The sequence below is a fragment of the Massilia sp. TWP1-3-3 genome (genome assembly GCF_049897805.1).
Classification (GTDB): Bacteria; Pseudomonadota; Gammaproteobacteria; order Burkholderiales; family Burkholderiaceae_D; genus Telluria_A.
The window spans coordinates 1-57,671 of record NZ_JAFCWX010000004.1; the positions used below are offsets into that span (position 1 = coordinate 1).

Consider the following 57,671-nt stretch of genomic DNA (forward strand, 5'->3'; position numbering starts at 1 on the left):
GAGGCCCTCGTGGAGCAGTTCATCGCCAGCTTCGCCAGCCCGCCAAAAAGTCTGATTCTCGACCTCGATCACTCGGAGGATGCGTGCTACGGGCAGCAGCCGCTGGCGTTTTACAACCACCACTATCGCTCGACTTGCTACCTGCCGCTGATGATCTTCGACGGCATGTCGGGCGGCTTGATCGCTGCCGTTCTGCGGCCCGGCAAGCGGCCCTTTGGCGACGAGAACGCGATGATCATGCGCCGCGTTCTAAAACTGATTCGCCTCCATTTCCCCGACACTCATATTCTCGTTCGGGGCGACGGACACTTCAGCGGACCTGAATTGATGGGCCTCATCGACGGCATGCCGAACATCGACTTCAACTTCGGTTTCTCCTGCAACGTCAAGCTTCTCGCAATGGCCGAACCAACACGACTTCGCGCCATCGACCAGTGGGTAGCGGCGCAAACGCAGGACGATGTTCCCAATGCGCTACGCCTGTTCGACGAATTCATGTACAAGGCCCGCTCGTGGCCGAGGGCATGGCGGGTCTTGATGAAGGCCGAAGTCATGGCGCTCGGCGAGAACACGCGCTTCATCGTGACCTCGCTACCTGGACTCGATGCTGACATGTTGTACGAGGACATTTATTGCGCACGCGGACAAGCCGAAAACTATATCAAACATCTCAAGGACGACCTGGCCGCCGACCGCACTTCCTGCACCAGCTTTCTCGCCAACTGTATGCGCTTGCTGCTGCATGCCGCCGCCTATATCTTGCACCAGCAACTGAGAACACAGGCACTGCGGTATACCGCGCTGTCGCAGGCGCAGCCATCGACAGTCATCTCAAAATTGTTCAAGATCGCGGTGCAAGTCAGGCAGTACAAAAACAAGATCGTCCTTCACCTGCCGAGTGCCTGTCCAGTCAAACATCTGCTGCACACGTTGACCGAGCGACTGTATCTGCCGACACCGGCCAGGTCATTTAACTCGTCCTGAGTAAGTCACGTCCGGTCTGCCGAGAACTGACCACCCCGCCGCCAAACATCAACCCCATGCCGCTTCATTAATGTCCCGTTTAAATGGGTAGGGGAGCTATTGCTCGCAACATTGAAATTGCTGCCGATGAGGCACTGCGTCGGCCAGCCGGACACACAGTGGCAGTTTATGAAACATTCAGGCTAGGTCCGCGCTACCGTCGAGCCGCTTGAGCGCAACGCCAGTCAGGTCTGCCAGCACCAAAGGCTCCCCCTTGAAGCGCAGCAGGTAGAAGGCATCGAGACTAGACGGCGACATTTTAAACGCCCCGTCAACCGGCGACAGGTCGTGCAGCATCGTTTCGGCCATGGCCACGTCCAAAGACAAGCCGAAATAGCAAGAGTCATACTCGGGTGCCGGCGGCGCCAACATGGTGCCCGGCGCGTCGAAGCGGCTTGCTCCGGAGTGTTGGAAATACGGCTCACCTGTGTTGTGGGTGCCGATGCGATACAGCTTGGATGGGTCCAACAATACCGTAGTCAACGGGCCCGTACTCAGGATCGCCGGCGGCGCGGCTAGTGGTTTTGTGCCCAACGTTAGCGTTCCTTAAAGGAGGTAGCCGCGCGCAGGACCTGGTCGAGTTCACCCCTCGCCAACGCGTCGATCGGGGTCAAGCTGTTGAGCGACACCCTGGGCGACGTAAAAAACTCCCACTTGCTCGGGCCGGGCCAGTCGCCTAGCGCCTGGCATACGCGTTCAATGTGTTCGCGATTGCAGCGCGGATCGGCAAAAAACGCTGGATACACGTTGCGCCCAGAGCGCCCGTCCAGGGTGAACATGCGCTTGCTTTGCACTGCCTTTCCGAGCGCTTGCGTGGTCATTTGCAGCCGCTCGGCCAGCGCCGTGGAGGTGAGCAACAGACCTTCGTCGAAGTCGCGCTTTTTGTTCGCAATTTCCCGCGCGCGCAATTCGTTCATGAATTGATCGTTTTCGTCGGGAACGCGACGCGCTTTCGGCGGCGAGGATGACGCGCGCACCATGCCCACGGTCGGCGCATTGCCCAGGTTCACCAAAAGGGATTTAATCAGTTTATCGAGCTGTCCCGGCGTAAATCGTTTGACGCTCGGTGGCATCGCCGTGGCCACGCCCGTTGCTGCGCGTGCACGTGGCTCCGAGCGGGATTTCTCGCCCTTGCCCTGAGTGTTGAGCTTCAGCAGCACGTAGCCTTTCCCGAGATCAGCCATCTGGACTATATCGTTAACCCAGTTGCCATCCAGGGGCGTCTGGCCAGCTTCGGTGGCAGAACCGGATGGTCGCTTCTTCGTTGCGGTCGTCATGATTGCCCCTTTCATTATCGATAAGGGAATTGTACGCCCATTTTCGCTTACATGAAACCGATGAAACCAATGAAACCAACGAATACATGTACGCGCAGACATGGCAACCACGGAACCGGCCGTCTGACCGGCTGCGGGGGCGACTGGCCGAGTGACCGCCATCGGCGCGAGCTAGCTGGCGTTGGCGCAACTGACCACCGCGTGTAGCCAATGTCAGCGTGATCTGGCTGACTGCGCGGGAAGGTGAGGCATGGTGGCACGATCAGTGGCGCGAACGTGAGATCCAAATTCGAGTTCTGCATGGCGGACGTAGCCCTCTGTTCATGTATCGGAAGGATCGTGTCCCGGAAAGTGATGTATGAGTCGCGACTCATGGGAGTCGAGTCTCCCGAGCAGTTGATCACGGACGCTAGCCGTGCCGACTGATTCTCACATAGCGACTTCCGAAGAAATCCCGCAAGTAAATTAGCTCAAACACTTTATCGCCGACCGTTGTTGCGCGCCTTAAAAGTAGGACGACAATCCCTAGGACCCCGCTTTAGGACGACGTTGCGAGCCGGAGATAACCTGCGCGGACGAAAAACGCGGCGGCCTCGGCGGCTGATACGCGCAGTCCTTCCGCCCATTGGCAAGCTTCCGACGGCGACCTCGCTCTTATCGACGGAAGGACACTTTGGAGCCGTTCCGAGCTGGTTGGCAAATCAACGAATTTTTTGATGGCCGAGGTGTTGGCGCCGACGTAAAATTGACCTAGGCTGCCGATCTCGACTGGCCCATGGACATCGTTCGGCGTTCCATCTTGCCTGTGGTCCGTGTAGGGCCCCGTTTGCAAGTGCCGTCGCCTCAGACCACAACGCGGAGAGAAACGCCCCCCCCTGTGCTTGAAAATTACCCGCGCGTGATGGAGCTACCGTCAAACGTACAGGACTACGTGTTTGTCCATGAGTTGCCCACACCGTTGGCAAAAGCCAAAGCAAAGTGTACTGGGCGCTGGTGCTCTTCGATGTAGGCCATGGCCAATTCGATATTGGCCGCCTCGCGAAATTGGTCGGAGAGCGTTGAAGGTTGTGCCTCCAAACGACTTTCAACGTAGTCGGCCAGCGTAGAGTGCTTACCTTTAACGCGTGCCGAACCCAAGCTTTCCCGCATGTGGAAAATGTGCTTGAGCTGAAAGAAAACTGGTGCCGGTGTGGTGCCGCCCAATTGCAGGCGACGCAGATGCTCAGGTTCGGTTATCACGTCTACCAGTGCCGAATCGAATGCTGGGTTCAGCAGAGTCAGGTCTTGGTGACGAAATGCAGGCATGGTCCGACTCCGGGAAAACATCTGGAATAGTATCGCAGATTATCCCGAATACGTCTTACCGTTATCTTCACGAAGACACTGCAAACCACTGAAATCGCTACGTTTTTTACGCTTTGCGCACTGAATTATCTCGAACGGTAGCCAGTTAGCATCTGCAATTTCCGCGTCCTGTTCTCCCCTAAATGTTTCCTTTTTTGTTTTTTTAGAAAGACCTTTCCGTTTTTTTGCACCAACCATAAAAGGGGGTGCGAAGCGGCCGGGGCAGCAGCGCCTACGCCGCTGCCAAATGCCCCTTACCAACCCATGTAGCTGATGGTTCCCGAAAGCTCAACCGTTCCAGCGCCCGTCACCATGTCTTCGCCCCCGGTCAGCGTGCCGCCACCGCTGGCACGGAAGTAGCGACCGCTGCCGCCGGTGATCTGGAACGTGGCGCCGCTAAACACATACTTGGCGCCGTCGCCCGTGGGCACGAACTGGCCGCTGTAGTCCGCGTAGAGTTGCTCGCCGGTGGTGCCAACGATGATCATCTTGCCGCGGCTAAAATTGAACAGCGGACCGGATGGCGTGATGCAATCGGTTGAAATCACCACTGATCGGCCGAGCAATGCGCTGTCGGCGTGGCCGGTAATGGTGCCGCCAAACTGCGACGGACAGCGCAACATCGGGCCCACGCGTTCCTGGATCACGGCCGACACGGTCAATGGCTTGGTGACCGAAGCGGCCGAGGCGGCAGCGGCGGCCAGCACCAGGGTGGTGCCGATTACTAACTGGATAGCGGACTTCATCATTGTGAGCCTTTGCTGGAAAGTGTGAAATAAGTGACTAGAAATCTATATTATCATGGGGGCAATTGAATGCACCTCGGGTACTGTGGCGTGCCGGCAACCGAACGCGAAGTATTTTCTGTCAGCTTTCCTTACAGTTTTGTTCCTGCGCCCTCGAATTGTTCGCCCCAAATGATTGATTTCACTGTCTATCTCAAGCTGGGCACAAGGATTGCTTAGAGATTGAGGAAAATCCAAGAAAACGAAAAACGCACGTGATTCATGGGAGGCAGCATGTCGCAGAGCCGCTGGATTCAAATAATTGCCCTGATCATCTTAATCGGCGTGATGGTGGCAAGCGCTACCGCGTAGTATCATCGCTCTCCTTTGCAAGCCTGGAACCGCATGAGCTACGACCTGATGGTATTCGCCCCCGACGCCGCGCCCGCCAAAAAGCGCGGCCCCTTTCTTGACTGGTACGACCAGCAGGCCGAATGGGAAGAAGGCCACGGCTACGACGACGCGGCCGTCAGCACGCCTGCCCTGCGCGCCTTTTACGACGAGCTGGTGCAAAGCTTTCCCGCGCAGCAGGCCGACGACGGCCCCGGCACCGACTACACTATTGGCCAGTGCGTGATCTACATGACGTTCGAATGGGAACGCGTCGACGACGCCTACGAAGCCGTGTTCCGCCTCGCCGCCCGGCATGGCCTGGGTTTTTTCGACGTCAGCTCCGACCTGGCCGAAACCTGGCTGCCGGACGCCAAAGGCGGCCTTTACATCGCGCACAGCGACTGATGCCAGAGGGCGTTGCCGGCATCTGCTGGCCGCATGGCGGCACGGTGGGATGCATCACCGTCGACAGTAAGCTGATCTACGGGCAGTTCCCCGCGCTGCATGGCGACGACGCCGCCGTATGTTGCCAGCTCACCCCCGCCGGCAAATACCGCAACGGCGCCGCGCGCGCCTGGTGCCGCGCCCACCAGCAGTACTGGGGCGTCAAGGCCGACCTGGCCGCACTGGCCGCCACCGGGGTGCAACGCTGCGCCGGCCAAGCCGCCCACATGGGCTATGTGCTCAACCCGCTGGTGCTCGACGTGCGCCGGCACGCCAGCGTGACGATCACTAACACTGCGCGCGGAATCGAGGTGGCCGCAACCGGGCCTGCATTGCGCGCTCACGTTCCCGCGCTGGCCTTGGCCTGCGACCCGGCCGCGCTGCTGTTCGGCAGCGCCGCCATCGTGCAGATCAACGTCACGCCGCCCGCGTTAACCGCGCTGCGCGAGGCCCGGGAAAGCGGCCAGCCAACCGGTTGCGTCGAGTGCTCCAGGTGTGGCCATCCACACCTCGACCTTGGCCAGTTCGCCGGCAGCGCGCACCGCCGGCATTACTGCGGCAATTGCGGCCACGACGCCACCCACAGTGCGCAGGCGATGGTGTCCAATCCCCTGCTGGCGCTATTCAAAATCCATGGCGCACGGCTGCAGTTCGTCGATACGAACGTGCACGGCAATACCGTGCTATAACGTGCCTGAACGTGGATTAACGCGCTTGAAAACGTGTTGAAGTTACGAGGAGAATGATATGGACGAGAACGAACGCCGCCAGCAAGAACGCCGTCAGGACCTTGAGACGGCCTCCCAGATAACCGAAGCTGCAGCGCTGCAGCGCGCCTTCGGCAGCGACGCTGCCCAGCGCTTTCTCAAGCTGCGCGGCATCGGCGACCAGATGGCGCAAGACCTGCTCATCGAGAACTACGACCGCCGCCAAAAGGCACGCCGCGATCGCCTTGCCGCCGACGTCCCGACATCTGGCTGATCCGCTGGCTGGTCCGCTGGTTGAGCCACTGCCGTGCGCAGCGGCGGGTCAGTCGGCCCTGCCGGGCTGACCGGCGCGCTGCAACAGACGCCGCACGTCGTCAACCAGGCGCTGCATGGGCGCCGCCTCGGCGCAGTACGACGGGCAGTGGACGGCAGCCGAGCGCACATTGCTTGAGACGAAAGTGGCCGCAAACAGGACGAAGCACAGGGCGGTCAAAAAGGGACGGGGCTTGTTCATGGACGCCATTGTACAAAAATTAAGCTTTGGCTAAGCTTAAGGTTGCTCCCGGTATACTCCGGGCATGCACATACTCATCATTGAAGACGACCTCGACCTCGGTTTCGCACTCCAGCAGGCGCTCAGGGCCGACGGCATCAGCAGCGAATGGCTGCGCCGCGTGGCCGACGCGCCGATCCTGTTCACCGAGCCTTCCTACGACTGCATCTTGCTCGACCTGACCCTGCCTGACGGCGCCGGCCTGGCGCTGCTGGCGCGCTGGCGCACGGCGGGGGTCACGCTGCCGGTCATCATCATTACGGCCCGCAGCGCGCTGGACGACCGCTTGGCCGGCCTTGATGGCGGCGCCGACGACTTTCTCGTCAAGCCCTTTGCCACCGCCGAACTGGTCTCGCGCATACGCGCCGTGTTGCGCCGCTACTCGCAGCAGGCAAGCGAAGTGTGGACCATTGGCGCGCTGCAGATCGAGCCGCGCCGCTACAGCGCGCGCATCGACGGCGTCGCGCTCGAGCTGTCGCCGCGCGAATTTCATTTGCTGCTGGAGCTGGCGCGCGAACCGGGCGCCGTGGTGCCCAAGGGCGTGCTGGCGCAGCGTCTTGAACCGCTGGGCGACGCGGTCGACTTCGGCGCCATCGAAGTGCATGTCTCGAATCTGCGCCGCAAGATCGGCGCCCAGCGCATCGGCACCGTGCGTGGCGTGGGCTACCTGCTGCTCGCATGAAGACCTTGCTGCGCTACCTGCTGCGCCCCACCCTGGTGCGACGCGTGACGATGGTCATGCTGCTCGCCTTTGCGCTGATGTGGATGATCATGATCGGCAATTTCTATTACGGCTTCAAGCGCGGCGACACCGACGATGCGCGCCGCATGGCATGGGCCGGCGAACTGCTCGCCGTCGTCGGGCGCTACACTGGCGACGGCAAAGTCAGGCTGGCAGCCGAAGTCACGTCGAATCGCCTCAACAGCAGCAGCAACCTGGCCAACGGCACCGGCGACTATGTGCTGCAGGTAAGCTATCCGGATGGACGCGTGCTGTACCTGTCACCCCAGGCCGAGGGCGTGGCCGTCGACAACGGCGCGCCCGGCCCGCACCCGCTGAAACTGCACGGCCAGCGCTACCGCGCCTATGCGGTCAGTTCCGCGCGCTGGCGCCTGGCCGTTGCAAGGCAGGTTCCGGATCTGGCGACCGACTTTCGGCGCATAAGCGCCAACCTGGCCCTGATCGCCTTTCTGACCCTGCCCTTGATGCTGGTGCCGCTCTGGATTGCCGTGGCGCGCGGCCTGCGTCCGCTGCGCAGCCTGTCGCAGTCGATCGCTGCGCGCGGGCCCGACGACCTGCACCCGCTGGTGAACCCGACCAGCTACGAAGAGCTGCTGCCGCTTACCGGCTCGCTCGACCGCCTGTTCGCGCAGCTGCGCGCCAAGATGGAGCGTGAGCACGCCTTTGTCGCCGACGCCGCGCACGAACTGCGCACACCGCTGGCACTGATCGCGGCCCAGGCCCACGTGCTAGTCAAGGCGCCGGACGGCGCGCAGCGCAGCGACGCCGAACGCCAGCTCGAACACGGCATCGCGCGCGCCTCGCACCTGATCGCGCAACTGCTCGCGCTGGCGCACGTCGACAGCGACGAGCAGCGCGCTCTGGCCGACATCGATGTGGCGGCGCTGGTGCGCCATGAACTGGCGCTGCTCGCGCCCGCGGCCTTTGCGCGCCGCATCGAGCTTTCGCTGGAGGCGCCCGATGTACTGATGCACCGGCTCGAAGCGCATGCGCTGCGCTCGATCCTGCACAACCTGGTGGGCAACGCCATCGGCTACGTGCACCAAGGGGGCCAGGTGGCGCTGGAGCTGGCCACCAGCAACGGCGCGCTGACGCTGACGGTGACGGACAACGGACAGGGCATCGCGCCGGCCCAGCGCGACCTGGTGTTCGAACGCTTCTATCGGGGCCAGCGGCAGGACGCGCACGGTGCTGGACTGGGCTTGGCGATCGTGCGCCAGGCCTGCGCGCGCCAGGGCGGCAGCGTGACGCTGGCAGCCGGTGCCGGCGGCGTCGGCTGCCGTTTTACCGTCACCTTGCCGGGTGCACCGGCGCCACGCCCGCCATCTGAGCGCGCCAGCCTTGCAGGCGCCACGCCGACCAAGCCGTAAAGGCGGCGCCCAGCAGCAGGATCAGGCGCGTGTCGACCAGCGTCAGCACCGAGCCGGCCAGCGCCATCAAGATATTGGCCAGGCAAAAGGTGGTCGATAGCAAGCCCATGACGGCGCCCTGCCCCAGCGCGCCAAAGCGCTCCGCGCACCAGGCGGGCACGGTGGCGTTATACAGCGCATTGGGCACCCCGAACAGGACAATGGCAGCCAGGGCGATCCAGACATTGCCCAGGCCGACGAGCGCGATGGCGCCGGCGCAAGCGAGCGCATACCAGCTGGCGCGGCGCAGCGGGGCTTGCGTGCTGGGGCCGCCCGCATACAGCGACGTGAGCGTCATCAGCGCGCACATGGCGGCGGTCAGCCAGGCGATGCCGCGCGCGCCGTAGCCGGCCACTTCCACCAGCCACAAGGGATAAAATTCGTAGAAGGCCGTCACGCCGCAGGTAAAGGCAAGCTGCACGATGAACAGCATGCGCAGTTCGGTGTGGCGCAGCAGGTTGAGCGCGTGCCCATTGCGCGCCACCTGCCACCAAGACGTGGTGGCGAGCGACGGCGCCTCGCGCGGCAGCGCCACGGCCACCAGCAGCGCGGCGCCGACCAGGGCGACGGCGGCGATCCAGAACGGCACGGTCAGTCCCAACACCACCGTGGCCCCGGCCAGCAGGGGCCCGGCCAGCCAGCCGAGATAAAAGGCGCCGTTCAGCCAGGACATGGCGCGCACCCGCAACGCGCCTTCCAGGCGGTCGGCCAGCAAGGCGCGCGCAACGGCGCCGTTGCCTTCCAGCAGACCAGTAAACAGGCGCGCGGCGATAAACAAGGGATACGATTCGATGACCAGGGCCAGCGCCGTGATGATGTGGCCGAGCGCAGCGCCAAGCGCCGTCACCAGCAGCACCGGACGGCGTCCGTAGCGGTCGGACAGGGGGCCCATCAGCGCCGAGCCGATCAGCAGGCCGAGGGGATTGATCATCAGCGCCAGGCCGAACAGCAGCTTGGGCGGCAGGCCCAAGAAGGTATTGAGGCCATTGCTCGCTCCGGAGGCGAACAGCGGCGGCAAGATCGGATACGGCAGTGAAGCGCCGATGGTGGAAAACAGGCCAAGCAGGCAGGCGGCGGCGATCAGGAGGCGGATGTGCATGCAGCGACTATACCGCCGGTGCGGCAATAAGTAAAAACCGGTCGTTACGAGCTACTCGCGCACGGGGCAGTCGAAGACATCACGCGAACAATTGGCTACGCAGGAATCGCCGCGTTTCAAACCACGCAAACCCAAAACACATCGTCCTCGCGAATGTGAACTAGCCCCTTTTTGTTGCTCAGCTCAACCGTTCTATGGGTCCCCGCCTTCGCGAGGACGATGTTTGTTTATGCTACTGGGCCAATGAATAGCGCTGGCTGGGGCGAGGCAGCGACCTGGCCGAACCAGCTCAGTCCAGCTTCCACGCGTAATCCACCTTGGCCCAGGTCTGCGCCGGAGCGCCATCCTTGGTGCCCGGCTTGAACTTGCAGGCCGAGATCGACTTGATGGCGGCCTTGTCCAGGTTTTTGAAGCCGCTGGTTTTTTCCAGCTTCGATTCCACCACCGAGCCGTCCGGGCTGACCAGGAACGACATCGTGACCGTGCCCTGCTCCTCGTTCATCAGCGAGGCCTTGGGATACTCGGCCTTGCACTTGCTCGGATCAAAAGTGGCGGCCACCTCCGCCGCCATGGCCGCACCTGCCGCCAGCGTCAGCGTCAGCGCGCCAAGTACATGCATAGAACGTTTGTAAGCACACATCTCGATCCCCTTCACTTCCGCTACGACAGACTACCTAAAAACCAATCAGAATTCTTCCCACTCGTCGTTGCTGCTGGCATTGACGATTTTTTTCGGCTTGGCTGCGCTCACTGCCGGCGCGGCCGGTGCCGGACGCTTGAGCGCCGGCTTGACTGCGCGCACCGGCGCCTTACGCGGGGGCGGTGCCGACGCCGCCGGCGCCTGTTCCATCGCCGAGCGCGCGGCTACCTGCGCCACTTCGCCCTCGACCAGTTTGAACACGCTCACCACATGGGCCAGTTCGCCCGCCTGGTCTTGCAGGCTTTGGGCCGCAGCCGCAGCCTGCTCGACCAGCGCCGCGTTTTGCTGGGTCATGCTGTCCATCTCGATGATCGACAAATTGACTTGTTCGATGCCGGCGCTTTGCTCCTGGCTGGCATTTGAAATCTCGCTCATGATGTCGGTCACGCGCTTGACGCTGGCGACCACTTCGTCCATCGTCACGCCGGCCTGGCCCACGAGCTTGCTGCCGCGCTCGACCTTTTCAACGGAGTCGCCGATCAGGGTCTTGATTTCCTTGGCTGCGGCGGCGCTGCGCTGGGCCAGGTTGCGTACTTCAGCTGCCACGACCGCAAAGCCGCGGCCCTGTTCGCCGGCGCGCGCCGCCTCGACCGCCGCGTTCAGCGCCAGGATATTGGTCTGGAAGGCGATGCCGTCGATCACGCCGATGATGTCGACAATCTTGTTGGCCGAGGTATTGATCGAACCCATCGTGTCCACCACCTGGGCCACCACTTCGCCACCCTTGCGCGCCACGTCGGACGCGGTGGCGGCAAGCAGGTTCGCTTCGCGCGCATTGTCGGCATTTTGCTTGACGGTGGAAGTCAGTTCTTCCATTGCAGAGGCGGTCTTTTCCAGCGAGCTCGCTTGCATTTCGGTGCGCGAGGACAGGTCGATGTTGCCGGCTGCGATTTCGCGCGAGGCGGTGCCGATGGTCTCGGTGCCGTGCCGCACCTGGCCGACGATGTCTTTCAGGCTGTTGCGCATTTCGCGCACTTCCATCAGCAAGCTGCCGGCGCTGGCGTTGCTGGTGTCGATCGAAATGGACAGGTCGCCTCTGGCAATGCTGCTGGCGATGCGGGCCGTATAGTCAGGCTCGCCGCCCAATTGCTTGATCAGCTTGCGGGTGATGACGATGGCGGCAGCCAGGCCGACCAGCACGGCGAAGGCGGCAAAGGCCAGCATGAAATTGCGCGCCGTCGTGTAATCGCCCTCGGCCTGCTTGACGGTCGCGGCGGTCTGCTTTTCTTCCAGCACGGCGAGCTGCTCGAGCGCGGCCATCCATTTTTTCTGGTTCGGACGGATCTCGCGAATCAACACCTTGGTCGCGTCTTCGGCCTTGCCGCCCATCCACATTTCGGACGCCTTGGCGATGGCCGGCATGGCCGCCGCTTCATGTTCCTTGATTTGCTTAAGCAAGTCTTTCTCGGCCGTGGTGGTCGACGCTTCGGTTGAAAATTTGTCCGACAGCTTTTTTTGCGCGGCGCCATACGCCAGCGCGAGGTCATTGACGCGCTTCATTTCCGGCGCCATGTCGTCCGGATCGGACAGCAGCGTGAGCACGCGCAGCGAGGTGATGCGGTCAGCCACGTTGGTACGCATGTCGATCACCAGGCGGTTCACGACATTGTTGATGCCAACCACGTTGTCGAGCCGGTCCTGGATCACCTTCATGTTGTAGATGCCGATGCTGGTGACGGCGACCAGGAAAAACAGCACCAGGGAAAAACCCAGGCCCAGACGCATTCCGACCTTCATATTGGATAGATTCATAACGTTTCTCTAATGAGACAATTGGGTGGATTGGGACGGCTCAAACGGCGTGTGGAAATTTGCGTATTTCTTTCAGGATAAATCAAAAATTCGCGATTACCCGGGAAATTAAGGGAGTGCAAACACATTGTTTCACCACAACAACGCTTTTACGCAGCGTACTATGCAATAAATCAACAAGTTGGATCAAGTATAGAACGTGGACTTGCCATGAGGCAAGCATTAATCCGTGTCGCCGGCGCTCGCGGGGCAGGCCTGCGGATGCGGGCACCGGGCAGGTCCACGCATGGCGTGGAACAGCAGGCTTTTATTGCCTCAGAAGCAACTAGACGAGCGCTGGCTGGCGCATGCGCGCGGCAGCGTCAAGTAGCAGATGGGGGTCGGCGCTGGCCAGTTTTTTTGGGTCCGACATGATCTGGCGAAATTGGCGCGCGCCCGGCAGGCCGGCCATCAAGCCCAGCATGTGGCGGGTGATCGAATTGAGTTTCAGGCCGCGGCTGGCGTGCAAGTCCAGCTGCGCCTGGATATACGGAATCATGGCGGCGAGCACCTCTTCGCGCGACTTGATTGCAGCGCTGTCGCCGTAAAAGCGGGCGTCGTAAGCGGCCATGCTGTACGGATTATGATACGCCTCGCGTCCCAGCATCACGCCATCGACGTGTTCAAGGTGCAGGGCGATCTCGTCTTCGGTCTTGATGCCGCCATTGATGATGATTTCCAGGTCCGGAAAATCGCGCTTGAGCGCATAGGCAACGTCATACTTGAGCGGCGGGATTTCACGGTTTTCCTTGGGCGAGAGGCCCTTCAAAATTGCATTGCGCGCGTGAACAATAAAGGTTTCACAGCCGGCGGCGGCCACGGTGCCGACAAAATCGCGCACAAAAGCGTAGTCTTCATTGCGGTCGATACCGATCCGGTGCTTGACCGTCACGTCGATCGACACCGCGTCGCGCATGGCCTTCACGCAGTCGGCCACCAATTGCGGCTCGCCCATCAGGCAGGCGCCAAATGCCCCTTTTTGCACGCGCTCGGACGGGCAGCCGCAATTGAGGTTGATTTCATCGTAACCCCATTGCTCGCCCAGCTTGGCGCTTTTTGCAAGATCGGCCGGATCGCTGCCGCCCAGTTGCAGCGCGACCGGATGTTCTTCTTCATTAAAGCGCAGGTGGCGTTCGACGTCGCCGTAGACCAGCGCGCCGGTAGTCACCATTTCGGTGTACAGCCAAGTGTGGCGGGTGATCTGGCGGTGGAAGACGCGGCAATGGCGGTCAGTCCAGTCCATCATCGGTGCGACCGACAGGGTGCGGGGAGGAAGTGTTTTCATGGGTACTATTGAAAAGGGGCGCTCGAAGCGCCCCTTGGTTGTTACGCGTCGCGACCAGCGCGTTTGCGCTCGTTTTCTTTCAGGTAGCGCTTGCGCAGGCGAATCGATTTCGGCGTGATTTCGACCAGCTCGTCGTCGGCAATGAATTCCACCGCGTATTCGAGCGACATCTGCACTGGCGGCACCAGGCGCACCGCTTCATCGGTACCGGACGAGCGCACGTTGGTCAACTGCTTGCCCTTGATCGGGTTGACGACCAGGTCGTTGTCGCGCGAGTGAATGCCGATGATCATGCCTTCGTAGACCGGATCGTTGTGGACCACGAACATGCGGCCGCGTTCCTGCAACTTCCAAATCGCGTAGGCAACGGCGGCGCCGTCATCTTGCGAGATCAGCACGCCGTTGCGACGGCCAGCCATCTCGCCGCGGGTGTTGTCCACCGGTGCGTACTCGTCGAACACGTGGCTCATCAAACCGGTGCCGCGGGTCAGGGTCATGAATTCGCCCTGGAAGCCGATCAGGCCACGCGCTGGGATCTTGTACTCAAGGCGAACACGGCCCTTGCTGTCGGATTCCATGTTTTGCAGGTCGCCACGGCGGCGGCCGAGTTCTTCCATCACGCCGCCCTGGTTGGCTTCTTCGACGTCCACCGACAGTTGCTCAAACGGCTCGTGGCGCACGCCATCGACCATTTTGAACACCACGCGCGGGCGCGACACAGCCAGCTCGAAGCCTTCGCGGCGCATGTTTTCGATCAGGATCGTCAGGTGCAATTCGCCGCGGCCCGAGACTTCAAAAATCGTGTCGTCGTCGGTCGGGGCAACGCGCAGCGCAACGTTGGCTTTCAGTTCGCGGTCGAGACGGTCGCGCAGCTGGCGGCTGGTGACGAACTTGCCTTCGCGGCCGGCCAGTGGCGAGTTGTTGACCATGAAGTTCATGGTCAGCGTCGGCTCGTCGACGGTCAGCATTTCGAGTGCGTCAGGAGTGTCCGGTGCGCAAATGGTCGAACCGATGCCGATTTCGTCGATACCGTTGATCAAGACGATGTCGCCGGCGACAGCTTCGTCGACCAGTACGCGCTCGAGGCCCTTGAAGTTCAGTACCTGGTTGATGCGGCCCTTGATCGGGGTCGAACCTGGGCCGTTCATGACGATGACGTCCTGGCCGGACTTGATGCGCCCGCGCGAGATGCGGCCAATGCCGATCTTGCCCACGTACGACGAATAGTCGAGCGAGGTGACTTGCATCTGCAGCGGGCCGTCCGGATTGTCGTCACGCACAGGAACGTGCTTGAGGATGGCTTCGAACAGCGGGGTCATGTCGCCTTCGCGCGCTTCGGCGTCGAGGCTGGCGTAACCGTTCAGTGCGGACGCGTAGACGACCGGGAAGTCAAGCTGCTCGTCGGTGGCGCCGAGCTTGTCGAACAGTTCGAACGTCTGGTTGATCGCCCATTCAGCGCGCGCGCCCGGACGGTCGATCTTGTTGACGACGACGATGGGTTTCAGGCCCAGCGCCAGCGCTTTGCGCGTGACGAAGCGGGTCTGTGGCATCGGGCCTTCCTGGGCATCGACCAGCAGCAAGACCGAGTCGACCATCGACAGCACGCGCTCGACTTCGCCGCCGAAGTCGGCGTGGCCTGGGGTGTCAACGATGTTGATGTGGGTGCCTTCGTATTCGACGGCGCAATTTTTGGACAGAATCGTAATGCCACGTTCTTTTTCAAGATCGTTCGAATCCATCACGCGGGTCTCGACTTGCTGGTTTTCACGGAAGGTGCCGGACTGGCGCAGCAGCTTGTCCACGAGCGTGGTCTTGCCGTGGTCAACGTGGGCGATGATAGCGATGTTACGAATTGCGCGTTTTGGATTTGACATGGTCGTAAGGAACAGAAATATACGTCGTGTACGAAGGTGTACGGGTATTGCTTAAATCAGGAACCGACTAGTATAGCACGTAAAGGCGCCAGATTGCACCCTACCAAGCCAAAAACCACTGCCAATTCAAGAGCTTGCTGTTGCTTACCCCACGTTATGCCACTGCAAAATCTAGCCCGGGGTCAGTTCCCCCATTGCGACACGAGCTCTTCTGTATGCTGGGCTACGCACGAGACCGTGTTGTAATGGGGGAACTGACCCCCGGGGTAGGTGTTGCCAGGAAGTGCTATTTGAGTTGGTCTGCCGGGAGGCGCGCGCGCCCCTCGTGGCGCGAGGACAAGATTACTGAGGTGGTCGTCTTGCCGATCAAGGCAAGCGACTTCAGGCACGCTTGCAAGTGCTCGGGCGCGGCCAGCGCCACCCGGATCAGCGCGCAGTGGTTGCCGGTCGTGTCGTGCAACTCGAGCACCTCCGGACGGGCCGCCGCCCAGGCGTCGAGTTTTTCGTGCGAATCGACCGTGATGTTGATGAAGGCTTCAAAACTGTAGCCGAGCTTGCGCAGGTTGAGCCTGGCAGTGAACGCTTCGATGATGCCAGCCTCTTCCAACCGCCGCACGCGCTCGGCCACGGCGGGCGACGTCAAGTGGATGCGCCGTCCGATTTCCGAAAATCCCAGCCGTGCATTTTCCTGCAGAAGCGCGAGGATTTTCCGGTCATATGCATCCAATTCAAAACTCACGGTGAACCTTTCGAAATACCTTTAACTATGCGCCTGCATGGCCTCAAACAGCGTCGATTTCGCGTTGTATGCCGGTCACGCCTTGCCTATCATAACTGCTTCACAAGCCTCCCGAGAAGACCATGTTTCCAGTCATTGAGATCAGAACGTACCAGCTGCACGAAGGCAGCGCCGAGCGCTTTCACCGCAGCATGCAGGATCAGGCGCTGGAGCTGCTGCGCGCAGCTGGAACCGATGTGCTGGCCGCATTGCCGTCGCTGCAGGATCCGGGCTCCTACATGCTCGTACGCGCCCATGCCAGTGAAGCACAACGCGACACAAGCCAGGCCGCGTTCTACGGTAACGATGCCTGGATCAACGGACCGCGCGCGACAATCATGGCCTGCATCGCCAGCTATCACACTATGGTACTGAAAGCCGAGCCATCTCTGCGCGACGCGATGAGGAGCCTTGCCCCATGAGCACGAACTTCGACTTTTTGCGCGGCCACTGGAACGTTGAAAACCGCCGCCTGCAACAGCGATTGCAAGGCAATGATGACTGGGACGAATTTAGCGCCACTTCCCACAATCAGAATTTGCCGGCAGGCATAGGCAATTATGACGACTTCATCCCGCACGACTGGCGCGACGGCTTTGTCGGCATGACGCTGCGGATATTCAATCCACAGTCTCATCTGTGGAGCATTTATTGGCTAGACAATGAAACGGGTGGCCTGCATCCGTCCGGTCTGCTGCGCAACCCCGTGGTGGGAAAGTTCAGCGACGGCGTTGGCGTATTCGAAGGCGACGAGGAACTGGACGGCAGACCGATCCGCGTGCGCTACACATGGAGCGGTATCGCTGCGCACAGCGCCCGCTGGGAACAGGCCATGTCCGCCGACGGCGGCGTGACGTGGGAAATGAACTGGCGCATGCTGTTCACACGGCGCGACTTTGCCTCGCAGCCTGTCAGACTTAACGCAGGCTAGCGCTGCAGCTCGACTGTCACTTTCACGGGCCGCTTCTTGCCATCGCGCCAAACGTCGGCGGCAATGACATCGCCCGGCCGGGCACTGCCAATCAATCGCGCAAGATCGGCCGTGGTGTCCACTTCCTTGCCATCGACCCCGACGATGACGTCCGCTGGCCGGATACCGGCGCGATACGCCGGCCCGCCCGGCTGTACAGCGGCGACCAGCGCCCCTTTGGGTTCCTTCAGGTCGAGCGTGGTGGCAAGGTCGTAAGTGAGCTCTTGCAGTTGCACGCCGATGCGCCCCCGCGTGACCTTGCCGTACGCGCGCAATTGTTTGGAAATATCCATGGCGATATCGATCGGGATGGCGAAGGAAATGCCCATGTAGCCGCCGGTCTGGCTGTAAATTTGCGAATTGATGCCGATGACCCGGCCTGCGGTATCGAACAGCGGGCCGCCCGAATTGCCGGGATTGACGGCGACATCGGTCTGGATGAACGGTACGTAGCTGCCGTTCGGAAGCAGGCGGCCCTTGGCGCTGACCACGCCCACCGTGACGCTGTTCTCGAAGCCGAAAGGCGCGCCAATGGCGGCAACCCATTCGCCGGGTTCCATGTCGGCAGGATTACCCGCCTGGACGGCGCGCAAGCCGGTGGCGCCGATCTTGAGCAGCGCAACGTCGGTATACGGATCGACCCCGATGACTTTGGCGGCATATTCGCGCTTGGTCGTCAGCTTGACGCGCACGGTGTCGGTCCCGGCAACGACATGGGCGTTGGTGAGGATGTAGCCATCCTCGCTGATGATGAAGCCCGAACCGACACTCATGCCGCCGCCCTCGCCCGAGTCGGGCGGCCCGCCGAAATGGCGAAAGAAATCATACAGCGGGTGGCCGGGCGGCACCCCGCCAGGGGGAGCCTCGCGCGTGGCGCTGATGTTGACGACCGTCGGCCCCTGTTCCTTGACCAGGTTGACGAACTGGGGCAGCGCGGTGCTGCTGCCGCCAACGCCGCGCACCGGCGACGATGTTGCCGGTGCGCGCGCCGCAGGCACGTCATCGGTGGCGGTGCGGGAACAGCCGCCGATGGTCGCACACAGCATGGCGGCCACGGCAAGGACGGCCCGGCCCCGTCGGTTTGTCATGCGCAACTCCTACGGGCCGGCGTTGACGGGAATCTTGCGCGGCACCGCGTCTTGCGACTTGGGAAAGCGAACACGCAGCACGCCGTGCGTCAATTCGGCCGTAGCTTGCTCGCCGTTGAGTTCTCTGGAAAGGGCGAAAGTCCGCTCGTAGTGCTGATGGCGCATCTCGGCATGGCGCGGTCTGGGCTCTATGTTCATGCTTTGATGAATGCTGCGCTGGATGCGGTCCATCTGGGCCAACAGCTCGCCCGGGAACATTGAACGGTAGATCATTGCGTCTCTCCTTGTTGACCGTACTGTTCTTGGACAGGGAGGAAGCGTCCAGGTTCGGGCAGAAGACACCGGACTGCAAAGAGAATGACGACGTTTACGATCTGTGGAGCATCTATTGGCCCGACAACAACGATACGGGGGGCCTGCATCCTTCCGGTCTGCTGCGCAACCCCGTGGTGGGAAAGTTCAGTGAGGGCGTTGGCGTGTTAGCAGGCAACGACGAAGTTGACCGCAGACCGATCCGCGTGTGCTACACATGGAGCAACATTGCAGCGAACGGCGCCTGCTGGTAGGACGCCATCACTTCTTCTGAACGGCTACAACTTTCGAAGCATTTCGCTGATCGTACGCGACATAATCCAACCCGAATATCCAGCCGAAGCGAATACCAATAAACAAAGCGAATACGATTACTACCCCTATCAGCAACGGGACAGGCGTAACTTCAAATTGCTTAAACATATTTTCTCCAATGCATTGGTTGCTATCTACGTGATACTTAAAAATTAGCGCTTATGCGTGGAGTGGAAAGCGATGATGCTTGGCGAAACAGGCGAAGTCTGCCTCAATGACCGGGGCAAGCTTCGTTCCCTCCCCCCACAAGCGCTGATACCAGTTTGCTCCCGCACTACTCAAGTTGCTTGGCCGGGCCATGGGCAGTAGCTATCAGGCGTTCAGGGGCGAGGATGGAATACTCCTGCATGATGCCCGTTCCCAGCAATTGACCTTCGTGATACACCCGCATCCGGCCCAGTCCCTCAGGCAAAGTAAGCGCTTCCTTACCCAGCGCCAGGCGCTGGCCCTGCAAGAAGCGTTTCGCCAGTTCCGGCGTCAATGCGAGCGCGGGGAACGACGACAGCAAGGCATCCACGGGCGCGAGCAGTTCAAGCGGCGCGCGATGGGCGCCAATGTCCTCCAGCGTGACCATGCCGTCCATGGTCAGCGCGCCGACCTGGGTGCGGCGCAGCGCGTTCAGATGGGCGCCGCAGCCGAGCGCGTTGCCGATATCTTCGCCCAGCACCCGGATGTAGGTGCCCTTGCTGCAGGTGACCGACAGCTTCAGGAATGGCGCTTGGTAGTCGACGAATTCGAGCGCGAGGATGGTCACCGGGCGCGCCTCGCGCTCGAGCGTGATGCCCTCGCGCGCGTATTCGTAGTAGGCCTTGCCGTCGCGCTTGAGGGCGGAATACATTGGCGGCACCTGCATGATGGGGCCGCGGAACTGGGCCAGCACGGCGTCGATCTGCTCGCGCGTGACGCTGACCTCGTGGGTGGCGATGGTGTCGCCCTCGGTGTCGCCGGTGTTAGTGGTAATGCCCAGGTGAACCGTGGTGAGGTAAGTCTTGTCGGCTTCCAGCAAGTCTTGGGAGAATTTAGTTGCTTCGCCAAAGCACAACGGTAAAAGGCCGGTCGCGAACGGGTCAAGCGTGCCGGTATGGCCCGCTTTTTTCGCGTTCAGGAAGCGCTTGGCCTTGATCAGGGCGTCATTCGAAGACAGGCCGACCGGCTTGTCGAGCAGCAGGACGCCATCGACCAGGTCGCGGATCTTTTTGGGGTGGTGTTGTTTCATGTATTCCTACCGACAGTGAATGACGCGCGCCAAACACATCGTCCTCGCGCACGCGGGGACCCATGAAACATCGGCGCTGACCGACCGTTCTATGGGTCCCCGCGTCCGCGAGGACGATGTGGGTATATTTTGCTACGATGCCAGCCTTGCGAATCCTGAAATTACTCGGCCTCGCCTTCTGGCTTGACATCCGGCTCCGCATCGGCTGCGCGGGTCGCATTCGCCTGGTCGATCAGCATCGACATTTCCATGCCGCGCGCGGTCGACGTGTCATGCACGAAATGCAGCGCCGGCAGCGTGTGGATGTGCAGGCGCTTGCCCAGCTGGTTGCGGATGAAACCGGAAGCGGCGCCCAGGCCGTCGACCGTGTTTTTGATCGTTTCCTTGTCGTCCTTGAGCATGGTGAAAAACACTTTCGCGTGCGCGTAGTCCGGCGTGATCTGCACTTCGGTGATTGTGATCATCCCGATGCGCGGATCTTTCAAGCCGTAGGCGACGATTTCGGCCAGGTCGCGCTGGATCTGGTCGGCCACGCGGAGACCGCGGGCGGGCATGGTTTTGCTGTGTTTGGCCATAATAATTCAATCCTACTCTATAAAAAACGTAGGGCGGAAAAGCGTTCGCGCATTCCGCCATGTTCGCGCCATGTTGACGCTAGCATGGCGGAACGCGCTGCGCTTTTCCGCCCTACGATTACTGCAACTTGACGCTTACAGCGTACGGGCGATCTCTTGAACTTCGAATACCTCGAGCACATCGCCCACTTCGATATCGTTGTAGTTCTTGAGCGACAGGCCGCACTCGAGACCGGCGCGTACATCTTTGGCGTCGTCCTTGAAGCGCTTGAGCGAATCGATCTCGCCAGTCCACACCACGATGTTGTTGCGCAGCAGGCGTACCGACGACGAACGCTTGACCACACCATCGGTGACCAGGCAACCGGCAATCGCGCCGACCTTCGACACCAGAATAACCTGGCGAATCTCGACCGCACCGGTAATGGTCTCGCGCTTTTCAGGCGCCAGCATGCCGGACAACGCTGCGCGAATCTCGTCGATCGCATCGTAGATGATGTTGTAGTAGCGGATGTCCACGCCGTTCGACTCGGCCAGCTTGCGTGCCTGGGCGTCAGCACGGGTGTTAAAGCCGATGATGACTGCCTTCGATGCAACGGCCAGGTTGACGTCGGACTCGGTAATGCCACCCACCGCCGCGTGCACAACCTGTACCCGCACTTCGGAGGTCGAGAGCTTTTGCAGCGAACCGACCAGCGCTTCCTGCGAACCCTGGACGTCGGTCTTGATGATGACCGGCAGGTTCTTGACTTCGCCTTCGCCCATATTGTCGAACATGTTCTCGAGCTTGGCTGCTTGCTGCTTGGCCAGCTTGACGTCGCGGAACTTACCTTGACGGAACAGACCGATTTCACGCGCCTTGCGCTCGTCAGCCATGACCATGACTTCTTCACCGGCAACCGGCACTTCGGTCAAGCCCTGGATCTCGACTGGAATCGATGGACCCGCTTCGGTGATGGCCTTGCCGTTTTCGTCGAGCATGGCGCGCACGCGGCCAAACGAGGAACCAGCAAGAATCACGTCGCCGCGGCGCAGCGTACCGGACTGCACCAGGATCGTTGCGACCGGGCCCTTGCCCTTGTCGAGACGTCCTTCGACCACCAGGCCACGGGCCGGCGCATCGATTGGTGCTTTCAGTTCCAGCACTTCGGCTTGCAGCAACACTTGCTCGAGCAAGGCATCGATGCCCTCGCCGGTTTTGGCCGACACTGGCACGAATGGCGATTCGCCACCGTATTCTTCAGGCACCACCTGCTCGGCGATCAGTTCCTGCTTGACGCGGTCGAGGCTGGCGCCTGGTTTGTCGATCTTGTTGATCGCAACGACCAGCGGTACGCCGGCAGCTTTTGCGTGAGCAATGGCTTCCTTCGTCTGCGGCATCACGCCATCGTCGGCAGCAACGACCAGGATGACGATGTCGGTTGCTTTCGCACCCCGGGCACGCATCGCGGTAAATGCTTCGTGGCCTGGCGTATCGAGGAAGGTGATGATGCCGCGCGGCGTTTCGACGTGGTAAGCGCCGATGTGCTGCGTAATGCCACCAGCTTCGCCGGACGCCACCTTGGCGCGGCGAATGTAATCGAGCAGCGACGTTTTACCGTGGTCAACGTGACCCATGACGGTAACGACCGGTGCGCGCGGCTTGGACTCGAAGTGAGCGTGCTCACCCTGGTCGGCCAGCAATGCTTCCGGATCGTCCTGCTCGGCTGCAAACGCCTTGTGGCCCATTTCTTCGACCAGAATCATGGCCGTTTCCTGGTCCAGCACCTGGTTAATGGTGCACATCTGGCCCAGCTTCATGAGCTGCTTGATCACTTCGGATGCCTTGACGGACATCTTGTGCGCCAGTTCGGCAACCGTGATGGTTTCAGGAACGTGAACGTCCTTGACCACCGCTTCGGTCGGCGCCTGGAAATTGGTTTCGCGGTCGTCGCTGTGCGACTGACGGCGACCACCCTTGGCGCCACCGCGCCAGCCATCGCGCCCGCCCGGCGAACCGGTGGCGCCACGTGGCTTGATGCCGCCCGGTGCGCCGCGCTTTTTGGCGTCGTCGGACCAGGTGGACGATACATTGGCGGACTTGATCGACTTCTTGTCGGCGCCCAATGGCTTCTTGTCGGCAGCTTTTTCGCCAGGCTTTTTGTCGGCCGGCTTGTGCAGCGTGCCTTCAGGGGCCTTCGGCTTGATGGCCGCAACGGGCGGCGCAACCGGCTCGGGAGCCTTGATCGCGCGCCGCGGCGCATTCATCATGGCCTTGATCTGGGCCACTTCGTCAGCGACAGCCTTGCGGGCGCGGTCATTCGCTTCCACGCGGTCGGCAGCTTCCTTGGCGGCCACGGCTGCCTTTTTCTTGGCTTCTTCGGCAGCAGCTTTCTTGGTCTCGTCGTCGGCGGCAGCGGCAGCAACACCAGCGCCGGCCGTCGCTGCCGAGGCAGCTGCGGCGGCGGCGCGCTTGGCTTCGTCAGCCGCTTCTTTCTTGGCTTCGGACTCGGCCTGCTTGGCTTGCGCTTCTTTTTCGGCGTCGAGCTTGGCCAGGCGTTCCTGCTTTTCACGCAGGTCCGCTTCCTGGCGCACAATCAGTTCGGCTTGCTTGCGCGCTTCGTCTTCACGGCGCGCCACTTCAGCAGCGTCGATGACAGGTGCTGCCGGTGCTGCGGGAGCCGCCGGCGCAACAGGCTCATCGCGCTGCACGAAGGTGCGCACTTTCTTGACCGCGACCTGGATGGTACGCGATTTGCCGGAGGCGTCAGCCTGCTTGATCTCGGTTGTTTCCTTGCGCGTCAGCGTGATTTTCTTTTTCTCGCCTTCGCCCGCCACACCGTGGGTGCGGCGCAAGTGATTCAACAACTTATCCTTATCATCTTTCGACAATGGATCTGACGTCGAGCTTTTCTCGACGCCGGCAGAACGCAGCTGCGTCAGCAGCAAATCTGCAGGCATCTTCAGTTCGGTGGCAAATTGGGCTACGTTGTTACTCGCCATTCAGTCCTCTTTTCTTTGTGTCGAGACAGATGATAAAGATACTCAAATTAAGCCTTGGCCAATTCTGCGAGGCTCCAGGCTTTCGCCTGCAGCGCCTTGGCGCGGTCGTCATACTTTGAGTCGACCAGCTTCATCTCGTCGTCGGTCACATCATTAAATTCATTTTTGATCAGATCACGTGCCCGCTCGGACGACAGGGCCAAAATGGCGCCGAATTCGTCATAGGCCAGCGCGGAAAAAGCATCGACGTTCTTGATACCGGCCAGGCCCAGCTTGCCCGCAGTGGTGCGGTCCATGCCTTCCAGGTTGACCAACTGTTCGTCCATGCCTTCGAGGCCTTCTTCCGAAGCGATTGCTTCGGTCACCAGGGCGTCGCGGGCGCGGGTGCGCAGTTCGTTGACGGTATCTTCGTCGAACGATTCGATGTCGAGCATTTCCGAAATCGGCACGTAAGCGATTTCTTCCAGGCTTGCGAATCCTTCTTCTACCAGGATGTCAGCTACTTCCTGGTCGACGTCCAGCTTTTCCATGAACAGGGCACGCACCGCTGCAGTTTCCTGCGCCGATTTGTTTTCCGATTCTTCGGCCGTCATGATGTTGATTTTCCAGCCCGTCAATTCAGCAGCCAGGCGCACGTTCTGGCCCGAACGGCCGATGGCGATCGCCAGGTTTTCATCATCGACGACGACGTCCATCGCATGCTTTTCTTCATCGACCATGATCGACGACACGTTGGCCGGGGCCAGGGCGCCAATTACGAATTGCGCCGGGTCGTCCGACCACAATACGATGTCGACGCGCTCGCCGCCCAGTTCGCCGGTGACGGCTTGCACGCGCGAACCGCGCATGCCGACGCAGGTGCCGATCGGGTCGATGCGCTTGTCCGCTGTATAGACAGCGATTTTTGCGCGAACGCCAGCATCACGGGCCGCCGACTTGATCTCCAGCAGGCCTTGCTCGATTTCTGGAACTTCCAGTTCGAACAGCTTCATGATGAATTCCGGCGCGGTGCGCGACAGGATCACTTGCGGGCCACGCATGTTGCGGTCGATGCGCAAGATATAAGCGCGGACCCGGTCGCCGATGCGCAAGTTTTCTTTCGGGATCATCTGGTCGCGCGGAAGGCGCGCTTCGATCTTGCCCGATTCAACAATCGCGTCGCCGCGTTCCATGCGCTTGATGGTGCCGGTAACTAAAGAGTCGCCGCGCTCGAGGAAGTCGACCAGGATTTGTTCACGCTCGGCGTCACGCACGCGCTGCAGGACAACCTGCTTGGTGTCTTGCGCAAAGCGGCGGCCAAACTCGACAGACTCGATCGGCTCTTCAATGTACTCGTCCACCTCGATGTCAGGGATGTTTTCCTTGGCTTCGAAATGGAGGATTTCCTGGTCAGGCAACTGCAGGCCCGCTTCATCAGGGACAACGTGCCAGCGGCGGAAGGACTCGAACTCGCCCGACTCGCGGTCGATGGAGACGCGAATGTCGACCTCGCCTTCATAGCGCTTCTTCGTGGCTTGCGCCAGAGCGAATTCGAGCGCCCCGAAGACGACATCTTTATCGACATTTTTTTCGCGCGCCAGCGCGTCAACCAATAATAAAACTTCGCGGCTCATGCTTTGCGTCCCTTAAAATCCACTTGCGGCACCAAGCGTGCCTTGTCCAGGTCGGCGAGCGTAAACTCCAACAGCGCCGGACCTTCCTTACTTTCAAATTCGATTGCGAGTTTGTCGCCTTGCGGGGCTTGCAACATGCCCGTGAAGGTTTTGCGGTTCGCAGCACCGGGCATCGCGGTCTTGAGCTTGATGGTGACCTCATGGCCCTCGAAGCGCTCAAAATCGGACATCGTGCGCACCGGGCGATCCAGCCCCGGCGACGAAATTTCCAGGCGCTCGTAGGCGACGTTCTCTACCGTCAGCACGTGCGACAACTGGTGACTGACGGTTGCGCAGTCTTCGACCGTGATGAGGCCTTTTTCGAGCGCGTCGGCAGCCGTGAAATCGATGTATACGCGCAGGATCCCGCGCTCGCCCCGTTCTACATCAACGAGCTCGTAGCCCAGGCCACTGACTGTCTTGGCGATTAAGTCAAACTGCTGCAAACACATTCTCCAAAAACGATTCACCAAAAAAAAAATGGGCATCTGCCCATCTTCTTATATCTCTACCAGATGAAAGCACTTGCAGACTTGGCTGCGCATAACTTTTATTAGGCTGCAGATTATAACCTGTTAGAGTGCTTGCCGCAATCGGCATGCACGTAATGGACAGGCAAACAACACTTATCGCGTACAAAGTATTGCTGCGAAGACCGACTCCAAGGGTCCTGACCTACGCGAGGAGAATGTAACTTTTGACGCATCGCCCTCGCACAGTAGGGTTATGCAGCCCGTCGGGAGCCGCTTTGGCTACTCCAACAAACGCGATATTCGCGTTGTGGAACACTCACCAACATCGTCCTCGCGCACGCGGGGACCCATAGAACGATTGAGCTTGGCAACCGCTCAATGTGCCCCCGCCTTCGCGGGGACGCTGTATCGTTTCGCATATCGCCCTCGCAAAAGGGGCGGTGCGGCGACTCGCAAGCCGTGTTCGCCCCGCAATACTCAGCTCAAATAATCAACCCCGGCGGCCCCGGCGCGGCAAACCATGATCCGCTCCGCGCGGCCCTTGCGGACCCTGCGGCCGGCGACTCCCGCCACCCGCATTGCCAAACCCGAACGTCGTCTGCAGCGGGTCCGGCTGGCGTGGACCGCGTGGCGCGCCATCGGCACTCTTGCTGCCGGCCCCGCCGCCACCCGGACGGCCGGTGCGCGGCTGTCCGTCACCCTGCGATCGCGCACCTGGCGGACGGCCTTGGCCGCCCTGCCCGCGCGCCGGACCGCTGCCTTCGAACGGACCACCACTGCGCGGCTGTCCGCGCGCCGGACCATTGCCCTCGAACGGACCACCACTGCGCGGCTGTCCGCGCGCCGGGCCATTGCCCTCGAACGGACCGCCACTGCGCGGCTGCCCGCCCATGCCCTGTGGACGTCCACCGGGACGGCCACCCTGGCCGCGCGACTTCGGCGGGCCGAACGGATCGGCATTGCGGTTGGCGTCAACCCGGTCGATGCGGTTGCCGTTATTGCGTGAATCTTCATCATCGCGCGGCTTCGCTTCGCCGCGCACCTCGCCACTGCGCCCTTTTGGTCCGCGCGTATCTTGCGGACCCACGCCTTTTTTCTCGACGCCGAACGCGGAGAGCAGATCGCGCACGGTGTTTTCTTCCATCTCTTCCCAGCGGCCGCGCTTGAGACCGCTTGGCAGCGTCATGGCGCCATACCGCGTACGAATCAGGCGCGAAACGGTCAGGCCGATCGCCTCGAACATGCGGCGCACTTCGCGGTTACGGCCTTCGCCGATCACCACGCGGTACCACTTGTTGATGCCTTCGCCGCCGCCATCGGCGATCTTGGTAAAGTTCGCCATACCATCGTCAAGCTCGACGCCGGCCAGCAGTTTCTGGCGCATGCCTTCTTCGAGTTCGCCCAGCGTCCGCACCGCGTATTCACGGTCGATGTTGTAGCGCGGGTGCATCAACCGGTTGGCCAGGTCGCCCGAGGTCGTAAACAGCAACAAGCCTTCGGTGTTGAAGTCGAGGCGGCCGACGGCCAGCCACTTGCCAGCCTTCATGGTCGGCAAGCGGTCGAATACCGACGGACGCCCTTCCGGATCGTCATGGCTGACGATCTCGCCGGCCGGCTTGTGGTACACCAGAACGCGCGGCGGCTTGCTCGTGACTTTTCGGTGAATCAGCTTGCCGTTGATGCGCACCGCGTCCGACGGCAAGATGCGCTGGCCGATGTGGGCCGGCTCGCCATTGACGGACACGCGTCCGGCAACGATCAGATCTTCCATGTCGCGGCGCGAACCAAGACCGGCTTCGGCCAGCACCTTGTGCAGCTTGGGCGCGTCGTCGTCGGACGTCAGATCGCGCTTGGCCGGCTTTTGCGGCTGGCCGCGGCCGCCGTCGTTGGCGTCGAACGCGTCCGAGGTGACGTACGAGAAAGCGGCGTCGGCATCGTACACGCCGCGCTCGCCCTTTTTGTGGTGCTGCAGACCGGGATTGCCCTTCTTGTTCTTTTTAGGACGGTTGCGCTGTTCGGCCGTGCGCTCAGGACGCGGACCGCGCTCGGGACGCACCGCAGGCTCGGCGCCTTCAAGCGCCACGACCGGCTCGGCGCCTTCCGGGCGCTCCATCTGCTTGCGCGCTTCGCGCACGCCGCGCAGTTCGCGCATCTGGCGCGGGCCGCGCGGGGTGCGAGGACCACGCTCCTGGCGCGGCTCGCCGCCGCCTTCGACAGCGTCGGCCTGGAGCGCGGAAGCGGCTTGCTCGGCAACGGCAGCTTTTGGCGCTCGCGCCTTGCGTTCTGCCGGGGCAGCTTCAGCAGTTTCAGCGGCAACCCGCACGGCGCCGGCATCGTCAGCAGCGACGACTTTTTTAGCGCGCGGCTTGGGTGCGGCCTTGACGGGCGCGTCGGCTTCGCCTTCTTCAGCAATCTTCTTGGCGGCGCGCTTGGGCTTCGGTGCATCGATGCCGGCTGCAGCGTCCGCTTCAATCTGGGCCTTGGTGCGCCGCTTCGGCTTGGCCGCTGCAGTATCAATGGCGTCAATGGCGGCAACGGCGGGCATGTCGGCGGCGTTTGTCTCTGTCGGTTTAGTTGTCATCGTTCGTTTCTGGGTTGTGCTGACCTGGCGCAGCGTCAACCGTTATTTCTGGCGCAGGGTCGTGAATAAGCACTTCAACTTCTGAAGTATCGGAGCCGGACTCTGGAATGAACGGTGCAATTTCCTGCGCCGCCTCACCGATTCCCGCACCATCGTCTTTGGCAGCGCTTGTGGCTGCTGCCTTGTCAAAATTTTCTTGCAGTGCCGCCTCAAGTGCTTCCATTTCGAGGCCGCTTTGCATCCCGCTGATTTGCTGCAAAGGCGGCAACTGGGACAGCGTATTCAAACCCAGGTCATCGAGAAACTGCTTGGTGGTGCCCAGCAAGGCCGGGCGTCCGATCACTTCGCGGTGACCGATCACGTCGATCCAGCCGCGGTCTTCAAGCATCTTGATGGTCTGCGAATTGACCGCCACACCGCGAATTTCCTCGATATCACCGCGCGTGACCGGCTGCCGATACGCGATGATGGCAAGCGTTTCAAGCGTGGCCCGCGAATATTTTTGCGGCTTTTCCGGGGTCAGCCGGTCAAGATACTGCTTCATTTCCGGGCGACTCTGGAAGCGCCAACCGGTGGCCAGGCTGACGATTTCAATGCCGCGGTCCTTCCAGTCATGCCGCAATTGTTCCAGCATGATCTTGATCGTGTCGCCACCGACGCCAATGCCCATCGGTCGGCCGTTGTCGTCGATGTCGACAAACAGTTTTTTCATGCCGTGAATGGACATCGGCTCACGCGCACAGAGCAAAGCGGTTTCGAGGACTCGCTTGGCCTCATCAGTATTCATAAACGATGTCGTGTGCGGAACTTACAAGTAAAAACCAATCAACGAATGGCAGCGACCGTCATCACGTGACGCCTGCTGCCGGAAAAAAAACGTTGAAACTGGAATCCGTCGCCCGGGAGAAGTGCGCGGGGCGGGAGTGTTACCGGTGGCGGGATCCGAACCCGTCCACATGGCAGCTGGCAATGCCAGCCAACCTAAACTGTTGATTTTAAAGCGAAACGTTAATTCGTTGCGGCGCGGGGCAGTAGAAAATCCGGGTGCGCCGGAAACGAACGGACAAACACGTTCACTCCAAACTTCGGCCATTGTACCTGATAAAACCGCGCAAGGGACAAACCGCGGCGCCAGGGGCGGTAAGCTTAGTCTGCCAGTTTTTCGGCGAGGATGGCCGATACACCCAAAAACGCCGGGTATTGGGCTGTGATGACGAAGGTAGGCACCTGCGCCAGGTAGTGCACGAAACGGCCCTTTTGCTCAAAGCGGTAGCGAAACGAGGAGCGCGCGAACATGTCGCCCAGGCGCGGCACGATGCCGCCACCGATATAGATACCGCCCTGTGCGCCCAGCGTAATGGCCAGGTTGCCGGCGACGGTGCCGAGCATGCCGCAAAACATATCGATGACTTGCTCGCACAGCGTGCATTCCCCGGCCAGCGCCCGGCGCGAAATTTCCGGCGCATCCAGGCTCGGCGTCGACAAACCCTTGTGGCTCGTCAGCGCCCGGTGCATGAGTTCGATGCCATCGCCCGACAGGAAGCGCTCGGCCGACACATGGTCGAATTCGCGCCAGGCAAATTCCAGCACGGCGATCTCGGTTGGATTGGCGGGCGAAAACGTCACATGCCCGCCTTCGCTCAGCAGCGCAGTCCAGCTCGACTTGCAGGGAATCAGACCGGAAACACCCAAGCCCGTGCCAGCACCAACCAGGCCAAGCGGCGTATTGGGCACCGGCGCGCCGCCGCCGATCTGCATCTTTTGGTCTGCGGACAAGTGCGGCAAGGCGCGCGCGAGCGCGGTGAAATCATTGGCTACGACCAGCGTCTGGAAACCGCATTCGAGGCGCAGGGCCTCGATTGAAAACTCCCAGTGATGGTTGGTCATGCGCACCAGGTCGCCCGTGATCGGATTGGCGATCGCCAGCGCCGCGTGGCGCAAGGGTGTGGTCAAGGCAGCGGCTACGGCCGGCACCGCCAGGTAAGCTTGCAGCGCGTGGGCCAGCGTTGGATAGGCGGCGCACGACAGCACCTCGATGTGGCCGGTATCGCCAGGCGCCCTTTCCAAGGCAAAACGTGCATTGGTGCCGCCGATATCGGCGAGCAGCCGTGGGCCATCCGCATAAAAGGCGGAGGAATCGGGCGTCGTCACATTGGCAGGCTGTACAGTCATGATGGCTATTTTTCTGGTAACCATCAAAGCTTAAAGGATTAGTGTCATCCGGCGCAAGCATTCTTTGTAGTTTAGGTACAAAAACGAACAAGTCAAAACCAGATTTCAATTTTTCCGTATTTATTTTAGTAGTCTTGCTACGTCGCGCACCAACGCTAGGACCGGTGCGCATTCCATGCGTCAAGCCCACCCTTGAGCGGGCGCGTTCGGTGAAATCCATTCGACAAGAATTGCCTGGCCACCTGGGCCGCCGTGAAGTCGTTGGGGCAGCTGCAATAAACAATGATATGGCGGTCCTTGTCGAGCCCGACCATGAACCCGGCCGCGTCGCAGGCGTCGAACATGACGGCGCCGGGAATGGGCGCTTCAAGCTGCTGCGCGATATTGCTGCGCGCGTCGACGATCAATGGCTGGTGGCCGTCGTCGATCAGGCTGGCCAGCTCGGCAATGCTGATGCGTGCAATGGACTGGTCGCGCTGAAACCTGCGCCGCTCCACGAATTTATACAGTACGAACAGGCCCAGCAGCGTCAATACGACGAAGAGCGCGGTCGATCCCATCGCGCTCATGGTGTTCAAGAGCTGGTCTACGCTTTTGTGGAAATAGGCGCCCAGGGCAACGCCGCTACCGCTCCACAGCAGGCTGCCGGCCATGCTGAAAGCGATGAAGCGCGGCGTGGAAACGCCGAGCGCGCCGGACATGGGGGAGGCGACGATATTAAAGCCGGGAATGAACTTGGAGACGATGAGCGACTTGGCGCCGAAACGCGCGAACTTGCCTTCGGTCTGGCTGACACAGGAATCGGGCGACAGCGATATCTTGCACAGCAGGCGCAGCACGCCCACGCCGTAGTAGCGCCCCGCCCTGAACCAGAACAGGTCGGCCAGCAGGCAGGCCGCCATGGCCACGACGATGCACGCCGGCCAGCTGATGCCGCCGTTGGCCGCCAGCGCGCCGGACACGACCAGGATGGGAAACGCCGGGATCGGCAACCCGCCCTGCTCGACCAGGACGATCGCGAAGACAATGAACACACCGTACAGTTCGAGTAGTTCGATTAAATTGGGCATCCAGTCATCTTAGCCCAATACGCGGTTTGGCTACGACCGGGCATCGCCGTCGGGTATCCGGGGGCATTGGGGCGCAAACTCGCCCGGACACATCTCGTCGTCAGATGCACGCCTGCTTCGGACCAGAAGTGGTCTGACCCCGGCTTTGCCATGTTGCTGAGATAAACCTCGTAGGGCGGATGCAATCCGCCAAGGGCAAGCGTCACGTTCGCACGTGCACTTGGCAGATTGCATCCGCCCAACGGCCCTCAATTTCCACGCCTGCCTCATTTTTGCAAGTGCTAAGGAATGTGCACCCGTCAAAAGGGCGACCTATCCCAAAAAATCGAATTCCCACATGCCTGTTTTCGCACCCGCATAGACTGCTATTCCGTTTCGAATTTTTCTCTCACCAGTGCCAGGAAACGCTCCGCGACAAACCACCGAGTGAGTCCGCAAGCTCCACAAACAACAACGCGATACTTGGCGCCATGCAGACTTCCCACCGGCAGTAACTCGTCCCCCGGACTCACTTCTTTCGAAAAATGCTCGTTACCGCCACATTCCGTGCAGGAGTGCACAAGAGTCATCGCTATAGCTCCATCGAGTAAAGGTTAATAGGCGGCTAAGACCGCCTCGGTCCATTGTACGCGGTCGCGTTGCCGACATCATCGATCACCCGACGCCCGCAAGCAAACGCATGCACATTTGGTCAAGTCACCTGCGACGCGTTCAGGGTCCCACTCTTCGCCCCGGTGGCAATCCAATACCGTTATTCCGCCCTGCCGCTCTGCAAGTAGTTCATCGCTACTTCAACCGCGCCCGCTGCCGGGAATCGCCGCCAGCAGCGTGCGCGTATAGGGATGCTGCGGATTGCGGTACAACTCGTCCGACCCCGCCATTTCCACCACGCTCCCCTGATGCATCACCATCACCTCATCAGCCATGTACTTCACCACAGCGAGGTCATGCGAAATGAAGATGTAGCTCATCGCATATTCATCCTGCAAATCCTGCAGCAGGTTGAGCACCTGCGCCTGCACCGACACGTCCAGCGCCGACACCGATTCGTCGCACACCAAGATCTCGGGCTTCATCGTCAGGCAACGCGCAATGGCAATGCGCTGGCGCTGACCGCCCGAAAACTCGTGCGGATACCGATGAAAAGCCTGCGCCGGCAAGCCCACCTTTTCCAGCAGCTCCATGGCCATCGCGCTGCGTTCGCGGTCATTGGCGCCAATGCTGTGAATGCGCATCGGCTCCATCAATATCTGGCCGACCGTAAAGCGCGGATTCAAGGACGCATAGGGATTCTGGAAAATGATCTGGATGCGCCGCTTGTAGGGCAGGTATTCGCGATCCTTCATTGCGATCAGGTCGCGCCCATTGAACATGGCCGTGCCGCCCGTTGCCTGGTGCAGCCGCAGCAGCGTCAAGCCCACCGTCGTCTTGCCCGAGCCCGACTCGCCGACCACACCCAGCGTTTTCCCTCGCGGCAGCGTGAACGACACGTCCTTCACTGCCTTGAACTCGCGCTTGCCGAACAAGCCCTCGCGCACAAAAAAGCTCTTACTCAAATTGTTCACGACCAGCAGCGGCGCGTCATCCGCGTCATAACCGCGCTCGCGCTGCTCATTCACTTGCGCGCGGCCCTGCATGAAGTCGTCAATCACGGGAAGGCGCATGGGCCGCTGGTCCAGGCGCGGTCGGCAATGCAGCAGTGCGCGCGTGTAGTCGTCTGCCGGGTGCTCGAGCACCTGGCGCGCGCTGCCCTGCTCGCGCACTTCGCCATGCCGCATCACGATCACGTGTTCGGCAATGTCGCCCACCAGCGCCAGATCATGGGTGATGAACAGCACCGACATCTGGTGCTTCTTTTGCAGCGCCGCGATCAAGTCCAGGATCTGTTTTTGAATCGTGACGTCGAGGGCGGTGGTCGGTTCGTCCGCGATCAACAGCTTTGGCTCGCATGCAATGGCCATGGCGATCATCACGCGCTGCTGCTGGCCGCCCGACATCTGGCTCGGATACGCGTCGATCTTGCGCGCGGGGTCGGGAATGCCCACTTCGTCGAGCAGCGCCAACGCGCGCGCGCGCGCCTGCTTCGCATTCATGCCCATGTGCTGGCGCAGCACTTCGGCTATTTGGTAACCCACCGTGAAGACCGGATTTAACGACGACATGGGTTCCTGGAAGATCATCGCGATCTCCTTGCCGCAGACCGCGCGCCGCTCGGTCGCCGCCATGCCGAGCAACTCGCGACCGTCGAACACAATGCTGCCGGCGGCATCGATGACCGTATTTTCAGCTGGCAGCAGGCCCATGACCGCCAGCGAGCTGACCGACTTTCCACTGCCCGATTCGCCCACCAGCGCCACCGTGGCGTTGGCCGGAATGTCGAACGAGATGCCCTTGAGCGCCTCGAAGGTTACGTGCTTGTCGATCCTGAAGTTCACACGCAGATTGCGTACCTGGAGCAGCATGGTCAATCCTTATTTCAGCTTGGGGTCGAGCGCGTCGCGCAGCGCATCGGTGAGCAGCGAAAAGGCTGTCACCAGCACCGCCATCGCCAGTGCGGCAGCCGTCAGCTGCCACCATTTGCCAAGTATCAGTTCGTTCTGCGCCTCATTGAGCATGCTGCCCCACGAAACCACGCCCACCGGTACGCCAAAGCCAAGGAAGGACAAGATCACCTCGGCCTTGATGAAGCCGACCACCAGGATCGACACCTGCACCAGCGCCACGTGGCTGACATTGGGGAAAATGTGCGAGAACATCTTGCGCCAGTGCGAAGCGCCGATGGCGTCGGCCGCCATCACGTATTCGCGCGCCTTGTGCTTCATGTACTCTGCGCGGATAAGGCGGAACGGGCCGGTCCAGCCGGTCAGGCCTAAAATGAGCACAATCGTCATCACGCCCTTTTGCTGCAGCACCGCGGCGACCGTGAGGATCATCAGGATCGACGGTATCGACGTGAAAATGCTGTAGAACCAGTTGAACAGATCATCCACCACACCGCCAAAGTAACCCGCCACGGCGCCGAACAAGGTGCCCAGCGTAACGGCCAGCAGCGCCGCTACCAGCCCCACCACGATCGACGTTTGCCCGCCCTTGATGGTTTTCTTGATGACGTCATGGCCCCACTTGTCGGCGCCGAACGGCAGCGTTTCGCGCTTGGCCAGCGCCGCCACCGCGCTTGAGGCGCCCAGCGCCTTCAGGTCGGCGGCCAGCGGATCTTCGACGCCGTACATGTCCACCGGCGCATTCCTGTCCAATTGCGCCTGGATGGCGCGGATGTCGTCGGCCAGCGGATCGAAGGGGTTGGCGCTGTCGGCGCGCGCCGCAACGGTCGATGGCGCACCGCTGGCGGGTGCGCCTATGAAAGATGGCGGCGCATAGCTGACGGCCACTTCGTCTTCCCAGTCAGCGGCGACCAGTCCACAGGCCGACAGCACCAGCAGCGCCAAAAACAGCGCCACCACGGCCAGCGACAGCATGGCGACGCGGTCGCCCCGCAGGCGGCGCCAGGCCAGCGTCCACAGGCCAGGCGAGGCCGGATGATCGATCATGCCGGCCATGCTAGACCAGCTCCACGCGCGGATCGACTGCCTGGTACAGCAGGTCGGCTAGCAGGTTGAAGACCATGGTGGCCGCAGCGACGTACACGGTGATCGCTTTAATCACCGGAAAATCGCTGCGTTCCACCGCCAGGATCACCTCGCGCCCGATGCCGGGAATGCCAAAGAAGCGCTCCAGCATGAAGGCGCCGATCAACAGCGCCGGCAGGTTGGCCATCACGTGCGTGATGATCGGGATCGATGCGTTGCGCAGCACGTGCACCCACATGATGCGGCGCTCCGAGAGTCCCTTGGCGCGCGCGGTGCGCACATAGTCCTGGTTCACTTCGTCGAGCACGAAGGTGCGGTACAGGCGCAGCGTGGGCGCAATCGACACCACCAGCCCGATCAAAATGGGCAGCGTGGCGTAGCGCAGCAAATTCTCGCCCAGATTGCTGCCCCAGCCCTGCACCGGAAACAGTCCAAGCTTGTATGCAAGGCCGTACTGGAACACGATGATGTAGACCAGGATGCTGATCGACATGCCGGCCGTGCACGCGATCATGACGGCGCGGTCAGTCAGCGATCCGCGAACAAACGCGATCGCCAGCGCCAGCGCGATGCCAAAAAAGGTTTCGAGGATGGTCAGCGGCACCAGCACCGTGAGCGATGGCCCGAGCCGGCTGCCGATGATGCGCGAGACCGGTTCGCCTGTGCTCCACGCATTGCCGAAATCGAAAGTGACGATCTGCTTGGCGAAAATTCCCAGCTGAACGTAATACGGCTGGTCGGTGCCGAGCTGGCGCCGGATGTTGGCAATTTCCTCGGCGTTCGACATCTTGCCGGCCAGAATATAGGCCGGATCGCCGCCCACCCAGTTAAACAGCAGGAACACCAGCAGCACGACGCCGGCCATGGTGGGCAGCATCTGCCACAGGCGGCGCAAAATAAAGCTCAGCATGGTTGTCGCTTTCCGCAGGTTGCGCTAGCGCGCCGGCAACTTGCCGGCGTCTATGTCGATGTATTGCCATTCCTGGTGCAGGATGGGATGTTTTTTGTAGCCCAGCACCGTGGGCTGCGCCAGCATGTTGCGAATGCGCGCGTAGCCGATGCGCGCCGCGCCCAGCACTTCGATCCTGCGCGCCATTTTGTGAAACAGCGCGTCGCGCTCGGGACTGGCCGGCATTTTCTGGCTGGCCGCGTACCACTGGTCAATCTGCGGATCGGCCAGGCACGACGCATTGTTCAGGTGGACATTCGGCCCGTAGTGGAGTTGCATGAAATTTTCGCCGTCGGGATAGTCGGCCGCCCACTGAAAATTGCGGCTCTGGATTTTGCAGGCCCGTTCGCCGGCCAGCAGGTCTTGCAGGATCATGCGCTCGTTGCTCATCTGAATGCCGATCGCATTGTAAGTCTTGCGCCACACCTCGGCCAGCAGCACGCCGGACGCTTCGTTGCGCGAGGTGTAGCGAATCACCAGCGGCTTGCCGTCGGGCAGCGTGCGCCAGCCATCCTTGCCCTTTTTGTAGCCGTAGCGGTCAAGCAACTTGTTGGCAAGCAGGCGGTCGTACTGCAACATGCTTTTGTAAGCCGGATCGTAGCCGACCACGCCGGGCGGAATCGGATAGTCGAGCCGCTGCGCCTGGCCGTTCCACACCTTGCTGATTTCCTCGTCCACGTCGTGCGCAATTGCAATGGCGCGGCGCAGGGCAATCTTTTCCTTGGAAAAGCCGCCCACCACCGGGTCCTGCAAGTTCCAGTAGTAATACGTGATTTCCGGGTCCACTTGGCGCGACAATTGCACGCCCTTGGCCGCCAGTTCGGGCCGCAACTTGCCATCCACGATGGCCTTGGGCGCGAGCGGGCCGTCCAGCCAAAACAAGTCCACCGCACCGCTCTGGAACGACAGCCAGCGCGACTGGTCTTCGAGCATCACGCTGATTTCAATGCGTGCCACCTGCGGCATGCTTTTACCCTGCATCTGCGCAATGATGCGCGCATCTTCCGGCGTGCCGTTGCCTTTGAAGTTCCAAGTTTCCGCGTGGTGCACCGTATTTCTTTCAAGTACGATGCGGCTGCCGCGTACCCACTCGGCCAGCTTGTAAAAACCGGTGCCTACAGGATTGGCGTGCGCAGCGCCCCGGGTGTCGCCGTATTTTTCAATCACTTCGCGCGCCACCGCCACAGTTGGCTCATGCGCCAGGATCATGCCCAGGTTGAAATCGGTCTGGGTCAGGTGGATGCGCAGCGTATACGGGTCGATCAGCTCGAAGCCGGCCACCGGCGCGTCGTAGTCTAAGCGGCCGGCCAGCTTTGCCTTGGCCGCCAGCGCGTCGAGGCCGACGATTTTTCCCGCCAGCAGTCCCGCGTGCGGTGAGCCCAGGCGCGGATCGAACAGCCGCTTCCACGAGTACACATAGTCGGCCATGGTCAGCTCGCGGGCGCGGCCCTTGAAGGCCGCATCGGGCGCGAACAGCTGCCCTTTCTTCAGGCGGATGGTGTAGGTCATGCCGTCGGCCGATACCTCGGGCAACGCGGCGGCCGTGTGCGGCACCAGCAGCACCGGGCGCGCCAGGTAATCGTAGGTAAACAGGGTTTCAAAGATGGCTTGCGTGACGTGCCCCGTGTACAGGTCGCGCGCGACGGCCGGGTCGAACCCGGTTTCAGCGGCCGGAAAAATGTAGCGCAGTGTCTTGACCGGTTCGGCGGCGAGCGCGCCCGTGCAGGCAGTAAGAGCAAGTGCGAATGCTGCCAGTTTCTGGCGCCAGTGTCCGGTCATGCTGCGCGTCCCATGGAAAAGTGGCCTTACGATAACGCATTTTAGTGGGGCCGGGCCATGCTCCGTTGTTTTCTACAAATTTCGGCGAAATACACCGTAGGACAATGGAATGGACTCCTCCACCTATGGCAGCAAATGTGCCAGACTGAAGCGCCGACGAAGACATTTCAATCACAGAGGAGGAGTCCAAATGAATGCTACACGAGTTGGTGTTGATCTTGCAAAGTCTGTTCTTCAGATTCACAGCGTTGATCGTCACGAGAAAGTCTTTGCAAGCAAGAAGCTGAATCGGGCTCAGATGCATACGTACTTCAAGTCGTTGGCGCCCTGCCCGGGAATACCGCCAAACAGATCACGAAGAAGCGGGCTACGCAGGAAAAACCGCCTCCAAAGTTCAAGGTATGATTAACGGGATAGCGGTCGTTATAGCTCTGCTATCAATTCCCATTTGCTGTTCGAGCGGCCAAGGAACTCGCCGTGATCGCCTAGCTTCAGAATGAATGGGGCTACGTCGCCCGGCAGCAGGACGACCATTGGCGCTAAATTCTCGTCATCACCGTAGTCGGGCGGCGTTACAAATCCAGCTTTCCGGTAGCGGCCATGGACAGTACAGACATCGCCGGGTTTCAGCTTAATCTTCTTGCGCGGAGCAGCACCTAACGGTACGTCGGGTAAGCCTATCAAGGTCTTGGGAGGCCAAATACCGAGTGCATCCAAGCGGCGAATCCAAAGATCGGAAGTGCAGCAGTCGAAGCGAACTTCCCCACTAATGGACCCGGACCCCATTGATCCAAAGTTGCCGTTCCGCAGAGGACGGAGCGCGCCATTGGCTCGCACATAGGCTTCGGGAACCGGGAAGCCTACCGGCCCAATTTGTGGTAACTCACCCGCCTGAATCATGAATCCATTTCCGAGCGCAATCGGCTCCACACCGAATCGGCGGCAATAGTCAGCGAAAGGCACAGGTCCACCAAGGCACTCCGTAAGTGTGTTACTGACGAAGGTAAGCCAGTTCACGCCTTTGATCCCTCGCGGGGCTTGCATAATGTCCAGACCCTTGTCGTCGGTGTAAAGCGTCATGTAACGGGTGGCCTCATCTAGCTTTTCTGCCTCCCAGATCATTTCCTCATGAACACTGATCGAGGTCAGACCAGCATTTGCGTGATACGGTTCCAGTTGTTCAACGCAGAACGAAACAAGGTCCAGTACAGCTTTCTTGCCTTCCGCGTCAAAGACCAACGAGCGAGGAAGCTGGAATCGAAAACTGGAGCATTCCCCTTCCATCCACCCTCTCTCGGTGAGACAAAACGCGAAGTATTCTCCCAGGCCGTCTGGGTCTTCGCTCGACGTTAGATGCCACTCGATGCAATCATCTTCATCCTGCAACGTAACATACTGGCGGATCGACTTCTTCTTATCGCCGGAATACTTAACCCATCGGGCTTCGTCTCCGTCTAGCCTCCAGGCTAAATGCTCGCCGAATGCCTTCTCGAATGCTTCGAAACAACGGACGAGGCCTTCTCTTGTGGCGGCCTCGTGACCATTCCAGAAGTAGAAGGATGCGGTGAAACCTACCGTCAGAACGATACGATCATGATCGGAATCGACATACTGGAAATCAGGCAACAGGGCTTCAATTTTCTCAAATTCTGGGTTCACTCTATTTTCCTTTCTTGGATGGTGCGGCAGCGAGGGACGCGCTGGAAGATGCAACTGCCAGAGCAATCAAGCCATAGGCGAGACGACCACCTGCCAACAAAGCCCCTCCTACCTCCACGACGGCAGCTCCTATCGCAATTTCAGGCGCGGCTGCAATCACGATTACACCGATGATGATAATTCCCCCAACGACCACAGCAGTTTTCAGAGCGTTACTCATGGGAACGCTTTCCGAAGCTGGCACAACTGGCCCGTACGTTGGTCGCACTGGCTGCGGTACAGGGAAAGCGATTGGTTTTCCATCGAGTGGCCCCTTAGGCCCAGTGGGTAAGAACAATAGTGGCGTCGTGACCGGCACTCTAACAGGCTCAGTTGCGGGCTGCTCGCGCTTTTTACCACCACAGTCGCAGTCGCTCATTTCCAACAATCGGAATTTTTTTGGCCCCGCGATTCTCCTGTAGGCGTTCGCTTGTTGCACAGTCAGGTTATCACCCTCAAACTTCATTTCGACTACAGTTTCAATGTTGTGTTTGATCGGGATAAGCTTCTTCCAGTCGATGGCACCACTGGCGCGCATTGCCGCTAGTTCTGGCCCGGTTATCTTAAGGACAAGACAGTCTGGAATGCGCAGTAGTCCCTTTTGAATCTTGCCCTCCAAGCCCTTCTTCAGTATCCCTTGGCCTATTGCTTCTCCGAGTGGAAAGCGACTTGGCCTATTAGGTTGCTTGCGGCTCATCAACGGAGCAGGAGGATTAGCCTTCATGCTGAAGCCGACCTCCGCTTTGTACCGCCATACCAAGTGGTTGATTTCTTCATCGAACCAGACACGGGCACTCGCGCATCGCTGCCTCAAGATTGCCCCTGTTTTGCTAACAATCGCGGTTCCAAGATTGCAGGCGCACATCTTGCCGCACAAGTACCCCTTGTCCAACGGATCTTCGAGCCGAAGATGCTTGCCTTTTGAACTCGGGCTGGTGGTCGAACGCCCGATTTTGCGGCCAGGTGGCTTAGGTGCAGTCGCCATCGTCAAAGACCCTCGTTTGTTGGTTCGTCATAATGGTAGGGGTCGTCACTATTTGGGGGCTTGTCTCCCACCTGGACATCGAGTGCATCGGGTGAATCCGTCCACACGACAGCCGTACGTCCTTCCGCATCCGTATCTCCCTCAAAGGTTTTGCCTTCGCCCGTAGTCACCACGTAAGGCACATTTGACATCAGGGTTCCCGCACCATCGTGAAGAATAAAATGCTCCTGAAAGCGCAGTGCCTTGCTCGCCGGTGCTTCACCTGCTTCTACTGGCGTGGACTTCGGTGCTGGATCGTCTCCTTCAACAGACCAGCCCGCGTGACCATTGTGGCGGGAGTACAGAAGCGCACCGCAAGAGGTTGAATCCTGATCGTAGGCAAGCGCTTGCCCAAACGCGCTTGCCGAGGGGAAGCGACTCGTGACGATGACAGTACTCATCTTGCATCGAGGACAAAACACTTTGTCACCCACGCGGGCGATGGGATGGTCGTCAATCGTGTATGTGGAATCGCCTGAGACGACAGTACCGCCGTGCGATGTCCGGTCACCGACAACGATGAATCCGATAATTGACATAGCATCTCCTTCGAGTCGCAGTAGGATGGACTTGAATGATAGCAAAGTTTCAAAAAATGCAATTTTTCACTTTGTCGAATTCGGCGAATTGCTGGGGCGTGACCAGCAAAATCGGCGTTGATTCTTGTGAAATTGCGACAATTGCAGCATGACCTTGCGAGTTGCAATTACCAATGCCACTGCTCTGTCGAATTCTTGTGTGTCATGTAGTCTCCTTGTGTTCGTGACGCCGGTAATTGTTAACGTAAGCGTGCGGCGCACCCACCTATGATTTCCTGATCGGCAGCGCCACACTGTTCTCCTTGCATTTTCGGGATGAAAGAAATGGAGAACAAGGCAAACAAGGAACGTGAGCAGTTGTGGCAAGGGCGCGTCGCGCAGTTGCAGGCCAGTGGCTTATCGCAGCGGGCGTATGCCATGGAACACGGCTTCTCTGAGCATCAGGTTAGCTGTAGGGTGCGCCGCATTGCCAAACCGCAGGCCTCAAACCACAGTTTCTTACGCTGCTGAGCGATCTAGCCGCAGAACCGGTGCTCATAATCAGGCCGGCTATTCGAGAGCACTTGCACCTAATTCCACAACTCAAAAAGACCTTGCAATCCCGGAGGAATCCATATACGGAAAAGCGCAAAGCGCGCATTTCACCGTGCCAGCGACTCGTTAACTCAAGCATGTCAGGTATGGCGCAGAAGGGAGCCACCCAGGCCTGCGCCTTTCGCGCTACGACGATACCCTTTCGCCGTTTCCCAACAACTCAGCACACAACTCCCACCCTTTTGTCGCATTTAGCATAACAATCAAGCTTGTACGATTGACACCAGTTGCGCCCCGATGCTTCCATTGCGCTTTCTTCCATGGGAGCCGAGTACATCATGAAGCCAACCGTCTTGTCGCTGTCACTGAAAACCATGTTCGCCGCCGGCGCCGTGCTGTCCTTGCCCGCCTTGGCCCAGGACAGCGCCCCGATGCAGCGGGTGGAAATCACCGGTTCCTCCATCAAGCGCCTTCAGGCTGAAACGGCCAATCCGATTTCCATCATCAAGGCCGAAGAATTTACGCGCCAGGGTGTCACCACCGTGCAGGAAGCGCTGACCCGAATTCCCTCCAGCCAGTCCGGCATGGGCAGCGGCAACGCCGTGGGCGGCAATTACAGCGGCCTGCCCACCGGTGGCCAGTCCAGCGCCGACTTGCGCGGCCTGGGCGGCGACAAAACGCTGGTCTTGCTCAACGGCAGGCGCCTGGCCAACCATCCGTACGACAGCGCCAGCGTCGACCTGAACATGATTCCGATCAGCGCACTGGACCGGGTCGAAGTGCTGCGCGACGGCGCCTCGGCCATCTACGGCACCGACGCCATCGGCGGCGTGATCAATTTCATCACCAAGCGCTCGGTCACCACCACCACCATCAGCGCCGAAGTGATCCGGCCACGCCAGGCGGGTGGCGACGAGGAACGCGTCAATCTGTCCTCGGGCCTGGGCAACCTGGACACCAATGGCTTTAATGTACTGGGCGTCGTCGACTGGCACCGCCAGCAATCGATCGGCTCGCAGCAGCGCTCGTTTTCGCAGACCGGCATCGTGCGCGAGCGGGGGCTGGACGTCACCAGCGGCACCACCTTCCCGGGCAACTACTACGATGCGCGTGCCGACCGCGCCGGCAATCCCTCATTTGCCAGCGGCTGCAACCCGCCATTCTCGGTGCCGGCGCCGGGCGGCACCACTTGCCGCCAGGATTACACGCGCCAGGTTGACAACACGCCCGACCAGGAACAGATCGCCGTCTTCGTCAAAGGCGCCATGAAAGTGGGCGACGGCCACGTGGCCACGCTTGAACTGCTCCATTCGCGCAACGACGTCACCTCGCGCACCGCGCCGCCGCCGCAAACCGGCTTGATCTTGCCGGCGACCAGTCCCTACTATCCGGCCGGCGCCAGCGGCGGGCCGCTGTCGGTCAACTGGCGTCCGCTGGAAGCGGGCCAGCGCACCATCGACTCGGCCGGGCGCACGAGCCGTATCGTGGCGGCCATGGAAGGCCAGGTTGCAAAGTGGGACTACAAGGCGGGCTTGACCCATGCGATCAGCAAGTCGAGCGAAGACTTTGTCGGCGGCTATGTGCAAGATGCCTCGTTCGCGGCCGGCGTGGCCAACGGCGTCCTCAACCCCTTCGCGCTGCAAAACGATGCCGGGCGCGCCTACCTGGCCAGCACGGCGCTGCGCGGCCAGGTGCAAAGCGCGCAAGTAAAAAGCAGCGCGCTCGACCTGACCGCCAGCCGCGACCTGATGGCGCTTGCCGGCGGCCAGCTCGCCTTCGCCATGGGCGCCGAGCTGCGCCACGAAACAGCCGACTTCGACGTCAACCGCGCGATCGCCTCGCAGGCCAGCAGCTCCGGCCTGTCCGGTTCGCTTTCCAAAAGCGGCTCGCGCAATGTGCAAGCCTTGTTTGCCGAGGTCGTGGCGCCGTTTTCCAAGGCGCTGGAAGTGTCCTTCGCGGCGCGCTTCGACCGCTACAGCGATGTGGGCAACACCACCAATCCCAAGGTGGGCGTGCGCTACCAGCCTTCCCCCGCCTTGCTGCTGCGCGCGTCGGCCACCACGGGCTTCAGGGCGCCCACGCTGTTTGAAAAGAACGGGCCGCCGTCCAGGAACGACACCAACGATTCGTATGATGATCCAATCCTGTGCCCGGGCGGCGTGGCGCAGCCCGGCGCCAATCCGCTGCGCGACTGCAACCTGCAGCAGTTCAAGCTTCAGGGGGGAAATCCCAACCTGAAGCCGGAAAAGTCGCGTTCGTATTCGTTTGGCGCCGTGATCGAGCCGACCCCGGCGCTCACGCTCGCGGCCGACTACTGGAACATCGCGCTGCGCGACAAGATTGCGGCGCTGCCCGAGCAAACCATCTTCGGCAATTTCGCGCGTTACCGCGCGCTGTTCCTGCGCAATCCCGACGGCTCGCCGAACGCCATCGAAGACTTCTTGAACAACCTGGGCGAAGTCAAGACCGACGGCGTCGACGTCAGTGCGGCGTGGCGCATGCCCAAGGGCGACTGGGGCGGCCTGACGGCGTCGGTGGACGGTACCTGGGTGCACCGCTACGACTACCAGAACGAGCGCGGTGGCGAATTCATCCATAACGTGGGGCGCTATGCCGATGCGGTGCCGGTGTTCAGGTGGCAGCATACGGCAACGGTGGCATGGAACCGCGGCGTGTGGGGCGCGACGCTGTCGCAGACCTACCGCACCGGATATGCCGACCAGGATACGGTGAACCGGGTGTCGTCGTACAGTTTGTGGAATTTGTCGGGGAGCTACACGGGCATTGCGGGGCTGACCTTGATTGCCGGCGTGAAGAATCTGCTCGACAAGGATCCGCCGTTTTCGAACCAGGGGACGCTGTTCCAGAAGGGGTATGATCCGCGGTACACCGACCCGACCGGGCGCGCGCTGTACCTGCGCGGCAGTTTCACGTTTTAGCGAGGCAGCTGCTTGCCCCATCGTCCTCACACGCGGGGACCCATAGAACGGTTCAACTGAGCGACCGTTCCATGGGTCCCCGCGTACGCGAGGACAATGTGGTAGGTACCTAACTTTCCTGGCGCAACCGGCGCTGGCGCACGGACGCCGCCAGCCCTTCAAGCACCTGCAAGCTTTGCTCCCAATCGATGCACCCATCGGTCACCGACTGCCCATACACCAACTCCTTGCCCGGCACCAGGTCCTGGCGTCCCGCCACCAGGTGCGACTCGACCATCACGCCGACAATGCGCGTATCGCCGCCAGCCACCTGCGCGGCAATATCGGCGCACACGGGAATCTGGTTCTCCGGCTTTTTCGAGCTGTTCGCATGCGATGCGTCCACCATCAGGCGCGCGGCCAGTCCCTGCGCGGCGATCTGCTGGCAAGCCTGCTCCACGCTGGCCGCGTCGTAATTCGGCGTCTTGCCGCCGCGCAGAATAATGTGGCAGTCTTCATTGCCGTTGGTCGACACGATCGCCGAGTGACCGCCCTTGGTCACCGACAGGAAATGGTGCGGCTGCGAGGCGGCCTTGATCGCTTCCACCGCAATCTTGATGTTGCCGTCAGTGCCGTTCTTGAAGCCAACCGGACACGACAAGCCCGAGGCCAGCTCGCGGTGCACCTGCGACTCGGTGGTGCGCGCGCCGATCGCGCCCCAGCTGATCAGGTCGGCGATGTACTGCGGGCTGATCACGTCGAGAAATTCGGTGCCGGCCGGCAGGCCGAGCTCGTTAATGTCGCGCAGCAGTTCGCGCGCCATGCGCAAGCCGTCGTTGATGCGAAAACTGTTGTCCATGTACGGGTCGTTGATCAAGCCCTTCCAGCCCACCGTCGTGCGCGGCTTTTCGAAGTACACGCGCATCACGATCTCCAGGTCGCCGGCAAAGCGCACGCGCTGCTCGGCCAGCCGGTGCGCGTATTCCATCGCCGCCTTGGTGTCGTGGATCGAGCACGGTCCGATCACCACCATCAGACGGTCGTCCTGACCGTGCAGGATGCGATGCAGCGCCACGCGCCCGGAAGCGGCGGTCTGCTCGGCCGCTTCACCGCAGGCAAACTCGCGTATCAAGTGCGAGGGTGGCGTCAGTTCCTTCATTTCGCGGATGCGTAAGTCGTCGGTGCGTGGCATGGTGTTCTCCGTTCGTTAAATGAATGAAATCTGGTCAAAAAAAAACCGCCATCGCTGGCGGTTTTTTAGGAATTCTGCTGGATCTCGTTGTTGCTACGTGAACCTGCCGCTACTCCACCGCCTCGGGGCTGGAATCGCTAAAGTAAAAGTGGCAGGTAAAGAAGACAACGCTGTGCATGCTGCACTCCAAAGTGTTTGAACGACTATAGCACACAATCCCTGCCCGCTGGCAAGTGCAGCAATTTTCCCCGCTGCACTTGGCGTGCCGGGCGCGGTTGCGGCCTTTCCACAAACGCTCGCTCATTACCGCAACGATTGAGCCAGATCAGCCGAGCCATAAAAGCGAATGCAAAACTGGAAGAGTCAAGCCCGCCCGTTACGGGTGCGCGCTCTTAGTTTCTCCTACTCACCTGGAGTATTCCACCATGAATGAAAAGACTTTGTCCGTCGCGTTGCGCATGCTGTTTGCCGGCGGCGCCGCGCTCGGCGCCGTGCTGGCGGCCGCGCCCGCACTGGCCCGGCAGGACGCCGCCGCGCCCATGCAGCGGGTCGAAATCACCGGTTCCTCGATCAAGCGCCTGGCCGCGCAAACATCACTGCCAATCACCTCGATCCGCGCTGAAGACTTCGCCAAGCAGGGCCTGTCAACCGCCCAGGAAGTACTGGCCACCATCCCCATGAACCAGTCCGGCGAGGGCGCCAGCCAATCGGTCGGCGAAGGCACGGGTGGCCGTGCCACGGCCGACCTGCGCGGCCTGGGCGGCGACAAGACGCTGGTGCTGCTCAATGGCCGGCGCCTCGCCAACCATCCCTTCTTTGCCGACTCGGTAGACTTGAACATCATCCCCGTCGCCGCGCTCGACCGGGTCGAAGTACTGCGCGACGGCGCCTCGGCCATCTACGGCACCGACGCCATCGGCGGGGTGATCAACTTCATTACCAAGCGCTCCTACACGGGCCGCGGCGTGACGGTCGAAGCCTTCGTGCCCGAAGGCAAAGGCGGCGGCGACGAGCAGCGCATCAACATCACCGGCGGCTGGGGCGACCTGAACACCGATGGGTGGAACCTGCTGGCCGTGGCGGACTACCACCGCCAGTCGGCACTGGTAGCGACCGACCGGGCGTTCTCAAGCACCGGCGTGCAGCCCCAGCACGGCGTGGTCCAGACCAGCGGCACGCCCTTCCCCGCCAATTTTTATTCCGACCTCGGCATCTCCGGCAACCCCAGCTTTGCCGGTGGCTGCCTGCCGCCCGGCTCCGTGTCCAGCACCGACCCCGGCAACAACACCTGCCGCTTCGACTACACCCGCTATATCGACAATATCCCGTTGACCCAGCAGGAATCCTTTCTCGGCCGCTTCACCAAAAAATTCGGTCCCGATCACACGGCCAACCTTGAGTACATGCACACGCGCAGCACCAATGCGTCGAAGGTCGCGCCGCCGCCACTGGCCGGGATCGGCATGATGATGTTTGTCACCAGCCCGTTTTATCCGGGCCGGGGCATTACACCGGCGGTGGCCGGCCTGACCGGCGAGCCGCTCGACATCAGCTGGCGCCCGCTCGTCACCGGCCAGCGCGAGCAGCTCGACGTCAGCCTGTCCGAGCGCATCCTGGCAAGCCTGGAAGGCAGCTTTTACGGCTAGGACTACAACACCGGCCTGACCCACTCGGTCGGCCGCGCGCGCAGTGCCTTTACCGGCGGCTACGTGATCGACGAGCGCATGATCGAAGGCGTAGGCGCCGGCATCCTCAACCCGTTCGGCGAGCAGACCGCCGCCGGCACGGCCTTCCTGCAAAACTCGCTGCTGTTGGGCAGGTTTCTGAATGCCAAAGTCAACAGTTCTGCGCTCGACTTCAAGGCCAGCCGCGACCTGATGACTATGGCCGGCGGACCACTCGGCTTTGCCATCGGCGGCGAAGTGCGGCACGACAAGGCCGTGTACCTGGTCAACCGGACGCTGGCCGGTCAGGCCTCCAGCTCGGGCTATGCCGATGCCCAGGACCAGCGCGGCAGCCGCACCATCCAGGCCTTGTTTGCGGAAGTGAATGTGCCGCTGATCAAAGACCTGGAAATCAATCTGGCGGGGCGCTATGACCATTACTCCGATGTGGGCGGCAACTTCAATCCGAAGGTGGCGCTGCGCTGGCAACTCAGCCCGCGGGTGCTGATGCGAGGCTCCTACAACCAGGGTTTTCGGGCGCCCACGCTGTACGACATTTACGGCCCCCAGACCACCACCAATACGGCTGAACCATGGGACGATCCGGTGCTGTGCCCTAACGGTACGGCGGTGGCCGGCGCCAACCCCAATCTGGTGTGCAACCAGCAGCAGAATATTCGCTCCGGGGGCAGCTTGAACGTCGAGCCCGAAACGTCACGCACCTATAGCGCCGGCATCGTGCTCGAGCCCACCCGCGCACTGACCTTGTCGGCCGACTATTGGGATATCTTGCTCAAAGACCAGATCAACGAACTGGCCGAACAGACCATTTTTGGCGACTACCAGAAATACCAGAGTCTGTACGTGTATAACGCCACCCGCACCCGGCTCGACTACGTACTGGCCAACACCATGAACCTGGGTGAAATCCGCACCCGCGGCCTCGACCTCAGCCTGCTGTACCGGCTGCCGCGCGCGCCGTGGGGCAACCTCACGCTCACCGTGGATGGCACCTATGTGGACAAGTATAATTACCAAAACGAGCGCGGCGGGCCGTTTACCCAGAATGCGGGGCGCTATGCGGACGAGAATCCCGTGTTCCGCTGGCGCCACAATGCCAGCATTGCGTGGAACCAGGCGCCGTGGACAATGACGCTCACCAACCGCTACCTGTCTGGCTACGATGACCAGAACGGGGTCGATCCCGAATTCGAACAGCGGGTCGATGCGTACTCCACCTGGACGCTGTCGGGCACGTATTCGGGGAACAAGGACATCGACGTCACGGCCGGCATCAAGAACCTGTTTGATGAGGATCCGCCCTACACCAACCAGACCACCCGGTTCCAGCAGGGCTACGATCCGCGGTACACCGATCCCTTGGGGCGGACATTTTACGTGAGGGCCACGTACAAGTTTTAGGCCAACGCGGCGCAGGCATGGCGCAATGCGCTGCGCTTTTGCGCCCTATGCCAAGTTTGTCGTCCCGTAAAAACACGCGGCGCAAAGCGCCCGTTTTTTCGACAGCAGCACATTGTATGGCTGCATCGTAGGGCGCAAAAGCGCAGCGCATTGCGCCATGCATGCATCGCCAATGAAGCATATGTGTAAGAAAAAAGGCGCCTTGCGGGCGCCCTTTCATTTACATTGCACGGCGCCGCTGTTATGCGGTGCCGCCCACCGTCACGTCTTCAATGCGCAAGGTTGGCTGGCCCACGCCTACCGGCACACTCTGGCCTTCCTTGCCGCATACACCGATGCCCGAGTCCAGGCGCATGTCGTTGCCGATCATCGAGACGCGGTTAAGCACGTCCGGACCATTGCCGATCAGCGTCGCCCCCTTGACCGGATAGGTCACCTTGCCGTTTTCAATCATGTACGCTTCGCTGGCTGAAAACACGAACTTGCCGTTGGTGATGTCAACCTGGCCGCCCGCAAAATTAACCGCATACAGCCCGTTTTTGACCGACGCCAGGATTTCTTCGGGGTCCTTGTCGCCGCCCAGCATGTAGGTGTTGGTCATGCGCGGCATCGGCAAGTGGGCAAACGATTCGCGCCGCGCGTTGCCCGTGACCGGCATCTTCATGAGGCGCGCGTTCATGGTGTCCTGGATATATCCCTTCAAAATGCCGTCCTCGATCAGCGTGGTGCACTGGGTCGGATTGCCTTCGTCGTCCATGTTGAGCGAACCGCGACGGTCGGCCAGCGTGCCGTCGTCGACCACGGTCACGCCCTTGGCCGCCACGCGCTGGCCGATGCGGCCCGAAAACGCCGACGAGCCCTTGCGGTTGAAGTCGCCCTCCAGGCCGTGCCCGATCGCTTCGTGCAGCAGCACGCCGGGCCAGCCCGGCCCCAGCACGATGGTCATCGGCCCGGCCGGCGCCGGACGCGCCTCCAAATTGACCAGCGCGCCCTTGACCGCTTCGCTGGCGTATTTATCCAGCACTTCATCGCTGAAGTAGGCGTAGTCGTAGCGCCCGCCTCCGCCGGCCGAACCGGATTCGCGCCGCCCGTTTTGCTCGACGATGACGCTGACCGACACGCGCACCAGCGGGCGGATGTCGGCCGCCAGCACGCCGTCGCTGCGCACCACCAGCACCACGTCATACTCGCCGGCCAGGCCCGCCATCACCTGCACCACGCGCGGATCTTTTTTACGCGCCATTTTCTCGACGCGTTCGAGCAGCTTGACCTTGGCCGTCGCGTCGAGCGAAGCGAGCGGGTCGTTGGGCAGGTACAGCGAACGGCCACCCACCGGGGTCATGCGCGAAGCAATCTTGATCTTGCCGGAACCGACCCGCGCAATGGTGCGCGTGGCGGCCGTGGCGTCGAGCAAGGCGCGTTCGGAGATTTCATCGGAATACGAAAACGCCGTCTTGTCGCCGGAAATGGCGCGCACGCCCACGCCCTGGTCGATCGAAAAGCTGCCGGTCTTGACGATGCCTTCTTCCAGGCTCCAGCCTTCGCTTTTTGTAAATTGGAAATACATGTCCGCGTAGTCGACCTTGTGCGTAAACATGGTCCCCAGCGTGGTGAGCAGCTTGCCTTCATCCAGGCCAAACGGCGTGAGCAGCACGTCGCGCGCTACCGCCAGGGAGGAGAGATTCGGTTCGAAGGGTTTCATGGGCAGCTTCTTTCAGGTGTGAACAGGCATTGTGCCATATCCAGAATTTTCGCACGGAGCACCAGGCATTACAGTTTGCGGTGCTTGAGCGCAGGCAAGCTTTCACGGACGTCGGCCAGGAAGTGGGCGTCGATGTCGCCGGCGATAACGCCCGCGCCTTCGGCCAGCACCGCCTTGACTTCGCCCCACGGATCGATCAGCATGCTGTGGCCAAACGTGCGCCGTCCGTTCGGGTGCAGCCCGCCTTGCGCCGAAGCGAGCACGTAGCACTGGTTTTCAATGGCGCGCGCGCGCAGCAGCACTTCCCAGTGCGCCAGGCCCGTGGTGTGGGTGAAGGCGGCGGTGACGACCATCAGCGTGCACTCGCCCATGGCGCGAAACAGTTCGGGAAAGCGCAAGTCGTAGCACACCGCCAGGCCGACCCGGCCGAACGGGGCGTCGAACATGACCACCGCCTCGCCCGGGACGATGGTGCGCGCTTCGTCATAATGCTCGGCGCCCTTGGTAAAACCGAACAGGTGGATCTTGTCGTAGCGGCTGACCGGCTTGCCGTCCGGATCGAACACCAGCGTTGTGTTCATGACCTTGGAAGCGTCGCTTGCCACCAGCGGCAAGGTGCCGCCGATCAGCCAGATGCCGTGCTCGCGCGCGGCCTCGGCCATGAAGGCCTGGATCGGGCCGGCGCCGGCCTGCTCGGCATGGGCCACCTTGTCGGTGTCGGACCAACCCATGATGGGCCAGTATTCGGGCAAGGTCACCAGCTTGGCCCCGGTGGCGGCCGCCTCGCGCACCAGGCGGCGCGCGCAGGCGATATTCTCGGCCACATTGGGCGAGCTGATCATTTGTACCGCTGCAACCGTCGTGTGAAGTGATGTCATTTATTCAGTGCCTCCTTGGTGGCGGGAACGGGGAGCGCCGGCGTGCCATGCGCGCCGCGCCCGAGTTTGGCGATCAGCGGCGCCTTCCATGGCCCGGTGACTTGCATTTCATAGGTCAGCGCGCGCATCATCGGCGCGCGCAGGAACAGTTGCGCAAGGAAACTGCCAATGCCGATGACCGGATTGACCGCCAGCGCGTACACCAGCGGCCCGGTGCCCAGGTTAAATTCGGGAATCACCACCACGTGCAAATTGGTCGATTCATTGGCAATGTCAACCGAGCCATCCATCAGCACGGTGGCGGCCACGCCATACATCTTGAGGTTTTCGGTGCGCATGATGCCGCGCGCAATGGTGGCGTTGGCGCTGATGCCGTCAAAGGCCAGCCCTTCCGAAAACACATCGTGAAAGTCGAGCTTGAGTATGCGCGGCAGCATCTGCAGGCTCAGCACGCCCAGCAACTTGGCCGCGCCGGGATCTTTTTTAAGGAACTGGCCGGCCGCCAAATTCAGGTCGATCTTGCCCGACAGCGAAGGAATGTCGAGCGAATAGGGCAAGCCATTCCAGGCGATGTCGCCGCTCATGCGCCCCTTGCCGCGCTTGAGCGTCTCGGGAAAGCCGAAGCGCTCGAGCAGGCGCCCGGCGTCGTCGATGTCGAGCGTAAAATTGAGGCTGGTTGCCGACACGCCGTCGCGCGTGGACCACTTGCCGGTGCTTTTCAGGGTGCCGTCGGGGTTGGCCAGCAGCAGCCGGTTGATGCGCCACTCGCGCCCGTTGACCACCTGCGAATTGCTGGCCACCAGTTCCAGCCGGCCCAGCTGCTTGTTGAAGAGCTCGAAACGCTCGGCCACGATGTCAAGCGCGGGAATGGTTGACGCCGCCGTCTTGGGCCCTTCCAGCAAATCCTTCACTTCCGCCGCCGACGACTCGGGAATGATCAGCGAAGCCAGGCGCGCGGTGACCTTGCCCAGACCCTGGCCGGCCGGACCTTCATCCCACGTTACGTGGCCCGACACCTGGCGCGAATCGATGCTGGCCTGCCAGCTCTGGGCCTGGTGCGAGGCGCCCACCACCACGTTGTCGAGCTTGCGCTCGCCAATGATCAGCTCAGAGGCGCGCGCGGCCGTAACGTCCGGCACCACGTACTGCGCCAGATTGGCCGCCGGCGGTCCCCCGGGCGCGACCGGTTCCGCCTTGGCGTTGCCGATGCGGCTGCCAATGGCCACCCATTGGTCGACATTGAGCGTCTTCATGTGCACGTTGACCGTCAAGCCGTCTTCCGGTTCCGGGGCCGGCACATTCACGCCCACGCCGCCGCTCACCAGTTTCCAGGCGCCCCTGGCCGGGCGCTGGCGCAGGTAGCGCGCGGCGATGGCGGGACCCAGCGACAGCTTGATTTCTTCGCGCTGCGGCGCGCTCTCGGGCGCGGCGCCCGGCGCGCTGGCTGGTCCCGGCGCCGCCCCGGCCAGCGTAAAATGCAGCGGCATGGCGTCGGCCGGCGCCTTGTTCAGCGGGGCCGGGAAGTCCAGCCCCAGCCCTGCCAGCGTCGAGTCGACCGTGATTACCGGCTGGCCATCCTTGACGCTGATCGAGCCGCTATAGCGCGCGCTGCCATTGATGCGCCCGACCACCGGCACCATCGCCGCCGACGGGTAATTCTTGCGGATGCCGTCGGCGGCCACGCTGCCGCTCATACGGATCAGGGTGCCGCTGCCGCGTTGCGAACTGCCCGTCAGCGCCAGCGGGCCGCCCAGGAAGCTGGCACCCACGCCGTTCAGCGTCAAGCCTTGCTCGGTGAAATCAAGTTTGCCGATGGCCGCCTGCAGCGGTGGCAGCTCGGGAAACAGGACCACGTCGTTGCTCATCAGTTGCAACGCCCCTTGGACCTTGGCGTCGCGCATGTGGGTCAGTGGCAGTTGCAGCTTCAAGCCCAGGCGCGCATTACCGCTGGCGCGGCTCTGCTCGGTGAAGTGCCCGATCCATCCGGCCACCGGGCTCGCTTCCACGTAACGTAAAAACTCTTGCATTGCGCCGTTGGCGCCGCCGTCGACCTCGAGCGTGCGCTCCGGCGAACCCAGGTCGGCGATGGTGGCGGTAACGTCGGTCAGTGCCAGTCCCAGCGTGCGCGCGCTGGCAGCCTTGATTTGCATCCCGGCACGGTCGAACGCGAAGCTGCCGTTGATCAGTTCGGCGCGCGGCCACATGGGCGTCACGCCGTCCGCGCCCGGATGCAGCGGTGCATAGTTCAGGCGGGCGTTTTCCAGGCGGCCGGCGACCCGGAATTCGCCGCTCGGCTTGTCGCCGCGAAACGGAAACTGCGCCAGGTCGCCGCGCACGCGGATCACCGCATCCTGCACCATGCCGTCCTCGATGGCGCCGGTGAGCCAGGCGTGCAGGTTGGGCGGCGTTTGCAGCGGCAGGTAGCGCGCCAGCTTTTTAAGGTCAAAACCGCTGACGGCGCCGTTCAGGTCGATCAGCCCGGCCGGTTTTCCCGGCTGCGCCACCAGCGGCATCTGGTGCCGGCCGCTGAGCGAGGCCTTGAGCGTGCCCTGCACGATGTTCAGGCTGTCGAGTTGCAGCAGCAGTTGGTCCTTGGGCGCAAAACTCCAGCTCGCCTGCATGTTGAACTGGTCGAAGGGCACGCTTGGTTCGGCGAACCAGGCCGGCAGTTGCAGCACCAGCTTGGGCGCGTCGAGCAGAATGCTGCCGCCTTTTTCGTTGGCGTTGATCACGCCGCTCAAGTTCTCGACGCCCGGCAGGGCCGGCATCGCTGCCGCGCCCGCGCCCGTCGCCGTTTTTGGCTGCGCCAAGCGCGCGGCCTGGGCCCGCATGCCCAGGCCCGTCAGCCGGCCCTTGATGGCGTACGCGCTGATGTCCGGATACTTGCCGCTCCAGTTGGCGGAAAAGTCCGACAGCGTGCCGCGCGGCGCGAAGTCCGCCAGCAAGGCGCGCTGGGAAGCACGCAGCGGCAGTTGCCCGGCCAGCTTGGCCAGCGTGGCCAGTTCGAGCTGGCGCGCGCTGACACGAAATTTTTCGCTCTGACCGCCGGCGGCCGGCGTGTAAGCTTCATCGATGGTGGTGGGCGCGAGCGCCAGGCCACCCGTGGTCAACAGCGAAAAATTGGTCAGCGAGATGCTGTGGCCGTTGGCACCGAACGCTGGCTGCCCGTAATTGCTTCCGGACGCAAACGTTTCGGTTGCCGACAGGCGGCCCTGCACGCGCTTGAGTTCCAGCGGCGGCAAGTCGCGCCCCAGCTGCGCGCTGACGTCGACCAGGCCCAGGTCGGCCGTAAACGAGGCCAGCTTGGCCCGTTCCAGAGCGATCCAGCCGCGCACCGAACCGCGCCCGCGGCTGACCGGAAACGGATAGTCCAGGTAGGCTTTCCAGCCGGCCAGATCGGTATTGGTCACATCGGCGTACAGCTCGCCGCTCCACTGGGCCACGTCGGCCACCCGCGCGGCAAAGCGCGGATGGGTGAAATCGGCGCGGATGTCGATCGGACCCGACAGGCTGGCAGGGGGCGTTGCGCGCAGCGCCATGCGGTGTTCGTTCCACTGGTTGAGCAGCAGCAGATTGAGGTTTTCCAGCACCAGTTCGGCGCTGCCGCGCCGCTCGTCGGTCCAGCGTATGCGCCCTTCGCGGATCACAATCTCGCGCTGGCTGAGCAGCCAGTCGGCGCCCTTGCCGTCGCCGCCGGCCGCGTCGAGCACGATGCCGGCTACCGACAGCTTGCCGTCCGGACGGCGCCGCACGTCAAGGTCGGGACGGATGATTTCCAGTGAATCGAAGCGCGGGCTGAGCGCCAGCACGCTCCACCACGACAGCGTGGCCGACACGCTGGGCAAGTTCAGGACTTGGCGCCCTTGCCCGTCGCGCAAAATGACGTCGCCGAGAAACAGGTTGGGCCGCAGGCCACGCCAGGACGCGTAGATGCGTGTAATGGCCACGTTGTTGCCCAGCGCGCGGCCGGCCTGCTTTTCGATGTCGCCCTTGTAATACTCGATGTTGGGCAAGATAGCGTAACGCAGGAACAGCAGCACGAAGCAGAACAGGAAATAGGCCAGCAGCGCCAGTTTGACGGTGAACCCGAGCACGTGGTGGGAGGCCTTGTTGGCCATGCGATAAGCGGCCCTGGCCCGGTGCCAGCGCTTGCCCAGGTGAAGGTCCGCAAGGTGCGCATGATGTGCTGGGTTGTGCATCGATAAGCTAATAAAAGAGGCTCGCCGTCGGGAAAATGGTCAATAAGAGCGCGTTAACACGGTGCCGCCTACCTTATTCGGATCGTAGGCATGAGCCTAATCGCACCACAATTTTACCCCATCGGCGCCTCTGCGCGAGGCACGTTAGCTCTACAATTGTTTCTAATCGTTAATGGAAGCGCAAGGACCACGCAACGATTCACACGGGGGTAGCGGCGGTAATGGCCCGTGCTAACTCTTCCGGGTCATATCCCATCAGCATCCCGTCGAGAATCAATTGCGACAAGCCGTGCACCATGCACCACAGTTTCAAACTTGCAACGGCGGCGTCGGGCGCCGGCGGCGAGCGCGCGACCAGTGCGCTGCGCATGGCGTCCGCTGCCGCCGCCCATGCCGTCTGCAGTTCCGGGTAGGCGCTGCGCTCGCTGATGGCCGGCCCGTACATCAACCGGAAGCGCCCGGGACGCGCTACCGCAAAGCGGACATAAGCCTGGCCCATTGCCGCCAGCGGATCGTCCGCTTCGGCCATCGCCTCGGTCAGCGCCAGGTTGAAGTCCTCAAAACCTTTTTGGGCCACGGCGGCCAGCAAGGCTTGCTTGTCGCGGAAATGGCGATACGTGGCGGGCGCCGATACCCCGGCCCGCCGCGCCACTTCCCGCAGGCTGAGCTCGCCAGCATCGCCTTCATCGATCAATTGGTCAGCCACCGCCAGCAGCGTGCTGCGCAGGTCGCCATGGTGGTAGGGCTTATCTGATGTTGACATTGTTCACATAGGAGCGTAGTTTACGGCGTAAACATAGTCTACCGCACATCGAGGACCTTCTTGTGAGAATACTGATCATGGCCGTGGGCAGCCCGGGCGACAACTTGCCGTTCATGGCGCTCGGCATGGAGCTGGCGCGGCGCGGGCACCAGGTGCGCATGTATGGCAACGGCTATTTCCAGCACCACGCCGAGGAACGCGGCCTGCACTTCACCGCCACCAGCGAGGCCGCCGAGTACCAGGCGTTCCTGGACTCCCCCGCCGCCACTGACCCCAGAGAAGGCATGCGCAAGGTCGCCGCCAGCGTCATGGCGCGCGTGCACGCGTCGCACCAGCGCATGGCGCACGATGTGTTGCCCGGCCAGACTATCGCGATCGGCTCGACCTTCGCCTTTGCGCCACGCCTGCTGCGCGAAACGCATGCGGTGCCGGTCGCGGTGATCCACCTGTCGCCATCGGTGCTGCGCTCCGAGCATTGCGCGCCCAGGTTCTCGCCGCTCGGCCACATGGCCGGCCTGCCGCGCTTTGTCAAACGCTTCCTCTGGCGCACCATGGACCGCAGCTTCATGGATCCGCTGTACACGGTCCCGTTCAACCAGATTCGCGCCAGCCTCGGCTTGGCCCCTGTTACGCGCATGTTTCACCAGTGGCTACACCAGGGCGATGCGGCGCTGTGCCTGGTGCCGGCCTGGTTCAGCGCGCGCCAGCCGGACTGGCCGGCGGCGCTGGAGATGACGGGTTTCCCCCTGGCTGGGCACGGTGAAGACCAGCCCATGCCGGACCAGCTCACAAGGTTCCTCGAAGGCGGCACGGCGCCCGTGGTCATTACCGCCGGCACGGCCAACGCGGTCTCGCACGCATTTTTCAGCGCCGCCCTGGCCGCTTGCCGTCTGCTGGAAAAGCGCTCCATCGTCGTCACGGCCGATGCCGGGCAACTCCCCCCGCGCTTGCCGGACGACGTCATGCACGTCCCCTACGCCCCCTTCGCCCCCTTCGCGGCATTGCTGCCACGCGCGGCGGCGTTCATCCACCACGGCGGCATCGGATCGGTCAGCCAGGCCTTGCGCGCCGGCGTGCCCCAGCTGATCCAGCCGATGGCGTTTGACCAGTTCGACAACGCCAGCCGGGTCGCGCAACTGGGCGCCGGCAGCGAAATTTTGCCGCGTCATTTTTCCCCGCAGCGGGTGGCCGGCGCATTGAAAGCGCTGCTGGCCGATGCAACGGTCGCTGCAAGCTGCCGGCGCTGCCAGGCCGACCTGCAAGATGAGAACGG

At 61.6% G+C, this 57,671-nt stretch carries 48 protein-coding genes (1 of these 48 running past the window's edge); 14 read left to right on the plus strand and 34 right to left on the minus strand.

Features of this window, described 5'->3' with window-relative positions; genetic code table 11:
• Positions 1-984: IS1380 family transposase (locus ACP7D4_RS04685; RefSeq protein WP_426207937.1), on the plus strand; the 984-nt coding region annotated here is incomplete at its 5' end.
• 177 nt (positions 985-1,161) lie between these two features.
• On the opposite strand, the gene ACP7D4_RS04690 is transcribed toward ACP7D4_RS04685, so the two are convergent.
• The 4 genes from ACP7D4_RS04690 to ACP7D4_RS04705 form a co-directional block, all read right to left on the minus strand.
• Complete coding sequence (locus ACP7D4_RS04690) at positions 1,162-1,557, minus strand: RES family NAD+ phosphorylase (protein WP_426207938.1); 396 nt, start codon at positions 1,555-1,557, stop codon at positions 1,162-1,164.
• Positions 1,558-1,559: 2 nt separating this feature from the next.
• The gene (locus tag ACP7D4_RS04695) at positions 1,560-2,300 is read right to left on the minus strand and encodes a hypothetical protein (protein ID WP_426207939.1); all 741 of its coding nucleotides are present in this window, start codon (positions 2,298-2,300) and stop codon (positions 1,560-1,562) included.
• 927 nt (positions 2,301-3,227) lie between these two features.
• Positions 3,228-3,605 (minus strand): hypothetical protein, encoded by a 378-nt coding sequence (locus ACP7D4_RS04700; protein WP_426207940.1) that lies wholly within the window; start codon positions 3,603-3,605, stop codon positions 3,228-3,230.
• A gap of 293 nt (positions 3,606-3,898) precedes the next feature.
• A complete protein-coding gene (locus ACP7D4_RS04705; protein WP_426207941.1) occupies positions 3,899-4,390 on the minus strand; it encodes a hypothetical protein in 492 nt (163 codons plus the stop codon).
• A gap of 384 nt (positions 4,391-4,774) precedes the next feature.
• Between ACP7D4_RS04705 and ACP7D4_RS04710 the strand changes: the two genes are divergently transcribed.
• Genes ACP7D4_RS04710 through ACP7D4_RS04720 form a run of 3 tightly spaced genes read left to right on the plus strand, consistent with a single transcriptional unit; the run spans position 4,775 to position 6,187 of the window.
• Positions 4,775-5,167: a hypothetical protein gene (locus ACP7D4_RS04710; RefSeq protein WP_426207942.1), complete on the plus strand. Its 393-nt coding sequence runs from the start codon at positions 4,775-4,777 to the stop codon at positions 5,165-5,167.
• Positions 5,167-5,895: a hypothetical protein gene (locus ACP7D4_RS04715; protein WP_426207943.1), complete on the plus strand. Its 729-nt coding sequence runs from the start codon at positions 5,167-5,169 to the stop codon at positions 5,893-5,895. The genes ACP7D4_RS04710 and ACP7D4_RS04715 overlap by 1 nt, the downstream gene beginning before the upstream one ends.
• A gap of 58 nt (positions 5,896-5,953) precedes the next feature.
• Positions 5,954-6,187: a hypothetical protein gene (locus tag ACP7D4_RS04720; protein WP_426207944.1), complete on the plus strand. Its 234-nt coding sequence runs from the start codon at positions 5,954-5,956 to the stop codon at positions 6,185-6,187.
• A gap of 48 nt (positions 6,188-6,235) precedes the next feature.
• Here ACP7D4_RS04720 and ACP7D4_RS04725 read toward each other — a convergent pair whose 3' ends face one another.
• Complete coding sequence (locus tag ACP7D4_RS04725; protein ID WP_426207945.1) at positions 6,236-6,427, minus strand: hypothetical protein; 192 nt, start codon at positions 6,425-6,427, stop codon at positions 6,236-6,238.
• A 64-nt stretch (positions 6,428-6,491) separates the two neighbouring features.
• On the opposite strand from ACP7D4_RS04725, the gene ACP7D4_RS04730 reads away from it, so the two are divergent.
• Together ACP7D4_RS04730 and ACP7D4_RS04735 are read left to right on the plus strand one after the other, a co-directional pair.
• Positions 6,492-7,148, plus strand: coding sequence for a response regulator (locus tag ACP7D4_RS04730; protein WP_426207946.1), 657 nt, complete (start codon positions 6,492-6,494; stop codon positions 7,146-7,148).
• Positions 7,145-8,578, plus strand: coding sequence for a sensor histidine kinase (locus tag ACP7D4_RS04735; protein ID WP_426207947.1), 1,434 nt, complete (start codon positions 7,145-7,147; stop codon positions 8,576-8,578). The genes ACP7D4_RS04730 and ACP7D4_RS04735 overlap by 4 nt, the downstream gene beginning before the upstream one ends.
• Here the strand turns inward: ACP7D4_RS04735 and ACP7D4_RS04740 are convergent.
• The 6 genes from ACP7D4_RS04740 to ACP7D4_RS04765 form a co-directional block, all read right to left on the minus strand.
• A complete protein-coding gene (locus ACP7D4_RS04740; protein ID WP_426207948.1) occupies positions 8,499-9,716 on the minus strand; it encodes an MFS transporter in 1,218 nt (405 codons plus the stop codon). The two genes, ACP7D4_RS04735 and ACP7D4_RS04740, sit on opposite strands and share 80 nt — an antisense overlap.
• 289 nt (positions 9,717-10,005) lie before the next feature.
• Positions 10,006-10,335, minus strand: coding sequence for an energy transducer TonB (locus ACP7D4_RS04745; protein ID WP_426107986.1), 330 nt, complete (start codon positions 10,333-10,335; stop codon positions 10,006-10,008).
• 66 nt (positions 10,336-10,401) lie between these two features.
• On the minus strand, positions 10,402-12,168 hold the full coding sequence (locus tag ACP7D4_RS04750; protein ID WP_426207949.1) for a methyl-accepting chemotaxis protein: 1,767 nt from the start codon (positions 12,166-12,168) through the stop codon (positions 10,402-10,404).
• A 325-nt stretch (positions 12,169-12,493) separates the two neighbouring features.
• Positions 12,494-13,492 carry a tRNA dihydrouridine(20/20a) synthase DusA gene (dusA, locus tag ACP7D4_RS04755; protein WP_426207950.1) on the minus strand — a complete coding sequence of 333 codons (999 nt, stop codon included), beginning with the start codon at positions 13,490-13,492 and terminating at the stop codon, positions 12,494-12,496.
• 41 nt (positions 13,493-13,533) lie between these two features.
• Positions 13,534-15,366: a translational GTPase TypA gene (gene typA, locus ACP7D4_RS04760; RefSeq protein WP_426207951.1), complete on the minus strand. Its 1,833-nt coding sequence runs from the start codon at positions 15,364-15,366 to the stop codon at positions 13,534-13,536.
• Positions 15,367-15,652: 286 nt separating this feature from the next.
• Positions 15,653-16,105, minus strand: coding sequence for an Lrp/AsnC family transcriptional regulator (locus ACP7D4_RS04765; protein ID WP_426207952.1), 453 nt, complete (start codon positions 16,103-16,105; stop codon positions 15,653-15,655).
• A gap of 122 nt (positions 16,106-16,227) precedes the next feature.
• Between ACP7D4_RS04765 and ACP7D4_RS04770 the strand changes: the two genes are divergently transcribed.
• The gene (locus ACP7D4_RS04770) at positions 16,228-16,566 is read left to right on the plus strand and encodes a hypothetical protein (RefSeq protein ID WP_426207953.1); all 339 of its coding nucleotides are present in this window, start codon (positions 16,228-16,230) and stop codon (positions 16,564-16,566) included.
• Positions 16,563-17,075, plus strand: coding sequence for a hypothetical protein (locus ACP7D4_RS04775; protein ID WP_426207954.1), 513 nt, complete (start codon positions 16,563-16,565; stop codon positions 17,073-17,075). Before ACP7D4_RS04770 ends, ACP7D4_RS04775 begins: the two co-directional genes overlap by 4 nt.
• Here the strand turns inward: ACP7D4_RS04775 and ACP7D4_RS04780 are convergent.
• Positions 17,072-18,202, minus strand: coding sequence for a trypsin-like peptidase domain-containing protein (locus ACP7D4_RS04780; protein WP_426207955.1), 1,131 nt, complete (start codon positions 18,200-18,202; stop codon positions 17,072-17,074). The two genes, ACP7D4_RS04775 and ACP7D4_RS04780, sit on opposite strands and share 4 nt — an antisense overlap.
• 9 nt (positions 18,203-18,211) lie before the next feature.
• Positions 18,212-18,475: an Hsp20/alpha crystallin family protein gene (locus ACP7D4_RS04785; protein WP_426207956.1), complete on the minus strand. Its 264-nt coding sequence runs from the start codon at positions 18,473-18,475 to the stop codon at positions 18,212-18,214.
• A gap of 11 nt (positions 18,476-18,486) precedes the next feature.
• On the opposite strand from ACP7D4_RS04785, the gene ACP7D4_RS04790 reads away from it, so the two are divergent.
• Positions 18,487-18,768 carry a hypothetical protein gene (locus tag ACP7D4_RS04790; protein WP_426207957.1) on the plus strand — a complete coding sequence of 94 codons (282 nt, stop codon included), beginning with the start codon at positions 18,487-18,489 and terminating at the stop codon, positions 18,766-18,768.
• A gap of 335 nt (positions 18,769-19,103) precedes the next feature.
• Here the strand turns inward: ACP7D4_RS04790 and truB are convergent, their stop codons facing one another.
• The 16 genes from truB to ACP7D4_RS04870 all read right to left on the minus strand — a co-directional run bounded on the left by truB (position 19,104) and on the right by ACP7D4_RS04870 (position 41,126).
• Entirely contained in the window at positions 19,104-20,045 is a 942-nt protein-coding gene (truB, locus tag ACP7D4_RS04795) for a tRNA pseudouridine(55) synthase TruB (RefSeq protein WP_426105549.1), read from the minus strand.
• A gap of 161 nt (positions 20,046-20,206) precedes the next feature.
• Positions 20,207-20,620, minus strand: a complete 414-nt coding sequence (rbfA, locus tag ACP7D4_RS04800; RefSeq protein WP_426105551.1) for a 30S ribosome-binding factor RbfA — start codon at positions 20,618-20,620, stop codon at positions 20,207-20,209.
• 135 nt (positions 20,621-20,755) lie between these two features.
• The gene (gene infB / locus ACP7D4_RS04805) at positions 20,756-23,602 is read right to left on the minus strand and encodes a translation initiation factor IF-2 (protein WP_426207958.1); all 2,847 of its coding nucleotides are present in this window, start codon (positions 23,600-23,602) and stop codon (positions 20,756-20,758) included.
• A 47-nt stretch (positions 23,603-23,649) separates the two neighbouring features.
• Positions 23,650-25,215, minus strand: a complete 1,566-nt coding sequence (gene nusA, locus ACP7D4_RS04810) for a transcription termination factor NusA (protein WP_426105554.1) — start codon at positions 25,213-25,215, stop codon at positions 23,650-23,652.
• A complete protein-coding gene (gene rimP / locus ACP7D4_RS04815; protein ID WP_426105644.1) occupies positions 25,212-25,706 on the minus strand; it encodes a ribosome maturation factor RimP in 495 nt (164 codons plus the stop codon). Before rimP ends, nusA begins: the two co-directional genes overlap by 4 nt.
• A gap of 511 nt (positions 25,707-26,217) precedes the next feature.
• A complete protein-coding gene (gene rluB / locus ACP7D4_RS04820) occupies positions 26,218-28,308 on the minus strand; it encodes a 23S rRNA pseudouridine(2605) synthase RluB (protein WP_426207959.1) in 2,091 nt (696 codons plus the stop codon).
• Positions 28,298-29,095 carry an SMC-Scp complex subunit ScpB gene (gene scpB / locus ACP7D4_RS04825; protein WP_426207960.1) on the minus strand — a complete coding sequence of 266 codons (798 nt, stop codon included), beginning with the start codon at positions 29,093-29,095 and terminating at the stop codon, positions 28,298-28,300. Before scpB ends, rluB begins: the two co-directional genes overlap by 11 nt.
• 359 nt (positions 29,096-29,454) lie before the next feature.
• Positions 29,455-30,480: a glucokinase gene (locus ACP7D4_RS04830; RefSeq protein ID WP_426105558.1), complete on the minus strand. Its 1,026-nt coding sequence runs from the start codon at positions 30,478-30,480 to the stop codon at positions 29,455-29,457.
• A gap of 155 nt (positions 30,481-30,635) precedes the next feature.
• Positions 30,636-31,550: a VTT domain-containing protein gene (locus tag ACP7D4_RS04835; protein WP_426207961.1), complete on the minus strand. Its 915-nt coding sequence runs from the start codon at positions 31,548-31,550 to the stop codon at positions 30,636-30,638.
• A gap of 791 nt (positions 31,551-32,341) precedes the next feature.
• Positions 32,342-34,012, minus strand: a complete 1,671-nt coding sequence (locus ACP7D4_RS04840) for an ABC transporter ATP-binding protein (protein WP_426207962.1) — start codon at positions 34,010-34,012, stop codon at positions 32,342-32,344.
• 9 nt (positions 34,013-34,021) lie between these two features.
• On the minus strand, positions 34,022-35,107 hold the full coding sequence (locus ACP7D4_RS04845; RefSeq protein ID WP_426207963.1) for an ABC transporter permease: 1,086 nt from the start codon (positions 35,105-35,107) through the stop codon (positions 34,022-34,024).
• A gap of 1 nt (position 35,108) precedes the next feature.
• Positions 35,109-36,047 (minus strand): ABC transporter permease, encoded by a 939-nt coding sequence (locus tag ACP7D4_RS04850; protein WP_426105563.1) that lies wholly within the window; start codon positions 36,045-36,047, stop codon positions 35,109-35,111.
• A 24-nt stretch (positions 36,048-36,071) separates the two neighbouring features.
• Positions 36,072-37,865, minus strand: coding sequence for an ABC transporter substrate-binding protein (locus ACP7D4_RS04855; RefSeq protein WP_426207964.1), 1,794 nt, complete (start codon positions 37,863-37,865; stop codon positions 36,072-36,074).
• 423 nt (positions 37,866-38,288) lie between these two features.
• Positions 38,289-39,524: a type VI immunity family protein gene (locus ACP7D4_RS04860; protein WP_426207965.1), complete on the minus strand. Its 1,236-nt coding sequence runs from the start codon at positions 39,522-39,524 to the stop codon at positions 38,289-38,291.
• Position 39,525: 1 nt separating this feature from the next.
• Positions 39,526-40,548, minus strand: coding sequence for a hypothetical protein (locus tag ACP7D4_RS04865; protein WP_426207966.1), 1,023 nt, complete (start codon positions 40,546-40,548; stop codon positions 39,526-39,528).
• A 2-nt stretch (positions 40,549-40,550) separates the two neighbouring features.
• The gene (locus ACP7D4_RS04870; protein WP_426207967.1) at positions 40,551-41,126 is read right to left on the minus strand and encodes a PAAR domain-containing protein; all 576 of its coding nucleotides are present in this window, start codon (positions 41,124-41,126) and stop codon (positions 40,551-40,553) included.
• Positions 41,127-41,450: 324 nt separating this feature from the next.
• Here ACP7D4_RS04870 and tnpA point away from each other — a divergent pair, with 324 nt between their 5' ends.
• Both tnpA and ACP7D4_RS04880 read left to right on the plus strand, forming a co-directional pair.
• A complete protein-coding gene (gene tnpA / locus ACP7D4_RS04875) occupies positions 41,451-41,636 on the plus strand; it encodes an IS66 family insertion sequence element accessory protein TnpA (protein WP_426208162.1) in 186 nt (61 codons plus the stop codon).
• 362 nt (positions 41,637-41,998) lie between these two features.
• Positions 41,999-44,599 (plus strand): TonB-dependent receptor, encoded by a 2,601-nt coding sequence (locus tag ACP7D4_RS04880; protein WP_426207968.1) that lies wholly within the window; start codon positions 41,999-42,001, stop codon positions 44,597-44,599.
• Between the two features lie 109 nt (positions 44,600-44,708).
• Here ACP7D4_RS04880 and aroG read toward each other — a convergent pair whose 3' ends face one another.
• Positions 44,709-45,770: a 3-deoxy-7-phosphoheptulonate synthase AroG gene (aroG, locus tag ACP7D4_RS04885; RefSeq protein ID WP_426207969.1), complete on the minus strand. Its 1,062-nt coding sequence runs from the start codon at positions 45,768-45,770 to the stop codon at positions 44,709-44,711.
• A gap of 425 nt (positions 45,771-46,195) precedes the next feature.
• On the opposite strand from aroG, the gene ACP7D4_RS04890 reads away from it, so the two are divergent.
• Positions 46,196-47,416: a TonB-dependent receptor plug domain-containing protein gene (locus tag ACP7D4_RS04890; RefSeq protein WP_426207970.1), complete on the plus strand. Its 1,221-nt coding sequence runs from the start codon at positions 46,196-46,198 to the stop codon at positions 47,414-47,416.
• Positions 47,417-47,479: 63 nt separating this feature from the next.
• The gene (locus ACP7D4_RS04895; RefSeq protein WP_426207971.1) at positions 47,480-48,856 is read left to right on the plus strand and encodes a TonB-dependent receptor domain-containing protein; all 1,377 of its coding nucleotides are present in this window, start codon (positions 47,480-47,482) and stop codon (positions 48,854-48,856) included.
• 241 nt (positions 48,857-49,097) lie between these two features.
• On the opposite strand, the gene tldD is transcribed toward ACP7D4_RS04895, so the two are convergent.
• From tldD to ACP7D4_RS04915, 4 genes are all read right to left on the minus strand, one after another.
• On the minus strand, positions 49,098-50,558 hold the full coding sequence (gene tldD / locus ACP7D4_RS04900) for a metalloprotease TldD (RefSeq protein ID WP_426105569.1): 1,461 nt from the start codon (positions 50,556-50,558) through the stop codon (positions 49,098-49,100).
• Positions 50,559-50,626: 68 nt separating this feature from the next.
• Positions 50,627-51,436 carry a carbon-nitrogen hydrolase family protein gene (locus ACP7D4_RS04905; RefSeq protein WP_426105570.1) on the minus strand — a complete coding sequence of 270 codons (810 nt, stop codon included), beginning with the start codon at positions 51,434-51,436 and terminating at the stop codon, positions 50,627-50,629.
• Complete coding sequence (locus ACP7D4_RS04910; protein ID WP_426207972.1) at positions 51,433-55,635, minus strand: YhdP family protein; 4,203 nt, start codon at positions 55,633-55,635, stop codon at positions 51,433-51,435. Before ACP7D4_RS04910 ends, ACP7D4_RS04905 begins: the two co-directional genes overlap by 4 nt.
• A gap of 199 nt (positions 55,636-55,834) precedes the next feature.
• A complete protein-coding gene (locus ACP7D4_RS04915; protein WP_426105574.1) occupies positions 55,835-56,398 on the minus strand; it encodes a TetR/AcrR family transcriptional regulator in 564 nt (187 codons plus the stop codon).
• Positions 56,399-56,460: 62 nt separating this feature from the next.
• Here ACP7D4_RS04915 and ACP7D4_RS04920 point away from each other — a divergent pair, with 62 nt between their 5' ends.
• Positions 56,461-57,671: the 5' portion of a glycosyltransferase gene (locus ACP7D4_RS04920; protein WP_426207973.1), read on the plus strand. 52 nt of this gene lie beyond the right edge of the window; the window shows 1,211 of its 1,263 coding nt (coding positions 1-1,211); it begins with the start codon at positions 56,461-56,463; the stop codon falls past the right edge of the window.

Coding starts and splice junctions, on each gene's coding strand:
- ACP7D4_RS04910 (WP_426207972.1), bottom strand. CDS start 55,635: ATGCACAACCCAGCACATCATGCGCACCTTGCGGACCTTCACCTGGGC.
- aroG (WP_426207969.1), bottom strand. CDS start 45,770: ATGCCACGCACCGACGACTTACGCATCCGCGAAATGAAGGAACTGACG.
- ACP7D4_RS04740 (WP_426207948.1), bottom strand. CDS start 9,716: ATGCACATCCGCCTCCTGATCGCCGCCGCCTGCCTGCTTGGCCTGTTT.
- tldD (WP_426105569.1), bottom strand. CDS start 50,558: ATGAAACCCTTCGAACCGAATCTCTCCTCCCTGGCGGTAGCGCGCGAC.
- ACP7D4_RS04865 (WP_426207966.1), bottom strand. CDS start 40,548: ATGGCGACTGCACCTAAGCCACCTGGCCGCAAAATCGGGCGTTCGACC.
- ACP7D4_RS04870 (WP_426207967.1), bottom strand. CDS start 41,126: ATGTCAATTATCGGATTCATCGTTGTCGGTGACCGGACATCGCACGGC.
- ACP7D4_RS04905 (WP_426105570.1), bottom strand. CDS start 51,436: ATGACATCACTTCACACGACGGTTGCAGCGGTACAAATGATCAGCTCG.
- ACP7D4_RS04890 (WP_426207970.1), top strand. CDS start 46,196: ATGAATGAAAAGACTTTGTCCGTCGCGTTGCGCATGCTGTTTGCCGGC.
- ACP7D4_RS04850 (WP_426105563.1), bottom strand. CDS start 36,047: ATGCTGAGCTTTATTTTGCGCCGCCTGTGGCAGATGCTGCCCACCATG.
- rluB (WP_426207959.1), bottom strand. CDS start 28,308: ATGACAACTAAACCGACAGAGACAAACGCCGCCGACATGCCCGCCGTT.
- nusA (WP_426105554.1), bottom strand. CDS start 25,215: ATGAGCCGCGAAGTTTTATTATTGGTTGACGCGCTGGCGCGCGAAAAA.
- ACP7D4_RS04750 (WP_426207949.1), bottom strand. CDS start 12,168: ATGAATCTATCCAATATGAAGGTCGGAATGCGTCTGGGCCTGGGTTTT.
- typA (WP_426207951.1), bottom strand. CDS start 15,366: ATGTCAAATCCAAAACGCGCAATTCGTAACATCGCTATCATCGCCCAC.
- dusA (WP_426207950.1), bottom strand. CDS start 13,492: ATGAAAACACTTCCTCCCCGCACCCTGTCGGTCGCACCGATGATGGAC.
- ACP7D4_RS04785 (WP_426207956.1), bottom strand. CDS start 18,475: ATGATCTACCGTTCAATGTTCCCGGGCGAGCTGTTGGCCCAGATGGAC.
- ACP7D4_RS04775 (WP_426207954.1), top strand. CDS start 16,563: ATGAGCACGAACTTCGACTTTTTGCGCGGCCACTGGAACGTTGAAAAC.
- ACP7D4_RS04725 (WP_426207945.1), bottom strand. CDS start 6,427: ATGAACAAGCCCCGTCCCTTTTTGACCGCCCTGTGCTTCGTCCTGTTT.
- ACP7D4_RS04770 (WP_426207953.1), top strand. CDS start 16,228: ATGTTTCCAGTCATTGAGATCAGAACGTACCAGCTGCACGAAGGCAGC.
- ACP7D4_RS04695 (WP_426207939.1), bottom strand. CDS start 2,300: ATGACGACCGCAACGAAGAAGCGACCATCCGGTTCTGCCACCGAAGCT.
- ACP7D4_RS04835 (WP_426207961.1), bottom strand. CDS start 31,550: ATGCCCAATTTAATCGAACTACTCGAACTGTACGGTGTGTTCATTGTC.
- ACP7D4_RS04830 (WP_426105558.1), bottom strand. CDS start 30,480: ATGACTGTACAGCCTGCCAATGTGACGACGCCCGATTCCTCCGCCTTT.
- ACP7D4_RS04855 (WP_426207964.1), bottom strand. CDS start 37,865: ATGACCGGACACTGGCGCCAGAAACTGGCAGCATTCGCACTTGCTCTT.
- ACP7D4_RS04880 (WP_426207968.1), top strand. CDS start 41,999: ATGAAGCCAACCGTCTTGTCGCTGTCACTGAAAACCATGTTCGCCGCC.
- ACP7D4_RS04915 (WP_426105574.1), bottom strand. CDS start 56,398: ATGTCAACATCAGATAAGCCCTACCACCATGGCGACCTGCGCAGCACG.
- tnpA (WP_426208162.1), top strand. CDS start 41,451: ATGGAGAACAAGGCAAACAAGGAACGTGAGCAGTTGTGGCAAGGGCGC.
- ACP7D4_RS04720 (WP_426207944.1), top strand. CDS start 5,954: ATGGACGAGAACGAACGCCGCCAGCAAGAACGCCGTCAGGACCTTGAG.
- ACP7D4_RS04700 (WP_426207940.1), bottom strand. CDS start 3,605: ATGCCTGCATTTCGTCACCAAGACCTGACTCTGCTGAACCCAGCATTC.
- ACP7D4_RS04840 (WP_426207962.1), bottom strand. CDS start 34,012: ATGCTGCTCCAGGTACGCAATCTGCGTGTGAACTTCAGGATCGACAAG.
- ACP7D4_RS04710 (WP_426207942.1), top strand. CDS start 4,775: ATGAGCTACGACCTGATGGTATTCGCCCCCGACGCCGCGCCCGCCAAA.
- ACP7D4_RS04745 (WP_426107986.1), bottom strand. CDS start 10,335: ATGCATGTACTTGGCGCGCTGACGCTGACGCTGGCGGCAGGTGCGGCC.
- ACP7D4_RS04730 (WP_426207946.1), top strand. CDS start 6,492: ATGCACATACTCATCATTGAAGACGACCTCGACCTCGGTTTCGCACTC.
- truB (WP_426105549.1), bottom strand. CDS start 20,045: ATGAAACAACACCACCCCAAAAAGATCCGCGACCTGGTCGATGGCGTC.
- rbfA (WP_426105551.1), bottom strand. CDS start 20,620: ATGGCCAAACACAGCAAAACCATGCCCGCCCGCGGTCTCCGCGTGGCC.
- scpB (WP_426207960.1), bottom strand. CDS start 29,095: ATGAATACTGATGAGGCCAAGCGAGTCCTCGAAACCGCTTTGCTCTGT.
- ACP7D4_RS04780 (WP_426207955.1), bottom strand. CDS start 18,202: ATGACAAACCGACGGGGCCGGGCCGTCCTTGCCGTGGCCGCCATGCTG.
- ACP7D4_RS04705 (WP_426207941.1), bottom strand. CDS start 4,390: ATGAAGTCCGCTATCCAGTTAGTAATCGGCACCACCCTGGTGCTGGCC.
- ACP7D4_RS04715 (WP_426207943.1), top strand. CDS start 5,167: ATGCCAGAGGGCGTTGCCGGCATCTGCTGGCCGCATGGCGGCACGGTG.
- infB (WP_426207958.1), bottom strand. CDS start 23,602: ATGGCGAGTAACAACGTAGCCCAATTTGCCACCGAACTGAAGATGCCT.
- ACP7D4_RS04735 (WP_426207947.1), top strand. CDS start 7,145: ATGAAGACCTTGCTGCGCTACCTGCTGCGCCCCACCCTGGTGCGACGC.
- ACP7D4_RS04845 (WP_426207963.1), bottom strand. CDS start 35,107: ATGGCCGGCATGATCGATCATCCGGCCTCGCCTGGCCTGTGGACGCTG.
- rimP (WP_426105644.1), bottom strand. CDS start 25,706: ATGTGTTTGCAGCAGTTTGACTTAATCGCCAAGACAGTCAGTGGCCTG.